The sequence below is a fragment of the Synechococcus sp. CC9605 genome, assembly GCF_000012625.1.
Lineage (GTDB): Bacteria > Cyanobacteriota > Cyanobacteriia > PCC-6307 > Cyanobiaceae > Parasynechococcus.
This window is the reverse complement of the sequence record NC_007516.1, coordinates 1796542-1851336: the sequence shown is the minus strand read 5'-3', so window position 1 is coordinate 1851336 and position 54795 is coordinate 1796542. Positions and strand designations below refer to the sequence as shown.

General features: G+C 59.5%; 62 protein-coding genes (2 of these 62 cut by a window edge). 36 read left to right on the top strand and 26 right to left on the bottom strand.

The genetic code is table 11. From position 1 onward, the window contains the following. The 3 genes in view from rfbA to dusB are tightly spaced (at most 23 nt apart) and all read right to left on the bottom strand, a layout consistent with a single transcriptional unit that may run on beyond the window. A protein-coding gene (gene rfbA, locus SYNCC9605_RS10155; RefSeq protein WP_011364981.1) for a glucose-1-phosphate thymidylyltransferase RfbA crosses the window boundary here: on the bottom strand, positions 1–572 show its 5' portion. 367 nt of this gene lie to the left of the window's left edge; the window shows 572 of its 939 coding nt (coding positions 1–572); its start codon is at positions 570–572; its stop codon lies off the left edge, out of view. Positions 573–580: 8 nt separating this feature from the next. Further along, positions 581–3565 carry a rhamnan synthesis F family protein gene (locus SYNCC9605_RS10150; protein ID WP_156783106.1) on the bottom strand — a complete coding sequence of 995 codons (2985 nt, stop codon included), beginning with the start codon at positions 3563–3565 and terminating at the stop codon, positions 581–583. A 23-nt stretch (positions 3566–3588) separates the two neighbouring features. Further along, complete coding sequence (gene dusB / locus SYNCC9605_RS10145) at positions 3589–4590, bottom strand: tRNA dihydrouridine synthase DusB (RefSeq protein WP_011364979.1); 1002 nt, start codon at positions 4588–4590, stop codon at positions 3589–3591. Positions 4591–4596: 6 nt separating this feature from the next. On the opposite strand from dusB, the gene SYNCC9605_RS10140 reads away from it, so the two are divergent. Next, a complete protein-coding gene (locus SYNCC9605_RS10140) occupies positions 4597–5064 on the top strand; it encodes a DUF1823 family protein (RefSeq protein ID WP_011364978.1) in 468 nt (155 codons plus the stop codon). A 14-nt stretch (positions 5065–5078) separates the two neighbouring features. On the opposite strand, the gene SYNCC9605_RS15710 is transcribed toward SYNCC9605_RS10140, so the two are convergent. Then, on the bottom strand, positions 5079–5294 hold the full coding sequence (locus SYNCC9605_RS15710; RefSeq protein ID WP_308297692.1) for a L,D-transpeptidase: 216 nt from the start codon (positions 5292–5294) through the stop codon (positions 5079–5081). A 297-nt stretch (positions 5295–5591) separates the two neighbouring features. Between SYNCC9605_RS15710 and der the strand changes: the two genes are divergently transcribed. The 6 genes from der (at position 5592) to proC (ending at position 10282) form a co-directional block, all read left to right on the top strand. Next, positions 5592–6959: a ribosome biogenesis GTPase Der gene (der, locus tag SYNCC9605_RS10130; protein WP_011364977.1), complete on the top strand. Its 1368-nt coding sequence runs from the start codon at positions 5592–5594 to the stop codon at positions 6957–6959. 3 nt (positions 6960–6962) lie between these two features. Further along, positions 6963–7871: an energy-coupling factor transporter transmembrane component T family protein gene (locus SYNCC9605_RS10125; protein ID WP_011364976.1), complete on the top strand. Its 909-nt coding sequence runs from the start codon at positions 6963–6965 to the stop codon at positions 7869–7871. Positions 7872–7885: 14 nt separating this feature from the next. Continuing rightward, positions 7886–8152: a PipX family protein gene (locus SYNCC9605_RS10120; RefSeq protein WP_041435767.1), complete on the top strand. Its 267-nt coding sequence runs from the start codon at positions 7886–7888 to the stop codon at positions 8150–8152. A gap of 4 nt (positions 8153–8156) precedes the next feature. Continuing rightward, on the top strand, positions 8157–8819 hold the full coding sequence (locus tag SYNCC9605_RS10115; protein WP_011364974.1) for a YggS family pyridoxal phosphate-dependent enzyme: 663 nt from the start codon (positions 8157–8159) through the stop codon (positions 8817–8819). Positions 8820–8894: 75 nt separating this feature from the next. Continuing rightward, positions 8895–9461 carry a cell division protein SepF gene (locus SYNCC9605_RS10110; protein WP_011364973.1) on the top strand — a complete coding sequence of 189 codons (567 nt, stop codon included), beginning with the start codon at positions 8895–8897 and terminating at the stop codon, positions 9459–9461. Between the two features lie 44 nt (positions 9462–9505). Next, a complete protein-coding gene (proC, locus tag SYNCC9605_RS10105) occupies positions 9506–10282 on the top strand; it encodes a pyrroline-5-carboxylate reductase (protein ID WP_049749529.1) in 777 nt (258 codons plus the stop codon). Here proC and cobI read toward each other — a convergent pair. Next, entirely contained in the window at positions 10279–10989 is a 711-nt protein-coding gene (cobI, locus tag SYNCC9605_RS10100; protein WP_011364971.1) for a precorrin-2 C(20)-methyltransferase, read from the bottom strand. The genes proC and cobI overlap by 4 nt on opposite strands. A gap of 68 nt (positions 10990–11057) precedes the next feature. Here cobI and SYNCC9605_RS10095 point away from each other — a divergent pair, with 68 nt between their 5' ends. From SYNCC9605_RS10095 to SYNCC9605_RS10080, 5 genes are all read left to right on the top strand, one after another. Further along, entirely contained in the window at positions 11058–11618 is a 561-nt protein-coding gene (locus SYNCC9605_RS10095; protein WP_011364970.1) for a 1,2-dihydroxy-3-keto-5-methylthiopentene dioxygenase, read from the top strand. A gap of 21 nt (positions 11619–11639) precedes the next feature. Further along, positions 11640–11966: a hypothetical protein gene (locus tag SYNCC9605_RS10090; RefSeq protein ID WP_011364969.1), complete on the top strand. Its 327-nt coding sequence runs from the start codon at positions 11640–11642 to the stop codon at positions 11964–11966. A gap of 242 nt (positions 11967–12208) precedes the next feature. Beyond that, positions 12209–12355 (top strand): hypothetical protein, encoded by a 147-nt coding sequence (locus SYNCC9605_RS15705; RefSeq protein ID WP_308297691.1) that lies wholly within the window; start codon positions 12209–12211, stop codon positions 12353–12355. Positions 12356–12385: 30 nt separating this feature from the next. After that, complete coding sequence (locus tag SYNCC9605_RS15700; protein WP_308297690.1) at positions 12386–12553, top strand: hypothetical protein; 168 nt, start codon at positions 12386–12388, stop codon at positions 12551–12553. Positions 12554–12727: 174 nt separating this feature from the next. Continuing rightward, positions 12728–13246 carry a methyltransferase family protein gene (locus SYNCC9605_RS10080; protein ID WP_011364967.1) on the top strand — a complete coding sequence of 173 codons (519 nt, stop codon included), beginning with the start codon at positions 12728–12730 and terminating at the stop codon, positions 13244–13246. An 8-nt stretch (positions 13247–13254) separates the two neighbouring features. Here SYNCC9605_RS10080 and SYNCC9605_RS10075 read toward each other — a convergent pair whose 3' ends face one another. Genes SYNCC9605_RS10075 through hpf form a run of 5 tightly spaced genes read right to left on the bottom strand, consistent with a single transcriptional unit; the run spans position 13255 to position 17921 of the window. Further along, a complete protein-coding gene (locus tag SYNCC9605_RS10075; protein WP_011364966.1) occupies positions 13255–14424 on the bottom strand; it encodes a glycosyltransferase family 4 protein in 1170 nt (389 codons plus the stop codon). Positions 14425–14456: 32 nt separating this feature from the next. Continuing rightward, complete coding sequence (locus tag SYNCC9605_RS10070) at positions 14457–15836, bottom strand: MFS transporter (RefSeq protein WP_011364965.1); 1380 nt, start codon at positions 15834–15836, stop codon at positions 14457–14459. 28 nt (positions 15837–15864) lie between these two features. Further along, entirely contained in the window at positions 15865–16638 is a 774-nt protein-coding gene (gene recO / locus SYNCC9605_RS10065; RefSeq protein WP_011364964.1) for a DNA repair protein RecO, read from the bottom strand. After that, positions 16639–17319, bottom strand: coding sequence for a deoxyribose-phosphate aldolase (locus tag SYNCC9605_RS10060; RefSeq protein WP_011364963.1), 681 nt, complete (start codon positions 17317–17319; stop codon positions 16639–16641). It abuts the gene before it with no gap. A 14-nt stretch (positions 17320–17333) separates the two neighbouring features. After that, positions 17334–17921 carry a ribosome hibernation-promoting factor, HPF/YfiA family gene (hpf, locus tag SYNCC9605_RS10055; protein WP_011364962.1) on the bottom strand — a complete coding sequence of 196 codons (588 nt, stop codon included), beginning with the start codon at positions 17919–17921 and terminating at the stop codon, positions 17334–17336. A gap of 11 nt (positions 17922–17932) precedes the next feature. Between hpf and lipB the strand changes: the two genes are divergently transcribed. The 5 genes from lipB (at position 17933) to queA (ending at position 23610) form a co-directional block, all read left to right on the top strand. Further along, positions 17933–18631 (top strand): lipoyl(octanoyl) transferase LipB, encoded by a 699-nt coding sequence (gene lipB / locus SYNCC9605_RS10050; RefSeq protein WP_011364961.1) that lies wholly within the window; start codon positions 17933–17935, stop codon positions 18629–18631. Positions 18632–18659: 28 nt separating this feature from the next. Next, entirely contained in the window at positions 18660–20573 is a 1914-nt protein-coding gene (locus SYNCC9605_RS10045) for an AMP-binding protein (RefSeq protein ID WP_011364960.1), read from the top strand. Positions 20574–20665: 92 nt separating this feature from the next. Beyond that, positions 20666–21109, top strand: coding sequence for a YlqD family protein (locus SYNCC9605_RS10040; protein WP_041435762.1), 444 nt, complete (start codon positions 20666–20668; stop codon positions 21107–21109). 56 nt (positions 21110–21165) lie between these two features. Further along, positions 21166–22497, top strand: a complete 1332-nt coding sequence (locus tag SYNCC9605_RS10035; RefSeq protein ID WP_011364958.1) for a dihydrolipoamide acetyltransferase family protein — start codon at positions 21166–21168, stop codon at positions 22495–22497. Between the two features lie 12 nt (positions 22498–22509). Beyond that, positions 22510–23610, top strand: coding sequence for a tRNA preQ1(34) S-adenosylmethionine ribosyltransferase-isomerase QueA (gene queA / locus SYNCC9605_RS10030; RefSeq protein WP_011364957.1), 1101 nt, complete (start codon positions 22510–22512; stop codon positions 23608–23610). Here the strand turns inward: queA and SYNCC9605_RS10025 are convergent. Next, complete coding sequence (locus tag SYNCC9605_RS10025; RefSeq protein ID WP_011364956.1) at positions 23595–24242, bottom strand: carbonic anhydrase; 648 nt, start codon at positions 24240–24242, stop codon at positions 23595–23597. The two genes, queA and SYNCC9605_RS10025, sit on opposite strands and share 16 nt — an antisense overlap. A 151-nt stretch (positions 24243–24393) precedes the next feature. On the opposite strand from SYNCC9605_RS10025, the gene SYNCC9605_RS10020 reads away from it, so the two are divergent. The 3 genes from SYNCC9605_RS10020 to SYNCC9605_RS14040 all read left to right on the top strand — a co-directional run bounded on the left by SYNCC9605_RS10020 (position 24394) and on the right by SYNCC9605_RS14040 (position 26896). Next, on the top strand, positions 24394–25788 hold the full coding sequence (locus SYNCC9605_RS10020) for a hypothetical protein (RefSeq protein ID WP_156783105.1): 1395 nt from the start codon (positions 24394–24396) through the stop codon (positions 25786–25788). Between the two features lie 81 nt (positions 25789–25869). Further along, positions 25870–26454, top strand: coding sequence for a DUF1345 domain-containing protein (locus tag SYNCC9605_RS14045; protein WP_257929142.1), 585 nt, complete (start codon positions 25870–25872; stop codon positions 26452–26454). A gap of 133 nt (positions 26455–26587) precedes the next feature. Then, positions 26588–26896: a DUF5132 domain-containing protein gene (locus SYNCC9605_RS14040; RefSeq protein ID WP_011364953.1), complete on the top strand. Its 309-nt coding sequence runs from the start codon at positions 26588–26590 to the stop codon at positions 26894–26896. Positions 26897–27194: 298 nt separating this feature from the next. Here SYNCC9605_RS14040 and SYNCC9605_RS10015 read toward each other — a convergent pair whose 3' ends face one another. Further along, entirely contained in the window at positions 27195–28346 is a 1152-nt protein-coding gene (locus SYNCC9605_RS10015; protein WP_041435090.1) for an ArsA-related P-loop ATPase, read from the bottom strand. A gap of 91 nt (positions 28347–28437) precedes the next feature. Between SYNCC9605_RS10015 and SYNCC9605_RS10010 the strand changes: the two genes are divergently transcribed. The 4 genes from SYNCC9605_RS10010 to SYNCC9605_RS10000 are packed head-to-tail and all read left to right on the top strand — an operon-like array spanning position 28438 to position 33964. Further along, a complete protein-coding gene (locus SYNCC9605_RS10010) occupies positions 28438–28779 on the top strand; it encodes a hypothetical protein (protein WP_011364951.1) in 342 nt (113 codons plus the stop codon). Between the two features lie 50 nt (positions 28780–28829). Further along, positions 28830–31319, top strand: a complete 2490-nt coding sequence (locus SYNCC9605_RS10005) for a heavy metal translocating P-type ATPase (protein ID WP_011364950.1) — start codon at positions 28830–28832, stop codon at positions 31317–31319. Further along, a complete protein-coding gene (locus SYNCC9605_RS14865) occupies positions 31271–31846 on the top strand; it encodes a hypothetical protein (protein ID WP_156783104.1) in 576 nt (191 codons plus the stop codon). The genes SYNCC9605_RS10005 and SYNCC9605_RS14865 overlap by 49 nt, the downstream gene beginning before the upstream one ends. Positions 31847–31855: 9 nt before the next feature. Continuing rightward, positions 31856–33964, top strand: coding sequence for a hypothetical protein (locus tag SYNCC9605_RS10000; protein WP_011364948.1), 2109 nt, complete (start codon positions 31856–31858; stop codon positions 33962–33964). A 19-nt stretch (positions 33965–33983) separates the two neighbouring features. Here the strand turns inward: SYNCC9605_RS10000 and SYNCC9605_RS14035 are convergent, their stop codons facing one another. The 7 genes from SYNCC9605_RS14035 to psbD form a co-directional block, all read right to left on the bottom strand. Next, positions 33984–34586, bottom strand: a complete 603-nt coding sequence (locus SYNCC9605_RS14035; RefSeq protein ID WP_011364947.1) for a TMEM165/GDT1 family protein — start codon at positions 34584–34586, stop codon at positions 33984–33986. Between the two features lie 56 nt (positions 34587–34642). Further along, a complete protein-coding gene (locus tag SYNCC9605_RS09995; RefSeq protein WP_011364946.1) occupies positions 34643–35188 on the bottom strand; it encodes a hypothetical protein in 546 nt (181 codons plus the stop codon). 140 nt (positions 35189–35328) lie between these two features. After that, positions 35329–36315: a cysteine synthase A gene (gene cysK / locus SYNCC9605_RS09990; RefSeq protein WP_011364945.1), complete on the bottom strand. Its 987-nt coding sequence runs from the start codon at positions 36313–36315 to the stop codon at positions 35329–35331. Positions 36316–36369: 54 nt separating this feature from the next. Continuing rightward, the gene (locus tag SYNCC9605_RS09985; RefSeq protein ID WP_011364944.1) at positions 36370–37866 is read right to left on the bottom strand and encodes a PLP-dependent transferase; all 1497 of its coding nucleotides are present in this window, start codon (positions 37864–37866) and stop codon (positions 36370–36372) included. Further along, positions 37863–39005, bottom strand: a complete 1143-nt coding sequence (locus SYNCC9605_RS09980; protein WP_011364943.1) for a trans-sulfuration enzyme family protein — start codon at positions 39003–39005, stop codon at positions 37863–37865. The genes SYNCC9605_RS09985 and SYNCC9605_RS09980 overlap by 4 nt, the downstream gene beginning before the upstream one ends. 109 nt (positions 39006–39114) lie before the next feature. Next, positions 39115–40503 (bottom strand): photosystem II reaction center protein CP43, encoded by a 1389-nt coding sequence (gene psbC, locus SYNCC9605_RS09975; RefSeq protein ID WP_011364942.1) that lies wholly within the window; start codon positions 40501–40503, stop codon positions 39115–39117. Further along, entirely contained in the window at positions 40487–41542 is a 1056-nt protein-coding gene (gene psbD / locus SYNCC9605_RS09970; RefSeq protein ID WP_006851499.1) for a photosystem II D2 protein (photosystem q(a) protein), read from the bottom strand. Before psbD ends, psbC begins: the two co-directional genes overlap by 17 nt. Positions 41543–41730: 188 nt before the next feature. On the opposite strand from psbD, the gene SYNCC9605_RS09965 reads away from it, so the two are divergent. Together SYNCC9605_RS09965 and SYNCC9605_RS09960 are read left to right on the top strand one after the other, a co-directional pair. Next, positions 41731–42267 carry a photosystem I assembly protein Ycf4 gene (locus SYNCC9605_RS09965; RefSeq protein ID WP_025362460.1) on the top strand — a complete coding sequence of 179 codons (537 nt, stop codon included), beginning with the start codon at positions 41731–41733 and terminating at the stop codon, positions 42265–42267. Positions 42268–42271: 4 nt separating this feature from the next. Further along, positions 42272–42943 carry a peptidylprolyl isomerase gene (locus tag SYNCC9605_RS09960; protein ID WP_011364940.1) on the top strand — a complete coding sequence of 224 codons (672 nt, stop codon included), beginning with the start codon at positions 42272–42274 and terminating at the stop codon, positions 42941–42943. A 2-nt stretch (positions 42944–42945) separates the two neighbouring features. Here SYNCC9605_RS09960 and ilvN read toward each other — a convergent pair whose 3' ends face one another. Beyond that, complete coding sequence (gene ilvN / locus SYNCC9605_RS09955) at positions 42946–43476, bottom strand: acetolactate synthase small subunit (protein WP_011364939.1); 531 nt, start codon at positions 43474–43476, stop codon at positions 42946–42948. Further along, a complete protein-coding gene (locus tag SYNCC9605_RS09950) occupies positions 43448–44413 on the bottom strand; it encodes an alpha/beta fold hydrolase (protein WP_011364938.1) in 966 nt (321 codons plus the stop codon). The genes ilvN and SYNCC9605_RS09950 overlap by 29 nt, the downstream gene beginning before the upstream one ends. A 37-nt stretch (positions 44414–44450) precedes the next feature. Here SYNCC9605_RS09950 and SYNCC9605_RS09945 point away from each other — a divergent pair, with 37 nt between their 5' ends. From SYNCC9605_RS09945 to SYNCC9605_RS09925, 5 genes are read left to right on the top strand one after another with little or no spacing between them, the layout of a single operon-like run. After that, positions 44451–45581 carry a N2,N2-dimethylguanosine tRNA methyltransferase gene (locus SYNCC9605_RS09945; protein WP_011364937.1) on the top strand — a complete coding sequence of 377 codons (1131 nt, stop codon included), beginning with the start codon at positions 44451–44453 and terminating at the stop codon, positions 45579–45581. A gap of 28 nt (positions 45582–45609) precedes the next feature. Beyond that, a complete protein-coding gene (gene petM, locus SYNCC9605_RS09940; protein ID WP_011364936.1) occupies positions 45610–45711 on the top strand; it encodes a cytochrome b6-f complex subunit PetM in 102 nt (33 codons plus the stop codon). 56 nt (positions 45712–45767) lie between these two features. After that, positions 45768–46730 carry an NAD(P)H-binding protein gene (locus SYNCC9605_RS09935; protein ID WP_011364935.1) on the top strand — a complete coding sequence of 321 codons (963 nt, stop codon included), beginning with the start codon at positions 45768–45770 and terminating at the stop codon, positions 46728–46730. A gap of 53 nt (positions 46731–46783) precedes the next feature. Further along, positions 46784–46999 (top strand): hypothetical protein, encoded by a 216-nt coding sequence (locus SYNCC9605_RS09930; RefSeq protein ID WP_011364934.1) that lies wholly within the window; start codon positions 46784–46786, stop codon positions 46997–46999. Beyond that, on the top strand, positions 46999–47811 hold the full coding sequence (locus SYNCC9605_RS09925; RefSeq protein ID WP_011364933.1) for a methyltransferase domain-containing protein: 813 nt from the start codon (positions 46999–47001) through the stop codon (positions 47809–47811). Before SYNCC9605_RS09930 ends, SYNCC9605_RS09925 begins: the two co-directional genes overlap by 1 nt. Here the strand turns inward: SYNCC9605_RS09925 and SYNCC9605_RS09920 are convergent. Beyond that, the gene (locus tag SYNCC9605_RS09920; RefSeq protein ID WP_041435083.1) at positions 47759–48406 is read right to left on the bottom strand and encodes a pseudouridine synthase; all 648 of its coding nucleotides are present in this window, start codon (positions 48404–48406) and stop codon (positions 47759–47761) included. The two genes, SYNCC9605_RS09925 and SYNCC9605_RS09920, sit on opposite strands and share 53 nt — an antisense overlap. A 201-nt stretch (positions 48407–48607) precedes the next feature. Here SYNCC9605_RS09920 and infA point away from each other — a divergent pair, with 201 nt between their 5' ends. After that, the gene (gene infA, locus SYNCC9605_RS09915) at positions 48608–48877 is read left to right on the top strand and encodes a translation initiation factor IF-1 (RefSeq protein WP_006041809.1); all 270 of its coding nucleotides are present in this window, start codon (positions 48608–48610) and stop codon (positions 48875–48877) included. A gap of 12 nt (positions 48878–48889) precedes the next feature. Here infA and trxB read toward each other — a convergent pair whose 3' ends face one another. From trxB to SYNCC9605_RS09900, 3 genes are all read right to left on the bottom strand, one after another. After that, complete coding sequence (gene trxB / locus SYNCC9605_RS09910; RefSeq protein WP_011364931.1) at positions 48890–50272, bottom strand: thioredoxin-disulfide reductase; 1383 nt, start codon at positions 50270–50272, stop codon at positions 48890–48892. Positions 50273–50379: 107 nt separating this feature from the next. After that, the gene (locus SYNCC9605_RS09905; RefSeq protein WP_041435758.1) at positions 50380–50628 is read right to left on the bottom strand and encodes a hypothetical protein; all 249 of its coding nucleotides are present in this window, start codon (positions 50626–50628) and stop codon (positions 50380–50382) included. A gap of 96 nt (positions 50629–50724) precedes the next feature. Then, complete coding sequence (locus tag SYNCC9605_RS09900; RefSeq protein ID WP_041435080.1) at positions 50725–52080, bottom strand: DEAD/DEAH box helicase; 1356 nt, start codon at positions 52078–52080, stop codon at positions 50725–50727. A 198-nt stretch (positions 52081–52278) separates the two neighbouring features. On the opposite strand from SYNCC9605_RS09900, the gene SYNCC9605_RS15230 reads away from it, so the two are divergent. Continuing rightward, positions 52279–52455 carry a hypothetical protein gene (locus SYNCC9605_RS15230; protein WP_011364928.1) on the top strand — a complete coding sequence of 59 codons (177 nt, stop codon included), beginning with the start codon at positions 52279–52281 and terminating at the stop codon, positions 52453–52455. 33 nt (positions 52456–52488) lie between these two features. On the opposite strand, the gene SYNCC9605_RS09895 is transcribed toward SYNCC9605_RS15230, so the two are convergent. Beyond that, positions 52489–53067 (bottom strand): hypothetical protein, encoded by a 579-nt coding sequence (locus SYNCC9605_RS09895; protein ID WP_011364927.1) that lies wholly within the window; start codon positions 53065–53067, stop codon positions 52489–52491. 116 nt (positions 53068–53183) lie between these two features. On the opposite strand from SYNCC9605_RS09895, the gene SYNCC9605_RS09890 reads away from it, so the two are divergent. The 3 genes in view from SYNCC9605_RS09890 to SYNCC9605_RS09880 are tightly spaced (each overlapping or abutting the next) and all read left to right on the top strand, a layout consistent with a single transcriptional unit that may run on beyond the window. Then, on the top strand, positions 53184–54332 hold the full coding sequence (locus SYNCC9605_RS09890) for a Re/Si-specific NAD(P)(+) transhydrogenase subunit alpha (RefSeq protein WP_011364926.1): 1149 nt from the start codon (positions 53184–53186) through the stop codon (positions 54330–54332). Further along, positions 54332–54628, top strand: a complete 297-nt coding sequence (locus SYNCC9605_RS09885; RefSeq protein WP_011364925.1) for an NAD(P) transhydrogenase subunit alpha — start codon at positions 54332–54334, stop codon at positions 54626–54628. Before SYNCC9605_RS09890 ends, SYNCC9605_RS09885 begins: the two co-directional genes overlap by 1 nt. Beyond that, positions 54628–54795: the 5' end (the start) of an NAD(P)(+) transhydrogenase (Re/Si-specific) subunit beta gene (locus SYNCC9605_RS09880; protein WP_011364924.1), read on the top strand. It continues 1254 nt past the right edge of the window; the window shows 168 of its 1422 coding nt (coding positions 1–168); it begins with the start codon at positions 54628–54630; its stop codon lies off the right edge, out of view. The genes SYNCC9605_RS09885 and SYNCC9605_RS09880 overlap by 1 nt, the downstream gene beginning before the upstream one ends.

Sequence of the window (54795 nt, the reverse complement as noted above, 5' to 3'; positions counted from 1 at the left end):
CGGGCCCGCTCAACGACGCTGTCGTCGTAGAAGTACAAGCCGGTGACGGCATAGCGGCTTTTGGGCTGTTGAGGTTTTTCCTCCAGGCTCAGCACGCGACCGTCGCTATCGAATTCCGCTACGCCATAACGCTCGGGATCACTGACGGGATAGGCAAAGACAGTCGCTCCAAGGGGCTGATCGTTGCTGTTCACCAGCTGGGGCACCAGATCGTGTCCATGGAAGAGGTTGTCCCCCAGCACCAGCGCGGCGGGGTGGCCCGCCAGAAAGTCGGCACCGATCAGAAACGCCTGAGCCAAGCCATCGGGGCTTGGCTGCACGGCGTACTCAATCGTCATGCCCCAGCGGCTGCCATCGCCGAGCAAGCGCTCAAATGCCTCTCTGTCGTGGGGGGTGGTGATGATCAGCACCTCGCGGATCCCCGCCAGCATCAGGGTGCTGAGCGGGTAATAAATCATCGGTTTGTCGTAAACCGGCAGCAGCTGTTTGCTGACGGCCTGGGTGATCGGATGCAGCCGTGTGCCGCTTCCGCCAGCAAGGATGATTCCCCGTCGTTTGGATGCGCTGCTCATCGGCTGGCTCACCGGTGTGAAGTCGGCGCTATTACAGCACGAGACCCATTGCGACCACTTCCATTCAGTCGATGGCGCAGCCGTTCCAGCAGTCGTCGTAACCCTGTCCTCGACTGCAGTTGGCGTTCGATGCTGGCCGCTAGCTGAGGGTTGCGTTGTCCGATCACCTCGGGCCAGGTGTCGACGGGTTGCTTTGTGGGGTTGTCCCGCAGCAGGCTCACCTTGAGGAAAGGGAAGCCGCTTTGCTCAATCAAGTGCTTCCAGTCGTAGTGGAGAACATTGCCATTGGCGTTGTGGGTATAGAGGCTCTCGAGCTTCACCCCCGCTGCCCGCAGCTGCACCGGTAGGCCCACTTCGCATTGTTTGACCAGGTCCCGTTTGCGGGGCCAGATCTGTAGAGAATTCCAGAAGTTGTTGAAGGCTTGGCTCTGCAAGGCCTTGGGTTTGTAAGCCGTGAAGGCGGACGACAGATGCGGTTCGTACATCAAATCGTCCGTCAGCCCAATCACATCCGCTCTGCTGGCCTGCAGGCGTTGGAACAGATCGTCGAGGGGGGCGATCGGTCCCCAGAAGCTGTCATTGGTGAGCACCAGGAACGCTGCTTGATCAATGTCCTGCCGGTGAAGGTTGAGTGCTGCCTTCCAGCTGCCGAAGTCATACCCCTGGTTGCGCCGGATAACGATCGCGGCACAGCGTTGGCGCAGCCGATGCAGGGTTCTCGGGTGCCAGCGCACCCCGCTGGCTGACGACACAACAATCACGTCGGCGAAGCGCTGGTACTCGTCAATTAGAGGGAAGAGGTCATCCCGAAACCGGTTGTCGGCTGAAAAATGCGCGAGCACAACGATCGGTCGTTGACGGTTGGGTTGGAAGTTCGGATCCCTCCAGTGCATGAGCACGGCATTGGCCACGGGACCTTTTGAGCGCGGCGCGGGTTCCCGGGGTTGGTAGCGATTGCTGTGGGGATGAATCCGCTGACTGCTGAGGGGATCGCCTGCGGCAAACAGCCCGGCGTGCTTGGCCCTTAGCTGACCGGATTCCCGTTGATGGCGGGCCAGTGCAGCACCTTCCCGATCCTTGCCGCGGCTGATCGACTCGTGATGAACGATCTCCAGATAGGGGGTCACGACTATTGATCCGCCCTGCGCGCGGAGCCGCAGGCAGAGATCCACATCGTTGAACACCACGGCGAGATTTTCATCGAAGCCTTGAATGCCATCGAAATCACTGCTGCGGAGCATCAGGCAGGCTCCGGTTGCTGCGGTGAACTCCTCCTGCAGGAGCAGGGGTGTGAGGGTGGCCAGCACCGGAGCGCTGTGCAGGTGTTTGCCAGGTTCCACCACACAGCGCCGTTCCCCCTTCACCAGGGCGACCCCCTGATGCTGGATACTCCCGTCGGGGTAGTGCAACTTCGCTCCCACGGCAGTGGTGCCGCGGTAGGCGAATGGGTCCAGCAGGGCCTGGAGCACCTCGGCGGATCGGAATTCGATGTCGTTGTTCAGCAGCAACAAATGGCTGCCACGGGCATGGCGTCTGCCGATGTTGTTGAGCCGCGAATAGTTGAACGGTTCGTCCACTCGCACCACGCACACGTCATCGAGCTGCGCCTGTTCATCCAGCCAGTCCTGGGTGGCGGCCTCCTCACTGCCGTTGTCGATCAGGATCAGCTCGTAGGCCACAGCTCCGGCACAGCGGCGCAGGGAGGCGACGCAGCTCTGGGTGAGATCCACCCGGTCGCGAAACGGGATCAGAACCGACACCAGAACACTGGGATCGGTGCGGAGCCTTAACTGATGGCAGGCGTTGAGCGATTGAGAGGAAGTGAGCTCCCCACCCAGCTCCAGAAAGCCTGGGCTGTGTCGCTGGGTGATCGCCAGGATCTCATCGCTGAGCTCAGGGGTCCAACAGTGGCGGTCGGCCGGGGATGCAACGTCGGGCACGGTCGGGTTCGCCCGGATGCATCGCTGAAGCAAAACCTCCGGGCAGTGGGCCACGGCATCTCCACGGCGGCAAACCTGCAGCGCCAGATCCAGCAGCAGGGCATGCAGCGAACCGCTGGATGCCGGCAGGTTCAGTTGTTGCAGCGTTGACCAGCGGAGGGTCACCAGGCCGCCGATGCATCCCCGGCAGAGCAGACGAAACGGTGTGATGGTTGTTCTGTTCTGGCGGTTCCCCGCAGGAATGCCTGGGTCTTCACTCCAGCGCAGGGTTTCATCGCTGGTGAGCAACACCGCTTCAGGGTGTTGCGCTGCGCAGTGGGCCATGCGCAGGGCTGCCTGGGGATCCAGCTGATCACTGGCGTGGCAGAAGCTGACGAGGGTCTCACCGTCTGGGAACGGAGCTCCGATCCATCCAGAGGGATCCTCGAGGGAGGCGTGCCGGATCTGACTCCATCCTTCTGGTGGTGAGCTGCGCGCCGACTCAGCCTCTGCTTCTTCTTGGGTGGGGTGGAGAACCACCAACACCGTGGCCGCTGAGGGGATGGACCCGCTTGGTGCTGGGTCCGGTAGGGGGGGCTGGTAGCGATCGAGATCCATGCCCAAGGGCTGTCCCTGCTGGAAGCGTTGACGGCCGATGCCCCCCAGGTGCTCTAGAGCGCTGAGGGAGTCGTCACATGCCGCTGGTCTCAACCCATCCCGGTAGGCCTGGAGGTGTACCGGCGGCAGATCCGTGAACAGGCTGCGCTGTCCCAGGGCGATCTCGCCAAGGCGGCCGCTGCTCAGCAATTGTTTGGGGTCAGTGAGGTCCTGGTGGCAGGCCAGAAGAGCGATTGGATCCAGCCCGCTGTCTTCCGGAGACCACTGGCTCGGGTTGCTCAACAGTGCGATGGGCAGCAGCGACGGGTCCAGCAGCTGTTGCGGGAGCAAGGGGAGCTGCTGCTGGACCTGTTGCTGCCAACGCTCGATTTCTTCGGCGCTGGCGCGACCAGACCGCCAGCGCTGCCAGGCCTGAGCATCAAGCGTGCTGTTGTCTTGGCCGCTGGCAGGCTCCACGCCCTGATCGTAGGAGCATCCAGTCAAGCGGACGCGGCAAGGGCATCGATCTGCTGAGTAAGCAGATCCCTGGCCTGGGCGGGTGTGGGTGCCCGCATCAGGTCATGACGCAGTCGCGAGGCGCCGGGGAAGCCCGTGCAGGTCCATCCCATGTGTTTGCGGGCAATCAGCAGCCCGTGGTCACCGCGATCCTGCACGAGGCCATCCAATTGATCGCGGGCCAGCGCAAGTCGTGCTGAGGGATCCGGCGTGGCGGGGATCGAGCGACCGGCTAGGGCGGCGTCGATCTGACCCACCAACCATGGGGACCCCATCGTGCCTCGGCCCACCATCACGCCCGCTGCGCCGGTCTGTTTCAGGCAGCGCAGGGCATCGTCGGGGCTGTTGATGTCGCCGTTCGCGATTAGCGGGATCGTGAGGGCCTCCCGCACCTGCCTGATGGAGCTCCAGTCGGCGGCACCCTTGAAGCCCTGCTCGCGGGTGCGTCCATGCAGAGTGAGAAGTTGTGCCCCGGCTTGTTCCAATTGCTGGCACCAGTGCACGGGATCGGCATCACTGCCACACCAACCCAGGCGTGTCTTCACCGTGACAGGCACGGCCACCGCGTCCGCCACCGCTTCCACGATCTGAATGGCCAGCCCGGGATCACGGATCAACCCGGAACCGCCCCCTTTGCGGGCAATCTTCCGCACCGGGCAGCCCATGTTGATGTCGATCAGAAAGGCGCCACTGGCTTCGGCCCGTCGTGCCGCATCGGCCATGGCCTGGGGGCGATGGTCGAACAGTTGCACGCCGATGGGGCCGGATTCCTCGGCGAGCGATTCCACCTTGCACAGTCCATGCCCCATCTCGAGGCTGGTGGCATTCACCATTTCGGTGAACAACAGGGCATCGGGCGCCCAGCGTCGAACCAGGCTGCGAAACACTCGATCGCTCACCCCTGCCAGCGGCGACTGCAACACGCGGCAGCGCAGCTGACGTGCGATGCCATTGCCGGGTAGCTGCAGAGGGGGTAGAGCAATCATGGGTCCATGCTGCACAACGCAACCGACATGCCCTGGCCGCTCAGTCGTTCGTTGCTGTTGCAGATCCTCGAGGACCGCTGCAGCGATCGCTTTGTTTGCGAAAGGATTTGGGAACGTCTGGGCTATCAGCCTGCTGAACCGCAGTGGTGCGCCGGTCCCGACACACCCTCCGAATGGGCCGACGCCTTCCCCCAGGCTCCCGAGTTGATCGCGGAGCGTCCCGCGTCGGTTCGTTTGACCCGCTCGGTTCCCAAGGAACACAAACAGCTGCTCAAGCAACAGCTCAACTTTGCGGGTTACCGCATCGGTGAGTTGTACCCCCGCCGTACCCGACGAGCCACTGCCGTGAACTGGCTGTTGGCCCGGCTGGCCCAGCAGGGCGACCCCCTGCCGGAGCAGGGGCCATTGGGTCCTGAGCTTCCCCCTCCTGGCGATCCGGTGCAGGGGCACCCCGGCGATCTGCCGGTGAAGTGATCCGGTGGCCAGACTCAGGACTGAATCGTGATGGGTGTGCCTTTCGGGGGGTTGTGGAACAACCAACGGGCGTGGTTCATCGGCATGCGCACACAGCCATGGCTGCGGGGCACGCCGAAGGGTTGCCCTGCGTTCTCCTGCCAGGGGGCGGCGTAGAGGCAGATGGCCTCGTTCGCACTCACGCACATCGTGAACGGCACCCCTGGAACGGTGTAGGTGCGTCCGTACATCGTTGTGGATCGGTACTTCGTGAAGAACTTGCTTTGAAGATCGGGGTTGGTGTGGAGGCCTTGCCGGTGCTGACCGGAATCACACGAACCACCTCCTGATCGCTGTTTTAGACGGTCAGGCGTTGATCGGAGAGGTCGACCACAAGGCTGGCGACGAGCTCGAGCATGACGGAGGATCAGACTGAACCCGCCCTAGACGTCTCAATTGAGACTCATTTGTCTCGCTCCGAAAGAATTTCGGTTTTGCCACTGATTTATGGCCTCTCTGTAGGGTGAAAGATTGGCCTGAGCAGACTCTTGACGCGTCCTGTCGTCGCAATCATCGGACGCCCCAATGTCGGTAAGTCGACCTTGGTGAACCGGCTTTGCCGCAGTCGGGAGGCCATCGTTCACGATCAGCCAGGCGTGACGCGTGATCGCACCTACCAGGATGGCTACTGGGGTGATCGCGAGTTCAAGGTCGTCGACACCGGTGGACTGGTCTTCGACGATGACAGTGAGTTTCTGCCGGAGATCCGGGAGCAGGCGGCGCTCGCGCTCGAGGAAGCCAGTGTGGCTCTGGTGATCGTTGATGGTCAGCAGGGGCTCACCGCCGCTGACGAATCCATCGCGGAATTTCTACGCAGTCACCGCTGTCCCACGCTTCTGGCGGTGAACAAGTGCGAATCGCCGGAACAGGGCCTGGCGATGGCTGGCGAATTTTGGAGCCTTGGCCTGGGTGAACCCCATCCGATCTCGGCCATCCATGGCGCAGGCACCGGAGAGCTGCTGGATCAGGTGCTCACCTTTTTGCCCCCGAAGGATCAGGAGGGTGACGAGGAAGAGCCGATTCAGATGGCCATCATCGGACGGCCGAATGTCGGTAAATCCAGTCTGCTGAATGCCATCTGCGGAGAGCAGCGGGCGATTGTCAGCCCGATCCGCGGCACCACCCGCGACACGATTGATACCAGCATCATTCGTGAGAATCGCCCCTGGCGCTTAGTCGATACCGCAGGCATCCGGAGGCGTCGCAGCGTCAACTACGGCCCGGAATTTTTCGGCATCAACCGCAGTTTCAAGGCCATTGAACGCAGTGATGTTTGTGTTCTGGTGATCGATGCCCTCGATGGGGTGACCGAGCAGGATCAGCGCCTGGCGGGCCGCATTGAAGAGGACGGGCGTGCCTGCGTGGTGGTCGTCAACAAATGGGACGCCTTGGAAAAAGACAGCCACACCATGACGGCGATGGAAAAGGAGCTGCGCTCCAAGCTCTATTTCCTTGATTGGGCTCCGATGCTGTTCACTTCAGCGCTGACGGGCCAGCGGGTGGAGAGCATCTTTGCTTTGGCCGCCTTGGCGGTTGAGCAGCACCGTCGCCGCGTCAGTACGTCCGTTGTGAACGAGGTGCTCAAGGAAGCGCTGAGCTGGCGCAGCCCCCCCACCACCCGCGGTGGACGCCAGGGAAAGCTGTATTACGGCACCCAGGTGGCCAGCCGCCCCCCCAGCTTCACGCTGTTCGTCAACGACCCCAAAATGTTCGGTGAGACCTACCGGCGCTATGTGGAGCGGCAGATCCGCGAGGGCCTCGGTTTCGATGGCAGCCCGTTGCGTCTGTTCTGGCGGGGCAAGCAACAGCGCGATGCCGAACGCGACCTGGCCCGTCAGCAGAGTCGCAAAGGCTGAGTCATGGACTGGTTGCGCCAGGTCCCCATGGGCCAATACGTCGATGGGTCCACGGGTTGGCTCCGGCGCCTGGACCCTCGCCTGAAGCTCGCCTGGTCCCTTGTCTTTCTGCTCACGCCTGTTCTGGCGGGGCCCCTCTGGCGCGTTGGCCTGGTGGTGGCTCTGGTGCTGATCACCCTTGGCAGTGGACTGGCTCGCTCGCTGTGGTGGCGGTCTGTGCTGTTGCTGACGGCCTTGGCCGTTGTGGTGGGCCTCTTCTCGATGTTGTTGCCGGCGGTGGATCCTCCTGCGGCCTTCCCGCTGCGCAGTCCGGCTGAGCTTCCGGGGCTCGAGATGGAGGGTCCTTCCTGGGATCTGCTGCGCCTCGGCCCCCTGCAGTTGGGCGGTCTCCAGCTGGGGCCGCTGGTGGTGGATCGTGCTTCGGCGCTGCTGGGGCTGCGCACGTCGACCCTGATCTTCACCGTGATTCACAGCGTCAATCTGATGCTGATCACGACCCCTCCAGAGGATCTGGTCTGGGCCCTCAGTTGGTGCCTGGCTCCCTTGAAGTGGCTGGGGTGTCCTGTGGAGCGACTGGGGTTTCAATTGCTGCTGGCACTGCGCTTTCTGCCTCTGGTGCAGGAGGAGCTCCAGAATCTGCTGCGCTCTCTCGCCAGCCGCGCCGTCAACCTCCGTCAGCTGGGATTCAAGGCTGGTTTCGGCCTAGTGCTGGCCGTCGGGGAGCGGCTGCTGGCCAACATCCTTCTCAGGGCTGAGCAGGGGGCCGATGCTCTGGTCGCCCGTGGCGGCCGAATTCTTGGTCCATCTTACTTCCGCATGCCACCCGATCGGGCGGCCCCCCTGCTGAATGGCCTGGCGATGATTGTTCTCGTCTTGGTGATTGGGCTCCGCGGTCAGTACGGTGCTCTATGACATCCGATCACGGCATGGCGTCCGAGCGATATCTGAATCACCCCACCTTCGGGATGCTCTATCGGGTTGCTCCGGCTGGTGAGGGCCGTGACGTCTACGCCACGCTCTATGCCCAGCGCATGTTCTTCCTGGTCACCCTGCAACCTCGTGGTGCCCAGTTCGAAGTAATCCCCTACGGAGATGCGCGTCACCACGCTGAGGTGCATTTGGGCCGTTGCAGGCGGGATGGCTCGGACGAGCTGGAGGCCTGGAGTCAGCTCTTCGATCAGACGTTCATCTGAACCCTTGACCGATTCCTTCGCTGCGCGTTGGCAGGCGCTCCAGGCAGTCCGCCCCTCTTCATCCAGGCTTCTGGCCGTTAGCAAGGGGCACCCAGCAGCGTCCGTTCGTTGCGTGGCAGAGCTTGGTCAGTGTGATTTCGGGGAGAGCCGCGTGCAGGAGGCTCTGCCGAAGCAAGAAGCGCTGATCGATTTGAACCTGCGCTGGCATTTCATTGGTCGCCTGCAAAGCAACAAGGTGCGGCCGGTGGTGAAGGCCTTCGATGTCATCCACTCGGTGGATTCCCTGTCCCTGGCTGAACGGGTATCGCGCATCGCTCTGGAGGAGGACCGCCGTCCTGAAGTGTTGCTGCAGGTGAAATTTCGGCCCGATCCCAGCAAAGGGGGACTGTCGGCCGAGGAACTCGGTGCCATCTGGTCCGACCTGCAGGCTCTGCCGGGGTTGCGGATCTCGGGCCTGATGACCATGGCGCCGCTCGACATGGCCGCAGAGCAGCGCAAGGCGTTGTTTTCCGACTGCCGAGCTTTGGCCGATCAGCTCGCCTTGGCGGAGTGCTCGATGGGGATGAGCACGGACTGGAAAGAGGCTGCTGAAGCGGGCAGCACCTGGCTCAGGATCGGTTCGGCCTTGTTCGGCCCGAGATTGGTGTCAACAGACGCTGCGAATTGACTTGCCCCGTCGCAACGAAAACGGTATCCAGGGACATGGTTTTCGAACCACATTCAGACCGAGAGGAATCCCAAGGTGTCGCTGATCTCCCGTCTCCGTGCCGTCGTCGCTGGCGATGACTATCTCGATGGCGAATTGGATGATTTCGCCTACGACGACGAGCAAGATGACCAGGATCAGCGCGCCCTGCAGGCTGACGGAGGGGCGTTGGCCACCATTGGAGATTCCAACCCGTTTGATCTCGGTGGTGATCTGCCGGGATCCAATGTGATCGGCATGCCCGGCATCAGCAATGCTGCTGCTGAGGTGAATGTGATGGAACCCCGCAGCTTCGATGAAATGCCTCGGGCCATTCAGGCCCTGCGGGAGCGCAAGACCGTCATCCTCAACCTCACGATGATGGAGCCCGACCAAGCCCAGCGTGCTGTTGATTTCGTGGCCGGTGGCACTTTCGCAATCGATGGTCACCAGGAACGTGTCGGCGAGAGCATCTTCCTGTTCGCCCCCAGCTGCGTCACCGTCACCAATACCGGTCATGACGAAGCCTCAGCTCCAACGGTGGTGAGTCGTGAGGCCGATGCGGCCGATGTTGATGAATACGCCAGCGCCCCTTCGCCCGCCTGGGGAGCAGCCGCTCTCTGAAGCTTCCCGTGCAGCCTGCTTTCGGTGTGATCGGCCTGGGCCGCATGGCTCAGGCCCTTGTGCTTCCTCTTTTGGAGCGTGGTCGGATTCCGGCCGACCAGCTGTTGGCGGTGGTTGGAGAATCTGTTTCTCTTGAGCAACGGCGTGGGGCCTTGCCGGCTGGCATCGGTTTGGTTGCCGCTGATGATCCTTCAGCACAGCAGGTTTGGACGGCGCCGGTGCAGCTGCTTGCGGTGAAGCCACAGCAACTGGATGCCGTTGCTGCGGTTTCAGGACCGGTTGTGGGGGAGCCGCTGCTGATCTCTGTGTTGGCGGGGGTGTCTCTGGCGCGGTTGCAGCATTTGTTTCCCGGTCATCGCTGTGTGCGGGCGGTGCCCAACACTCCTGCGTTGGTGGGCGCCGGTTTGACGGCTCTGGCCTGGGGGGAGGGGATCGACCCAGAGCAACAGGATCAGGTGCGGCAGCTGTTCGCCGATGTGGGCGAAGTGCTGGAGTTGGCGGAAGCCAAGCTCGATGCCTTTCTGGCGCTCACCTCATCGGGCCCTGCCTTTGTGGCCCTGGTGGCGGAAGCCATGGCTGATGGTGCTGTTGCCGCTGGTCTTCCCAGAGACCTGGCCCTGCGGCTGAGCCACCGCACCCTGGCTGGAACGGCTGAGCTGCTGGACCGTCGCGATCTGCACCCTGCCCAGCTCAAGGACATGGTCACCTCCCCTGGGGGCACCACCATCGCCGGCGTCCGCGCGCTGGAACGGATCGGTCTTCGCTCCGCCTTGATCGAAGCGGTTGTTGCTGCTGCGGAACGCAGCCGAGAACTCGCCTAGGGCAGCACCTCCGGCCATCCCTGACGGATCAACAGCAGCGAGAAGTAGGGGCGGGGTTTGGCCGCTACGCCATCCGCACGGAAGATCTGCTGGTCGGGCCAGCCGACCCGTTCGGCAAACAGTGCTTGCTGCAGCAAACCTCGTTGCTTCAGCAGGGGTTGCACCCAACTCCAGCGCCGACCCAGCTTCAGCAGGGCCAGAACTTGCCCCGTCGCTGCGGCGGTGTCCAGCACCCGCTCCAGCTCCTCGGGCGAGTCTGGGCAGGGGCGCAACAGCAGTTGGTCTTGCTGCAGAGCGAGGGGCCAGAGGCCGGCAGCCGCGGCTGCTGAGCAGGAGGTGATGCCGGGGATCACGTTGATGGGACAGTCGGGCCACGCCTGACGAAGGGCCAGCAGCACGTAGCTGCAACTCGCAAACAGCGACGCATCTCCCTCACATAGCAGTGCCACCTGCTGGCCAGAACGGATGGCCTGCTGCAGCTCCTGCGCCGCCGCCCCCCAGGCGGTGCGACGCGGTTCGGCGGCTTCCACCATCGGGAACAGCAACGGCAGCCGCTGATGGTCGCTGCGGATCCAGGCGGCGGCGATTTGGGCGGCCATGCTGTCGGACCCCAGGCGTCCGACCGGATAAGCCACCACCTCGGCCTGACGGATGGCTTCAACGGCGGCCAGGGTGAGCAGGGAAGGATCGCCGGGGCCGACTCCCACCAGCGTGAGACCCCCTGTCCTGGTGGAATCGATGATGGTCAGCAGTCGATGCGCCCGGGGTCCAGACGATGAGTCGTCTCAGCATCTTTCCAGATGAAACTGCAGCCAATGCCCCAGATGGACTTGTGCCCCAGCTCGAGAGCAACGATCCGGCGGTGATTCAGGCGTCGCTCAGCCGCAGGGGCATCGGCTTTGAGCAATGGCCGGCGGAGCATGGCCTGCCGGAGGGGGCTGACCAGGCCACCATCCTCCAGGCCTATGCCGATGCCATCGCCTGGGTTCAACGCGATGGTGGTTACTTCACGGTCGACGCGATTCGGATGACGCCGAATCATCCCGATCGCGAGCCCCTGCGCCGCAAGTTCCTTGAGGAGCACACCCATGCCGAAGACGAAGTGCGCTTTTTTGTGGAAGGGTGCGGCTTGTTTGTGCTGCACATCGGTTCCGAGGTGCTCAGCGTGCTGTGCGAACGGGGCGACCTGATGAGGGTCCCAGCAGGGACCCGGCATTGGTTCGATATGGGTTCTCAGCCCCGGTTCTGTGCTGTGCGTTGGTTCAACAACCCCGAGGGCTGGGTGGCGCAGTACACCGGCAGCAGCATCTCCCAGCGATTTCCCAGGCTTGACTGAGAGGGCGTTCCAGACACCTTGATGCGTCTCCTCCGCACCTTTGCTGCGATTCTGGTGGGTCTGCCCATGGGAACACCCATCCCTGTTGCTGCTGAGGAGGCTCCCTTGGCATCCGAGGTTCAGCGCCGGGTTGCCGTGGTGGTGCTGGCCCGCCGCATTCGCGGCTATGCCGCCATGGCCAAGGCCAGCAGCGACTGCCAGGTGGAAAAGGGGCGTCTTCCGCGCCGCCAGGCCAGGCAAGCTCTGGCGATTTCACTCGAGGAGTTGGGCATCAGCCGGCGCGTGCTGACGAATCCCCTGGTGGTTGCCGTCAGTCCTCGCCTGCAGCGCCTGCTGGATGACAGCTGAGCCCAGGATCCAACCAAGGAGGCTGAAGCGCTTCAGCTGGCCGAAAACGAACTCTGAACCTTTTCTCGAGCTGGGTCTCAGAAGGGGACAGTGAGAGCGCTGGCTTTTATTTCCTCGGCGAATAAAAACCGCCCATAGGGTTTGCCTGTTTGCCTGTTTGCCTGTTTGCCTGTTTGCCTGTTTGCCTGGTTACTGTGGTCGTTTGGTCGTGTCTAGCGTTGAAGTTGCTGGCGCTGTTTGCCTTGCCCCGTTCTGCCGCTGAGATGGATCTGGCCTCGGCCTCCAAGCTCCCCACCACGTCGCCATCCATCTCCACCTCCGCCAACGAGTCCGTCTTGGTGCTCAACTGCACCACGCGATCACTCACGCGCACGGGCGATCCCATCTGAAGTCTGCGTCTGGAAACCCCAGGTCAGCCAGTGCAGCACTTCGATGCCGTCAGCGGTCGGGCCCACCGTCAGAACGCCGATCGCCATCGCTCCGGCATCCGCGCGCCGCTTCCCGCCGGTCGCTATAGCCTTGGGCCGGTGGAGCCCCAGGGTCCCACGAATCCGCGGGAGCTCGGGCCGATCTGGATCGGGATTTAACCGCAGTTCCCTACGTGGCGAGGCCATCTGGGCATTAATCTCGACCCCAGTGCCAACCGCAACGCCAACAGCGGCACACTTGGCTGTGTGGGCTTGGTTCGCTGGGACGACATGCAGACCCTGGCGGGTCTGGTGCAGCGCCGTAACGTCCGAACATTGGTGGTCAGCGACTGAATGTTTTCCGATTGGGGCTTCAGTTGGGGCGGCTGGTTGGACAACCGCCGCGGTGAGTGGTGGCTGCTGGCCCAGCTGCTGCTGATCACGGCCCATCTGCTTCCGGTCTGGCCTGCTCCGGCCAGCTTCGGTGTGGCGATTTGGCCTAAATCCTTGTTTGGGCTGGGCCTGCTGCTGTTGGCTTTTGGCCTGTTTCGGGCCCTTGAGGCGTTTCGCTGTCTCGGGGCCAGTCTTTCGCCGCTGCCGGCGCCCAAGCCGGCGAATCAGTTGATCGCCACAGGCACATATGCCATCTGCCGGCATCCCTTGTACCGGTCGGTGCTGCTGTGTTCCGCAGGCGTGGTGTTGGCCACAGGCAGCCCGCTGCATCTGTTGCTGTTGGTCAGCCTGGCGGCCGTGCTGCGGGGGAAAGCCCGCTTCGAGGAGCAGGGGTTACGGGCGCTGCATCCGGATTACGGCCAATACGCCGCTGTCACCCCGGCGATTGTGGGCTGGGTTCCTGGATTGGACTGGCGCTGATCAGCCCTTCATGCGGCGACCGTGCTGGTCAGCATCAGGTCGGCGTAGAGCTGTTCGAGGGCGTCGATGTTGCTTGAGATCGTGTAGCGCTCCAGGGCGCGTAGGCGGGCTTTGCGGCCCAGTTCCGCCGTCAGCACCGGCTGGTCCCTAAGCACCGGCAGCAGCGTGCGCAACTGGGTGGTGACGCCCTGGGTGCTCAGCACGATTCCCGCCCCTTGCTCGAGCACCTCGCCATCGGCACCGGCGTCGGTGGCCACGCATGCTGTTCCGCTGGCCATCGCCTCCAGCAAGGCTAGCGACAGGCCCTCCACAAGGCTCGGCAGGATGAAGACCTCAGCGCACTGGAGCAGTGCAACCCGGGTGTCCAGGTCTGGCTCGTGGCCCCACCAGAGGATCCGATCGTCGTTGAATTGGTTCATCAGACTGTTGCGCAGCGGCCCGTCGCCGACGATCACCAAACGGCAGCCCTTCGGTGAGACCAGACGCCAGGCCCGCAGCAGGGCTTCAACGTTTTTCTCCGTCGCCAGGCGCCCCATGTAGAGCACGATCCGTTCTCGGCCCAGCCGTTGCCGCACCTGCTGATGCATCAGCGAAAGGGTGCCGGGGCTGGTGGGGCACCAGCGGTCGGTGTCCACACCATTGGGAATAACCGTCAGACGATCGGCTGGAACGCCGAGGCGCTCAAGAAAATCCGCCTGCAGCTGTGAAAACACGATCACCCGGTCGTAGCGGGCCAGGGCCGGTGCATAAAGCTGGTATGTGAGCTGTTGGGTGCCCGCCGTCAGGTTGCGAAGGCCTGCATCGAAGGGGGGATGAAAGGTGGCTACCAGGGGCACGCCCAGCTGCTGACAGAGCTCCGGCAGGCGGAAATCCAGGGGCGAAAGGGTGAGGCTGGCGTGCACGAGATCGGGCTGCAGCCGCTCTAGGGATTCCCTCAGCTCCCGCTGCGCTCCGGGGGAAGGGATCGTGTAGACCTGCGATTTGACCAGATAGGGCAGGCTGACGTCCGGGTCGTTGGCCAGCAGCGATGTGTTGTCGCGCTCCGGGCTGCGCGGGTTATCGAAATGGATGAAGTGCACCTGATGCCCGCGTTTGCGCAGGGCCTCTGTGGTGCTGATCCCGTAGGACACATTCCCGCAGAAGGGAGACTTCTTGCCGAGCCACGCGATCTGCGCCAAGCGGGTTGGGCCTCCTCAGGCGAAAACGCAAATTAGCAGCGTTGCCACGGCCTTTCGATCAACGCCGCCACCAGCGCCAACCCCGCCAGCAGCCACAGCACCGGTTGAAGACCAATGCTGCTCACCAAGGTGCCCGCCAGAACCAGCGGCAGACTCAGGGCGATGTTGATCAGGTTGTTCTGCAGTCCGAACACCCTGCCGCGCTCGGTTTCGGGGGTTTCTTCCTGAATCGTGGTCTGCGCTGGAATCGCCACCAGAGCTGCGCCGATGCCCAGGATTCCGCAGAGGCTCAAGGTGAAGGCCAGGGATCCCCGCAGCTGGCTGAGCAGCACCAGGGTCCAGGTGATGGTTCCCAGGCCTGCTGCCGTAAGCCGGCGGCGGCTGAACCGATGGCCCAGCTGGGCGATAACCACGGCTCCGATCGCCATGCCCAGTCCACTCATGGCCAGCAGGGCACCAAAGCCTGAGGGGCCCAGGTTGTCGATCAGGGCAGCCAGCTGGAGCGCCAACACGTAGAGCGCTGCCAACAGGCTGTAGAGCAGCACCAGATGAATCATGGCGCCGCGCACCGATGGCACCCGGCGCAGCACCTGCAATCCTTCGCCGATCTCCGTCCACACCGATGTAGTGGAGGGGGGCTTGGGGGCTTCCTGCAGCTTCAGGCGCGACAGGCTGAGGGCCGCAAGGCTGTAACAGAGAGGAAGCAGCAGAAACTCGCCGCCATCGATGCCGATGATCGCCAGGCTGCTGTGCAGGGCACGAAGAATCGGTTCCCCCAGCGCGAAGCCCAGGATCGTCGCCCCCATGCTGGTGGCTTGGTAGAGGGAGTTGGCCGCCAACAGGTGATCTCCCGGCACCACCACAGGAATCGTGGCCTGTTCCGAGGGGGCAAAAAACTGGGTCAGGATCGACTCCAGGAAGGTCATGCCCACCAGCCCCCAGTAGCCCCAGGGCAGACCAAGCCAGACGGGACCCGGCAGCAGACAGAGCGGTGCGAACACCACCAATAGGGCTCGGATGGCGTTGCTGGCCACCATCACCCGACGCTTGGGCCAGCGGTCAGCCCAGACCCCAGCCACCGTTCCCAGCAGCATGGCCGGAATGGTGTTGGCCACAAAGATGCCTGTGGCCAGCAGGGTGATCACCTGGGTGCGTGTGCTGATGTCGAGGCCGTAATCCGAGGCCATCTCCGCCAGCACGCCGCTTCCCTGCCCCTTCAGCAGCAGGTGCTGATCGATCAGGAAGACCATCAGCACGATGTAGAACTTGTCCGCCAGCTGGGAAAAGATCTGGCCCAGCCAGAGTTTGCGGAAGTCCTTGAGGCGCAGCACGGCTTCCAAGCCACGCTTTCCCTCCGGGTTGCTGCCGGTGGGCAGAGCGGGTTCAGGGGTGGTGAGGCTCGGTCCGCTCAAGGGGCAATTGCATCGCGGCCATGATGGCTCACGCGCCTGCCAGGAGCGTCTCTCGCAGCATGGCCAGGGCTTTGCTGGGTCGGTTCAGATGCGTCCGGCTCCAGATCTCAACCACCCGCAGCAGCCGGCGCCACACGGCTGGGGGGCCCATCAGCTCACCGTCCCGGCGACGCGGTAGTTCGGCCCGGGTCAGTCGCTGGAGCAGGGCCAGTTCGGAGGGATTCAGCTGGATCGCTGCCCCAGGCTGCTCATCGATCGCAAAACCGTCCTGCGCCAGCAGGCTGCAGCGCCAGTCCCACTGGCCAAGCGGTGGCTCCAGGGGATCGCCCGTGATGCAGCAGGTCTGCAACGGCAGTCCATAACCGCCCAGGGTGAGCAGATGGATGCAGGCCTGGACCGTGCCGGCCAGCACCAACTCCGGGTCGGCTCGGTGCTCCTCCAGGCGTTCCAGGTGCAGCTGCATTGTGTCCAGCAGCCCCTCCACGGGGTCTTCGGCCGCCAGTTGAATGCACAGATCACAAAGCGCCTGAGCAGCAGCCAGGGTTTCCAGCTGTTGCCCAAGGCCGGAAAAACTGCGCAGCACCCGCAGCTGTCGCACCCGGGCCAGGCCGCTCCGTCCTCCCACCTGCAGTTCCAGCAGGGTGAGGGGGGCCGCGGCGGCCAGACTGCTCCTGGGACGGCGTGCTCCGGGAACGGCGAAGCGACTGACCCCCTCCGCATTACTGAGCAGGCTCAACAGGCGGTCGTGCTCGCCGAGGGGGCCCACTTTGAGGGCGAGGCCGGTGAGGCGTCGTTCTGCCATTCAGGCCGCGGGGCGGCGCTGGGCCTGCAGAAGGGCCGGTGCGCTGCTGGTGCCCAGCAGATCGGCTCCCGCCAACAGCAGGTCTCCTGCGTGGCTGAGGCTATGGATCCCCCCGGCTGCCTTGATGGCGCAGCGTTTGCGGATCAGCTTTTTCAACGCAAGGATTTGATCGGCATGACAGGCCGGGCCAAAGCCGTTGCTGGTTTGCAGTCCCGCAGAGCCAGCATCAATGGCGGCCTCCACGGCCAGTTCCAGCTGTTCGTTCTCCAGACGGGCCATGTCCAGGACGGCCCGCACGGGAAGCCCCAGCTCGCAGAGGGCGGCGAGTTCCTCGGCAAACGCGCCTGAATCGCCGTTCGCCAAGGCGCTGAAATCGGGCACGACATCGAGCTCCTGGGCGCCATGGGCGGCACACCACTCCGCTTCCGCGAGCTTGAGCTCAGCGGGAATGGCTCCGAAGGGAAAGCCGATGGCGGCAACAAGTCGGGGGCCTGCGTCGGTGGTCCCGATGCGTTCCCGCAGCATCGGCAGCTGACGCGGTGTGGTACAGAAGGCCCGCACGCCCTCCTGCATTCCGGAATCACAGAGGGCTTGAAGCTGGTCCCGGGTCAGCAGGGGGTCGAGGATCGCCTGATCCAGCCGGGGGGGTAGGTCGGGGAGCTCTTGGGCTGGATCAGCCATGGCGGGCCGGAAGGTCACTCACGAGCCTGAATCACCCCATACCCCCCGTGGTTGCGTCGGTAGATCACCTGCAGCTGATCGCTCTCCTTCTCCCGGAACAGGTAGAAGTCGTGGTCGATCAGATCCAATTGGCGGCGTGCCTCCTCCAGGCCCATGGGCGGCATGGCGAAATACTTTCGTCGCACACCTGGATCTGGCAGTTCCGCCTCACGCCCTTGCAGAAGGGAGGCTTCAACGGGGGATGCATCGTTGACCACATCCGTGCTGGGGGTGTGGCTGGCGCTGTGGCCGTGGCTGTGGTGGTGATCGCTGTGGCGTTCCTTCCAGCGGCGCAGTTGGCGGGCAAGTTTCCCGGCGGCCAGATCGATGCTGGCGTACAGGTTTTCACTGCGTTCCTGGGCGCGGATCACCGTGCCGTTGGCAAAGACCGTCACCTCGGCGGTCTGTTGCGGCACTCGGGGATTGCGGGCCACGGAGAGATGGACATCGGCCTCGCGAACAGCATCACCGAAGTGCGATGTGGCCCGCTCCAATTTGGTTTGGGTGTAATCCCGCAACGCCGGCGTGATCTCGAGGTTGCGACCATGGATCAGCAACTTCATGCCTCACTCCTGTGCCGGTTGTTATCGGCAAGCTAGATACGGCGCACGATTCGGCCCACCCCCAGCGTGCATTTCTTTTCGAGCCCGGTGATCCGGTTCGATTCGATGCCGCCTGGTCGGCGCAACAGCGCTGGCAGACCCGTCTTCTGGCTGATCCATCGGCTCCGGAGGCGGTCTGGATCCTGCAGCACCAGACCTGCTACACCCTCGGCCGTGGTGCCAGCGAGAAGCACCTGCATTTCGATCCCGCTGAGCCACCGGCACCCCTGTATCGGATCGATCGGGGCGGGGAGGTGACCCATCACCTGCCCGGCCAACTCGTGGCCTACCCGGTGTTGGACCTGCAGCGCCGCACCCCCGATTTGCACTGGTATCTGCGCCAGCTGGAACAAGTCGTTCTGGATGTTCTGGCGGAGTTGGGCCTGGAGGGTCAGCGTCTGCCGGGGTTGACCGGCCTCTGGTTGGACAACCGCAAGGTCGCCGCCATCGGTGTGGGCTGTCGCCGCTGGATTACCCAGCACGGCCTGGCTCTGAACGTTGATTGTTCGATGCAGGGGTTTGAGCAGGTCACCCCCTGTGGGCTCACCGGTCGTGAGGTCGGGCGGCTTGCGGACTGGTTGCCAGGGCTGACGTCGGCTGAGGTGCAGCCGTTGCTTCGGCAAGCCCTGGCCCATCGTTTCGGTCTGGTCTGGGAGGAGGAAGCGAGATAGACCTGAGCTGTTTGAACCCCTGTCTCGGATGACGGCCAGCTGGAGCCCGACAACCCGTGAAACGGACGCTTTGCAGCGTCATGCCCATGTTCAGAGGTTGCCGAGGGTCGATGCGGTGTGGCCCTGGCTCGCCGACCGCCATGGGCTGATTGCCGCCGTCGATGCGCCCCATGCGGCGAATCCCGAACGCTTCAATTTCGGCGAACTGGCGGAGCGCATCGCCACCGCTGCCGCCGCCTTTCGGCGCCATGGCGTGAAGGAAGGCGATGTGGTGGCTTTGTTTGCTGAGAACAGCCCCCGCTGGCTGGTGGCGGATCAGGGCCTGATGCGTGCCGGTGCCGCTGATGCCGTGCGCGGAGCCTCGGCTCCAGTGGAGGAGCTGTGCTACATCCTTTCGGATTGCCAGGCAACGGCTCTGGTGGTGCAGAACGCTGAGGTGTGGCGTCGTCTGGCCCTTCCCCCAGACCAGCGGGCTCAGCTGCGTTTTGTGCTTCAGCTGGAAGGGGAGCCTGCCGAGGGCGCCATGGGCTGGGAGGCGTTTCTGGCGTCAGGGGCCGGCCTCGATCCCGTTGGCCCGGCGGGGGGGCGAGACGCCGTTGCCACTGTTCTGTACACCTCGGGCACGACCGGCCAACCCAAAGGGGTCCCGTTGACCCACGCCAACCTGCTGCATCAGATGAGCTCACTGGCCTGTGTGGCCTATCCCGAGCCCGGTGCTCCTGTGCTGAGTGTGTTGCCCATCTGGCATGCCTACGAGCGCAGTGCCAGCTACTTCTTCCTCTCCTGTGCCTGCACGCAGACCTACACAACCATCAAGCAACTGAAGAAGGATCTGCCGCGGGTCCGGCCGATCGCGATGGCCACCGTGCCGCGGCTTTGGGAGGCGGTTCAGGCTGGATTTGAGGATGTGCTTAAAACCTTCCCCCCCTCCCGGCAGCGCCTGCTGCGGGCGGCATTGGCCAACAGCGCTGCCCAGCGCAAAGCCGTGCGAACGGCGCGCAACCTCCTGCTGGAACCGGTGTCAGCCTCCGGCCGGCTACGTGCCTGCGGCTCCGCCGCCCTGCGCTGGCCCCTGCATGCCCTGGCGTCGACCTTGATCTGGCCGAAGCTGCGGCGCCAGCTCAGTGGTGGTCAGCTCGCCTATCCGATCAGCGGTGGCGGTGCCATCGCGCCCCACATCGATGCCTTTTTTGAAGCCGTGGGGATTGAGCTGCTGGTGGGCTACGGCCTCACCGAAACCAGCCCTGTGGTGAGTTGCCGCAGGCCCTGGCGCAACATCCGCGGCAGTTCCGGGCTGCCGATGCCCCAGACCGAATTCCGGATCGTCGATCCCGACAACGGCCAGCCCCTGGGCTTCCGGCAACGGGGGCGGGTGATGGTGCGTGGCCCCCAGGTGATGGTGGGCTACCTCGGCAAACCTGAGGCCAGCGCCAAGGTTCTCGATACCGCGGGATGGTTTGACACCGGCGATCTCGGCATGCTCCTGCCGGATGGTTCGGTGGCCCTCACCGGCCGGGCCAAAGACACGATTGTGTTGAGCAGTGGCGAGAACATCGAGCCCGGCCCGCTGGAAGAGGCCCTGGTGGCCAGCCCCTTGATCGAGCAGGTGATGCTGGTGGGTCAGGACGAACGCCAGCTCGGTGCCCTGATCGTTCCCCGTGCTGAGGCGATCGTGGCCTGGGCGGCAGAAGCCTGCGTAAACGTGGCACAGGACCTGGGCGGACAACCCGGTGATCCGGCCCTGCTTCGCTTGTTGATGCGCGAATGCAACCGCTTGCTCAAGCAGCGGTGGGGCTCCCGGGGTGATGAACGGCTGGCGGGGGTGGTGCTTGTGGATCCCTTCAGCATTGAGAACGGTCTGTTGACCCAGACCCTGAAGCAGCGCCGTGATCGCATCACCAGCCGCGATCAGCATTTGATCGATGGCCTTTACGGACGTTGACCGAGCCTGACGAGGCTTGGGGGGTGGTCGGTTGTCCGGTGATTGACCCCATGTGAAAGGGCTGACACGCTTTGGCCGTCTTCCAAGAACCCATGTCCGACGGCACCTTCCTGACGATCAAGCGCCCTATCACCGTCCGCGCCGTCGTAACGCCCACCTGGAAAGAAGAAGCAGAGCGCGAGCTCAGCAATAGCATTGCCACCGCTGATCAACAGCTGGCTCAGCTGGAACAGGAAGGTCAGGACGTAGTGGACCAGGTGCGCCGTCAGAGCGCCAACCCCCTTGATCCACGCGTGCAGGATCAGGTGGCGCAGATCCAACAGCAGGTGGCGGCCAAGCGCGCCGAGCTGGAGGAGCAGAAGCGCAACCTGCTTCAGCAGCAGGCCCAGGTGCGTGAGCTGGAGATGGACCAGATCGTTGAGCAGGGTCAGCTGGAGAGCAGCTGTGAGCTGAAGGTTGGCGACAACCTGGTGCAGAAGATGCAGGTGGCCATCGTTGTGAAGGATGGCGTTGTGCAGTCGATTGAGGAAGCCTGATCGGCTGGCCTCTGCTGACTCGTAAACTCCCCTGATCTGCCCTCCCGGAGACGGTTTTGGCGACCACAGACATCTTCATGCCTGCCCTCAGCTCCACCATGACGGAGGGGAAGATCGTGGAGTGGCTGAAACAGCCCGGAGACAAGGTGGCTCGTGGGGAGTCGGTTCTTGTCGTTGAGTCCGACAAAGCGGACATGGACGTTGAGTCATTCCAGGACGGCTACCTGGCTGCGGTGTTGATGCCTGCTGGCAGCACGGCACCGGTGGGCGAAACCATCGGTCTGATTGTCGAAACCGAAGCTGAGATCGCCGACGCGCAGGCCAAGGCCCCCACCGCTCCCGCGGCGGCTGCAGCTCCCGCCCCTGCACCGGCTCCGGCTCCAACACCAGCTGCGGTCCAGGCCCCAGCCCCAACCCCTGCGCCGGCTCCGGCACCTGTTGCTGCCCCTGCACCGTCGGCACCGGTGGTGAATGACGGCCGCATCGTGGCCAGCCCCCGGGCGAAGAAGCTGGCCTCCCAGATGGGTGTGGACCTGGCCACCGTGCGTGGCAGCGGTCCCCATGGCCGGATTCAGGCGGAAGACGTTGAGCAAGCCTCCGGTCAGCCCATCTCCGTGCCTCGGGTGGCGGAAGGAACGGCTCCCGCTGCTTCCGCGGCTGGGGCTGCAGCAGCAGCAGCCCCGGCGGCTCCGGCGGGCAACAGCTTTGGTCGCCCCGGCGAGACCGTGGCGTTCAACACCCTTCAGGGTGCGGTGAACAAAAACATGGAGGCGAGCCTGGCGGTTCCCTGCTTCCGCGTTGGTTACACCATCACCACCGACAAGCTGGATGCCTTCTACAAACAGGTGAAGCCCAAGGGCGTCACGATGACGGCACTGCTGGCCAAGGCGGTGGCCGTCACCCTGGCGCGTCATCCCCAGGTGAATGCCGCCACCACTGTCGCTGGCATGGCCTACCCGGTCGATGTGAACGTGGCTGTCGCTGTGGCGATGGAAGACGGTGGCTTGATCACGCCGGTGCTGCGCAATGCCGACCGTACCGATCTCTATGAGATGTCGCGTCAGTGGGGTGATCTGGTCAAGCGCTCCCGCAGCAAGCAGCTGCAGCCGGAGGAATATTCCACGGGCACCTTCACCCTTTCCAACCTCGGCATGTTCGGTGTTGATCGCTTCGACGCGATCCTTCCCCCAGGCACCGGAGCCATTCTGGCCGTCGCCGCATCACGCCCAAAAGTGGTGGCAAACAAGGACGGGTCCATCGCCGTCAAGCGTCAGATGCAGGTCAACCTGACGGCGGATCACCGGGTGATTTACGGCGCTGACGGCGCTGCATTCCTGAAGGATCTCGCCGATCTGATCGAGAACCGTCCAGAAAGCTTGGCGCTCTGATCGGTTGTCCGCGTGCCTGACCCCAGGGACCTGCAACTCAGCAGCTACGACTACCCGCTGCCGCCCGAGCGGATCGCTCAAGCACCGGTCGAGCCCCGCCACAGCGCTCGCTTGTTGATGGTTCCCCCTCAGGGGGAGCCATCAACGGATGCAGCTCACGGCCAGGTCTGGGATCTGCTCGAGCAGCTGCAGCCCGGTGACCTGCTGGTGGTTAACGACACCCGTGTGCTGAAGGCCCGCCTGGCGGTGCGCCGTTCCGGGGGTGGGCTTTCTGAGTTGCTGGTGCTGGAGCCGCGGGGGGAGGGCCGCTGGCTGTGCCTGGCTCGTCCTGCCAAGCGCATGCGGCCTGGCGACATCCTCACGATTGATGGCAGCACTTCGATCAGCCTGACGGTGCTCGCGGAAGACCCCGCCAGTGGTGGAAGGCTGGTGCAGTTCCCGAGTGATTGCAGGGATGCCGAAACCATTGAGGGTTTGCTCAATGACGTGGGCGAGGTGCCCCTACCGCCCTACATCGAACGGCACGATCCCAGCGACAGCCAGCGTTATCAGACCCGTTACGCCGATCGCCCCGGTGCGGTGGCTGCCCCGACGGCGGGGTTGCATTTCAGTGATGAACTGCTGGCGGGCTTGCAGCAGAAAGGGGTGGATCTGGCCCGAATCACACTGCATGTGGGCCTCGGCACCTTTCGCCCCGTTGAAACTGAAGACCTCACCGCTTTGGAGTTGCACAGTGAATGGGTCGATGTCAGCCCTGCTGTTGTGGAAGCGGTGCAGGCTTGTCGAGGCCGGGTGATTGCGGTGGGCACCACGAGTGTTCGTGCCCTGGAGGGAGCCGCTCAAGCCCATGGCGGTGTTCTCAAGCCCTACACCGGGCCGGTGGATCTGGTGATTCAGCCGGGCTATCGCTTTGCAGTGGTGCAGGGCCTACTCACAAACTTTCACTTACCCAAGAGTTCTCTGTTGCTGTTGGTAAGTGCCTTGATCGGGAGAGAGAAACTGCTGGAGTTGTATCACGAGGCAATCGAACGGGACTATCGCTTTTTTTCTTATGGCGATGCCATGTGGATCGCCCCTGAGGTTGTTCTGCCAGAGGTTCAGCCGCGTCCATAAAGCGGAGGCAACCAGGAGATGGCCAGAGGATCGATATGGAGAAAGGCTGGTTGAATCATCAACCTTTTGTTCTGGACAGCATCGAAGATCGGGGCACTGGTGTCCATCAACGAGGTTGCGGTAATGCTGGCGTGGCGCAAACAGGCATCGTTGTAGCTACTGAGGTCATCGGTGCTAATGCCATGACTGGTAAGGCCTGTCTTTATGTCAGTAACAAGCTCGGTGAGCGATGCCGAGAAGCTTGCCTCCTTGAGATAAGCCGCCTTGACTGCTCCACAGCCTTGATGGCTCATAACTACCAAAACACGAACATTGAGGTCAAGCACGGCGTATTCGATGGAACCGGCTGACCCGAACGTATTAGTGTTACCGGCGTTACGGATCACAAAAAGATCGCCAAAGCCGGCATCGAAGATCACCTCAACGGGAACTCGTGAGTCAGAGCAGGCCAGAAGTGCAACTTGAGGATGTTGACCGCCTGCTAGCTGATGACGCCTTGCTTCTGAGGCATGCGGATGGGCAGTATGTCCTTCGAGAAAACGTTGGAACCCTGCCTTGAGCTCCTCGACGATTGCGCTGGGATCATCCAGACCCCAACCCGAATCGATGTAGGAGCCTTCTTTCTCATCCATCTTGCCACTTCTTGAATTGGTGAATTAACCATGAACCGAGGATCAGCTCATGATTGAAAAAATCATGAAATCCTCATAAACATGATGGAGGATTCACCTACCAACATAGGGTCATTAAGGTTTTGCTTTTGCTATGCCCTCTCAGCTGATCTTGGCTTCACTCGAGGCAGAGGGTGGTGAATCCCATCTTTCAACAGCCGAGGCTGCAGAGGGTTTTTTTGAAGGCATTACATCTTTTCATTTTACATTTGAATCTGCACTACTTTGCTTGTCTCTGCTGATAATCTCAAGCATCGTGTTTGACAAGTTGGGAGCAAAGTTTGGCATGCCAGGCTCTATATTATTATTTTTTAGTGGGCTTTTCTTTCACATATCGGGATACAATTTCGATCTGTTCCCACTTGAAGAGCTTCATGTCGTCGCCTTGAGTATTTTACTTTTTTTCAGCGGTTTATCATTTGAAGGTTGCCTTCTTCGGAAAAACAAAGTTCTTCCAAATTCGATTTATCTGGCTTTGTTTGGAACCTTCATAAGCATGGTGTTCTGGTTGTTCTATCTTGGCCTTGGATTCTCGTTTTTTCAGAGTAATTTTGGTTACCTGGAGGGCGTTCCCTCCAGCATTGTCTGGTTGGCGGCAGTGGCAGCTGTCTTTTCACTGGCAGTTCAGGATTGGAACTCCTTTGTATTTGTATCGAAAAAAATAAAAGACTTTAGATTTATCATTTCCAATATTTTTAAGGTTGAAACTGCTGTATCGGCTGCGATTTCTGTCGCAGTTGCTGAAATACTTGTACTCATTTGGATTACTTTGAATCCTGAGTATGCAAGTTTTGCTGATGCAAGTCTCTTAGTCTCCATTTTTAGAGGTTTATTCATCGGATCGGTGAGTGGTTTGATGCTCGGCTTACTGTTAACTTATACCATTCGCTTCTTTTTGGAGTCCAAATCTCAGCTAATTCTTGCTGCTGTTTCGTTCACTTTTATTGGTTACACTATTGCTTTCCTTGCTGTCCAGCAGGGTGGATACCTTTGCGCCCTAGTTATGGGTATTACCACTTCGTTGTCCTACCGCAATAATTCAACCGAAGATGAAATTGAATTTCTTTCAGAACAGCTTGAATCTCTGAATATTGCTTGCGAGGCTATTCTGTTTTTCGCGATTGGCCTAGGTTTGCAACCTGGTCTCTTCTTCGCTCATCTTCCGGTTGCTTTGTATGCATGGATCGGGATTATTCTTATAAGGCCTATTACTGTGTTTTTATTTTTTCGGCGCGATGCAGTCAGCGCCGAAGAGAGAAAGCTTCTCGCCGCTTGGAGTCCAAAAGGTGCTATTTCAATGGCACTGATTGTAACCGCTCCTTTACTTTTAGAAGATACTTTTGGAATTAAAGTTTCCGAAATTCTTCCCGAAACCTCCGCCATGTTCATGTCTGACGTCGTATGTGGAGCTGTACTCATATCCCTCATTTTTAAGGCTTTTGTAGTACCACGGCTTCATTATAGTCTTTTTTCAAAATTAAAATCATCGCAGACAGATGCAATTTGACCCATGCGATTACGTTATTTATCTGATAGCTATCGACTTACACGCGCCTTTTTAGTCGGAACTCTTTCAACTGTTGTACTCTTGCCACTTCTCTCCGTAAGGGAAACCTTAACGGTCGCGATTTCTCTGGCTTTGACATGTGATTTGCTTATCTTTTTACGCAGAACATGGCTACTTAGTACTGCCCGTACTAGAGAAATTCTTTCATGTTCTGAAGCCAGAGAGTCATTGGTAGCAGAAAGAACCATTGCTTTGGTTTTTCTCAGTCTTGGAATGTTGAGCTTTTGTCTTACAGAGCTCCATTCGCCCCAGGATGCATTGCCAAACCGCGTTCATATTTTTACTGCGTTTTTAGCTTTGTTCTTGATGTGGTTGGAGCTGCACAATGGTTTCGCTCTTTATTATGCCAAAAGGTATTACGAGATGAATCCTACTCCGCTAGCTGCTGATGATACGCAACATGGATTTATTTTTGAAGGGAATGAGCCATCATTTAGTGATTTTCTGTACATCTCTTATTCGATCGGTTTGACATATTCGATGACTGATTGTGGCTTAGAGGATGCATCCGTACGTCGTATTGTTCTTGTTCATTGTCTTTCATCGTTCCTTTTTGCATCGACAATATTTTCAATTATTCTGTCTCTTGTTACACAGGTTGCCTAAACGGCTTTGCCCCGAATCAGTACTCTTCCTGATCGTGTGTTGAAATCCTCGTCAAAGACCAGTAATGTTGATGCCTGACTTCACACCAAACTGATTTTTGTCTAGTATTTGGTAGTAGTGACTCTCGAAAAACATGTTCGAGCTAGAATACCTGGTTGCGTTTGCATTGGGGGCTAGTTTGGTAGCCATTACACCCATTGCTGCATCTGTTTCGGGTCGTGAGAGCAGACTAACCAAAGCAATTTCAGGGGCAGGGCGAAGTATCACTAAGCAAGGCTTAAAAGTTGGAATCGTGGTTGTATCCAAAGCCTCTGGTCTTTTTACCGGTGTTAAGTCTGGTTTGAGCGAAGTTGGTGAAAGCTTCGGAGATATCCTTGCAGAAGCCAAGGCTGATCTGGCAGAAACCAAACCCACGAAAGCTTCGGGAACCTCTAAGGCTTGAAGGTTTCGATCAAACACGCTACGAAACGGCGAGTTCGATTCAAATTTCCGAGAACCCTGTCGCGTCAAGAATTTAATTTAATGTATTCGACAGTTAAGTACCGATATTCAGGCTTTGAAATATTTCCATCATCTTTTCGATCAGGGTGTGTTGTTCGTATAACAGACTACAAACAAATCGACTCAGGAGCACTTTTAGATGAGTTGAACAGCTTCTTTGAGGAATTTTTTCCTCTCGGTCCAGATCTTCCACCTACCCGTTTCGAATCTTTTCGTCTGCACGCTGTAAACCTTAGTATTCAAGTATCACTCGGATTGGCAGTATTGGGTTGGATTTTGCCAATCCTTCCGGGGACCCCTTTTTTCCTTGTTGCATGGTGGTTGGGGTGGAGACCATCCTCGATGTCATCCAAAAAAAATAATGTTAACCAGGATAATTTTATTTGAGCACGTCCACATCGCATCTTCTTCCACGCCTCAGGAATCTCTATTGCTCTGTGATTACCCTGATAAATTAGATAAATATTATCGATAGTTTGTTTAATCTTTAAAGACTTTTTTTGAACCCCAGGCATAAATATATTGATTGACCTATCATTTTTGTTGGTGAATTTGGTTCGTCGATTAGAGGGCGCTTCCAACAGCATTTTTGCGATATCTTGCTGTTTCTCTTCAGGCCATTTGATAAGTGTGAATGGGATGTCGGAGCAGTCACTTTCAATTTGCTCCACGATCAACTTTTCTGCATCTTGAATAACAAGATGTGTTGGGAATCCGCCATGTAGTGCAAAGTTGCTGAATCGGTGCTGCAGTTGATCAAGATTTCTCGATTCCTGATCAATGAAACAAATGAAATTGTGCTGATTCCTCTCTGAAGTAATTCTCTGAAGCGTTTCAAACTTTTTCTTCCACACATCTTCTAATCGTAATCTCTTTGAGGAGGGTAGATTGAGTCGAAACATTTTTTCTACGGCTGATAAAGACTTGCGTGTCTTATCCCACCAATTCAATAGGGGGTCGACAAGTTGCTCAACCAAATCGGGTCCTTTTTGGGCCATCTGCAGAAGCTTGATCGCGTGCAGAGGGTGAGGGAGAATCACTATTAGAAGATTAAAGTCTTTGTGCTCATCAATGACTTGTGCAAGTTTGATGATACGCGTTAGGTCTTCAATCCCAGGTAGGCAAGGTAATTCCAAAGAATCTTTGTCTTCAAGTCCTAAGAGCTTCCACCATTCCAAAGCGTGTGGGTTTAACATCATCCAAATATCGTCGACTATTTGACTATGATCGAAGTATGAGATAGTTGAGTTTTTGTTTTCTAATAATAGGTTTAATCTCTCTCCAGACATATCGATAACTTTCAATTTTCGTTCTTTTTTTAGATGGCTTGCAATAGCACTAACGACTTTCTGTAGTGCTTGATACCTATCAGCGCTGGCAAAGATGATCAATAGCTTTGATGGAATCACTTATCAGTATATCGGCATTTTAAAAATTCCTTTCTTGAAAGACATGATAGTGTTGATGAGAATCTAATAGCTTATGTTCGAGCTTGAAACGCTTGCAGCCTTTGGAGCTGGAGCTGCACTAATGGCAATGGCGCCTGTTGTTCGAAAGTTAGGCAATCAAGAGCTCGGAGATTCGATGGGACAAGCTGGTCGGAAAATGGCCAAGAGTGGTGTGAAAATTGGTCTTGTAGCTGTCGGTACAGCAGAAAAAGTCGCCAAAGGCGTAGCTAAAAGTGCTGCGGAAGTGGCTGAAACAGTTGTCGATTTGGTCGAAGAGGCGAAATCTGAAAACTCCAGCACCGAGGATGTTGCCGTATCAACAATCACAAAAAACGAATCAACATCTCCCACCATCACTGACGTTACTGTGGAATAAAGTCTTGGTATATTTGCTTCTAAAAGTCCAAATCTTCCACTTCACTTCCAATGGCTACTTCCTACCAATTGCCCTCTGATTTTGAAGTACTCGAAGGAGGAGTTTCTGCTTCGAATGGTCATCCGAAAATGGGTTTGCCCCGGTTCGTTGACAGAGTTCTTCATGCATCAAAGCGGCGATTGAGATTTAGTGTTGAATCCGATTTTGAAGACTTTGATAATTTTGAGCGTCATCTGCATTCTCTTCCCAGCGTCCTTCACGTACGTTCTAACAAATGGGCTTGTTGTTACGTCATTGTTTTCAAAGAGGATTCAGCCACTGACCCATTTCAGTGGTTGCTTTCTTTACCTCAGCTTACGAGCGATATACCCTTTGTGCCTGAAGCTATTAAGTCGTCTTCATCTACAATTGAAGGAATTGGCGAAGATGATGATGAAAAATTTGTACCGACTCGTATCATTTTGCCCGTCTGCTCCTTAGGTTTAGCCATTCTGGCTGGGCCTCTTTCGCTACCCCCATTGGCGATAGGTGTTTTCATCATAGGTTCGGCGCATCTCAGCTTCAGGCGAGCCTGGTCTGGGCTCAAACATGAAAAGAAAATCAACGTAGATTTTCTTGATGCATTGGCTGTTCTTCTTCACAGCCTTGAAGGGTTCCTACTCGGGCCAGCGATGATGATCACGATGATTGAGGGCGGTGAGGCAGTTCGTGATGCGACCCAGCGAATTGCTCATTCCTCCAACACTGATCTTGTCTCCAGTCTTCAGTCGGATGTCCGTTTGATTACTGACAAAGGTGAAGTGATTGTTTCTAGCTTTGACCTGTCTCCTGGAGATCGGGTTTCATTCCTCCCTGGCGACAAGATTCCTATTGATGGTGTGATTGATTCTGGTGAAGCATCACTTGATGTGGTCAAGCTGACTGGTGAGTCTGTACCGAGAATCTCGGGACCTGGGGATGAAATTCTTGCTGGTTTTATAGTTCTTGAAGGTAATTTGGTTGTCACAACAACGGCTGTCGGCGATGACACAAGGGTGGGTCAAATCACAAAAATGATCGAATCGGCGCCTGTGTTTGACACACGCGTCGGTAATTTTGCTGCCAACATCGCGAACCGCTTTGTTTTGCCCACCCTTGCTCTCGCGGGAGTCTCGTTGCTCCTAAGCGCGGGCAATATTGCTCAGGCTGCATCGCTACTGATGTTTGACCTTGGTACCGGACTTCGTGTTTCAGTGCCAACTGCAATCATGGCCGCTTTGGCCCGTGCAAGTAGCCAGGGTCTTTTAATTCGGAGCGGCCGCGCCCTCGAGCAATTGGTTGATGTCGATGTGGTGATCTTCGACAAGACTGGAACACTCACGGAAGGGCATCCTTCGGTGGTTCACTTCGCCATTTTTGACACTGAGGGGCGTCCCATCCAGACCGTCTCCGATGCTCGTAGAAAAGAACTCTTGCAACTTTCGACCTCTTTAGAGCAAGGGCTTAATCATCCAATCGCCAAGGCGATTCGTGATTCTGCAGAGTGTGAGGAGATCGATGTCATTCCCTGTGACGCTTGGGACTACAGGGTTGGTCGTGGTGTAGTTGCCAGTGTCAATGGACAACAAGCATTGCTTGGAAATTCCAAACTTCTTCTTGAGGAAGGAGTTGAAATCCCTTCAATTGAGGAGCGCCCCGATCTTGCTGTAGCGACACCGATCTACTTGGCTCTTGATGGGGTATTGGTAGCTATCCACTACGCTCTCGACCGTGTAAGGCCTGATACTCCAGATTTGATCGCGGAGCTTCATCGCCGTGGCATCGAAGCCCACATGCTTACCGGCGACATCGGCACAGTGGCACATGCTGTGGCTGCAGAAATCGGGCTGAAGCCTGAAGAAGTTCATTCTGATGCACTCCCTGATCAGAAGGCTGAATTGGTTCAGCACTTCACCTCTCAGGGGAAGAAGGTTGTTTTCGTTGGAGATGGCATAAACGATTCAGCTGCACTGGCCTATGCAGATGTGTCAGTGTCCTTCGCCTCTGGAAGTGACTTGGCCCGGGAAACCGCCGACGTTGTTCTCACCAACGATCGTGTGTCCGATCTGATTGTGGCTCAGGATCTTGCCCGTCACACCTTTGCTCTCGTAAAGCAAAACATCGGGATTGTTGGCGTCCCGAATCTGTCTGCACTGCTCATTGGAACCTTCCTCCCTGTCAGCCCAATCGCAGCAGTTTTCCTAAATAATGGTTCTTGTTTGGTGGCTGCCGGCAATGCCATCAGAGCCCTGGGCTTCAAGGCGAAGGCACTGCCGTCTGCAAAACCATCCACTCGTAGAGATCTCGTCGATGTCGTGGCTTCTGAGTCGGATCCCGATTCTCAGCCAATCCTTGACCTTGACCTCTCTGGGCTGGCAAAACGCGTTGGTGTGAGTTATCAGAAGATTTCGGCCCGCAGACGACGTCCTGATTTCAGCGATTGGATTGCTGAGCGCGATCCAGATGGCCATGCTTGGCAATACTGCTCAAAGCGAAAATCTTTCTCAGTGATTGCAGCCTGATCATGACCTCAAGGTTGGTCCTGAAGCACCAAACCCCAACACGCTGGCGATTTTATGTTGATTCCTCTGTTCCACTGAACTGGGCTTTGTTGCAACGGGATTTAGAGGATGTTTTCCCTTCAAACCAGTGGTGTCTTCGGCTCAACCAATCCACTTGCCTGATTGTGATCAGTTCCAGATCATCTTTATCTATTAATCAAGACTATTTATTTCAGTTTGTCTACTCTGCGGTCGTCGATCAACTAAACCATCAAGGTTGCCAGTTGTCTACGATTCCACTAAGCAAGGTAGAGGTGGTCAAACCTTCTCCGAACCGCGTTTGGTTGGAGCTTCGGTCTTTTCTCTATCCCGTTGTGAACGCATTCTCGGCTTCATTGTCCGTGGGATGTCTTCTATTGGCTTCTGTGGCATTTGTTTTCGGGCTTGTTGGCCTCTATCTCCCCCTGTTTCCAGGTCTGTGGATCATGCTGCTCGCCACTCTTTTATTTGAAACTGCACTGGACTTGCGTCGCCCCTTCGTTGCTTGAAGCGATCCCATGACGACTTCGACACTTGTTGATCACCCTTGGCAGATTCGCAGTGATTTTTGTGGACGTCTCAGGATTTTTCACCCCGGTCTTTCCGACTCACCCGGGTTACGTCGCCATTGCGCTGGTGTGCTTCATCGTACTCATTGGTTACTGAGCCACCGCATCAATGGCATCTCTGGGACGCTTGTCCTTCGTTTTCCTGCCAACGAGCAACACCAGATCGAGCTCTTGCTCAGGAGATGTTTTGTCGATCCTTTTGCAGATTCGAGCTTTGAGAGTCTGCTCTCAGCCGAATCGTCAACCACAGATATTGTTAGGAGTTCTTCGTTCCGATCGGCCTTGAAAACAGGTGCCACTTGTGGCTCGATTTTGCTGATTAACTCACTGGTGGCCTTTCCTCCTTTGGCATTGGGGCTTGCGGCCACAATGTTCTGTTTTCCTTTGTTGCGCGAGTTCTGGTCGCAGATGCGTGATCGCTGGTTGTCCAGCGGTAATGCTGTTGCTTCCGAACTTTTGCCATCCTCGTCTGTGGAAGTGGCTTTGTCGGCGACCCTGATCTCATCGGGCCTGGCACAGGAGCTCCTTGTTGATGGTCTCCTTGGCAGCACGACATCTGCTCTTCAGTCATTGTCTCAGAACACCGATGGTTCCAGTCTCGAGTTCTTTGATTTCCTGGAGCGTTTCAAAAACTCGGTTTTTCTGCCATGCCAGACCCAAGAACAAAACGAGACCAGGCTTGTTCCCATTTGTGATGTTCAGGTTGGTCAACGCTACGAAATCAACAACAAATGCCACGTTTATTTGACATCGAAGCTCGTTGAAGGTGAATTAGTTGTTTTGAATAATCTTGCTGACGGATCAAAGCTGCCATTGCGTGCTTGCCCTGGGGATCATCTTCCTTTCGGGGCTACTGTCCTGTACGGAAGTGCCATCGCAGAAGTAACGATGGCTTTCGTTGATATTCCAGTATTTAAAATCCAAAACACCTTGTTTGAGGAGGAGTCTTTCACCGAATATCAGCAATCTGTGTCGTCTATATATCGATTATTTGTTCCTCCTGTTCAGTTGGGATTAGCGGCTTGGTCTTTGTTCAGTGGCTTCACGGAACGCGCGATTGGTCTTCTTGCTTTTAGCCCTGCAAAAGATTCCGAGCGTTCCCGAATGTCATCGGCTGAAACCGCTCTACTTGATATGCGCCTCAATCGTGTACATATTTCCGATATTCGAGCACTGAAGACCCTTTCCGATTTGAGTACTCTCTTGATAAGTATTGATGCTCTTCAATATTTCGGAAATTACAACTATTCAGAAGTAGTTCCCTCTGTTACGTCAGCAGAGCCAGGCGACATGCTTCGTATGCTGAATTCCGTTGCTGACTATTTGAGGGCAGACCCAACAACTGTTTTTTGGGGAATTCTGGAAGCTCAGTCGGTGGAGGCTTGGCCTATTGACCATTTGGAGATCACATCTGATCAACCTGAATGCTGCGCATACAATGTTGATTTCAGCAATGGTAAATCTGTTCGAATTCAATTTGCGAACGATAGGGATGACGTGATAATTCGATTCGAAGGTCAAACTGGGACATTGGGCTCGCTTCTGATTCGTTGGATTCCAGATCCTGATTACGGTCAAATGGTAGATGATTTGGCTTTTCTCGGTGTGTCCGTTCAAGTTGTTGGAACTCACGCTGCTCGCCTGCGAGAACCACAGGATCGCCTTTTGTCCGTCTCCAAGCGTCGTCGGGCAGGCGAAAAGGTGGCTTACCTTGGGAACGTCATTGATGACATTTTAGCCATGGCTGCTGCAGAAGTAGCCATCGGCTTTGAAGAGGATCCCGATGGTTTTATTTCAAAAACAGTTTGTGATGTTATCCTTGCAGGCGATCTTAATTGGTTGCCGCGTTTAATCGCTCTAGGCCGTAATTATGAGCGATCACAGCAGGTGAATACAAATCTAATTGTTGGTTCTTCGATCATTCTTACTCTCGCCTCTTTTGTATCCGCTTTGAACCCTCTACAATTAATTATTTTGTTTAATGCTCCTAGTGTCATCGCCGAATTGAATACGCTGAGGTCATTGTCTCCAAATTGCTCTCGATTCAAGTCTATTTAGGGTAATTAAAGCCTTCTATTTACGTTGCAAGAATTCTGACGCCGAGCGCTAGAAAAAGAATACCGCTGCAAAAAGATAATTTTTTGTAGCTTAGATGGTTCCTCAAGAGTTTTCCTGACGAAACAGCTGCAATAACGAGCAAGAAATTGGCTGCAACTGCTCCAGTAAAAATGCTTGAGGCAGAAATGTTCGGACCTGCCGCTAGCGCTAATAGGGCTAGCTGAGTGCGATCCCCGAATTCGGCCAAGAAGGTTGTTGTAAATGAGTTGCGAATGACAATTTCGGCCCCTTGGTCTCTCACATCACACATTAATTTATCCGATGTTAATTTTGCGTCAATCTCAGGATTTGAATGGCATTGATAGACCTGACTCAGAGCTAATGCTCCAAATGCTAAAAATGTAATACCGGATACAAATTTGACTGTTTCTGTTGAAACTAATGTATTTAGCCATGCACCCATCCCGATCCAAAGGCCCGCTCCGACTGTGAGTGCAGACACGCTTCCAATAAAAACCCAACGAGCTTTGTGGCGTGCTGCTAAAGCAAGAGCGGTTAAAAATGATTTATCTCCGATGCCTGCCAGGGCTACGGTCGCAAAAGCAGTCGTAAACCCAGCCATATGTACTTTTCATATATTTTAAAACTAAGCGGATTTGCTTGAAGGCAGCAGGTTGGTCAGGAACCCTGAATATTTTGAGATCTGAGTATTTGCCGCGCTTTCCAGCTTAGGCGCTGCCCTGGCCGTGTAACTTTTTCAAATTCAAGTCCCATGCGCCTGAAGCCGACGGCTCCATCGTCTAGTTGTTCCAGTGATGGGAGTCGTTTGAGCTCCAGCAGCAAGCAAATTTCATGACTTGTCAGCTCGATTGCCGTCGATCGAAGTAGGTCAAGGACTTGAATTCTCTCTCTTAGTAACCGTAGCCTTGAATACTTTTTGAACTCCTCGTCTACACTTCCACCACCCTGATTGTTCGTCACCATCAACTCATTGTTGGGAGTGGATGGTTCGACGGTGACCACTTCGGCAACCAAGGGCTCTTTGGGATCGCTTCTGCCCAGGTGTTGATAGATGAGGCCAGTTTCCTCCTGTTTGATCCAGGTCCTCATTCCTTTTCGAACGGGCTGAATCCCCAACTCCCGGATCACCAGAAGAAGATCAACTCGTGATAGTCCTAGTGATTCCTCCAGACTCCCCAGGCTGACCACAGCTTGCTGTTCCATGTCAGTGCCTAATCAGAAACCTTTTAACACGCGTTTTGAGTTTTGCCTCTTGCGTGTTTGTGCCTGAAAAAAAGGTCTGAACCCTTATGGGTTCAGATCCGCTGCGATTGGAATGGCTTTTTAGCCCTGCTCTTTCCCCCTCAGACAGCCACCGGTTGCTCGATGATGCCGGTCGGCACCTCAGCGAACATCACCGAGGAGAGGTAACGCTCGGCCAGGTCGGGCAGCACCACCACAATGGTTTTGCCGGCGTACTCATCTTTCTCGGCCAGACGAATGGCGGCGGCGGCGGCAGCACCGCAGGAGATGCCCACCAACAGGCCTTCCTCCTGTGCCAGGCGCAGGGCCATGGCAACGGACTCCTCGTTGGTCACCTGCTCCACCTTGTCGACCACGGAGAGGTCGAGGTTTTTGGGGATGAAGCCGGCACCGATGCCCTGAATCTTGTGGGGACCGGGCTTGACGGCCTCACCGTTCATGGTCTGGGTGATCACCGGGCTATTGGTGGGTTCAACGGCCACGGATTCGATCGCCTTGCCCGCTTCATTTTTGATGTAACGGGAGACGCCGGTGATGGTGCCACCGGTGCCGACGCCGGCCACGAGCACGTCAATGGCGCCATCGCAGTCGTTCCAGATTTCAGGACCGGTGGTCTTGAAGTGGATTTCGGGGTTGGCGGGATTGTCGAACTGGCCAGGCATGAAGTACTTGGCCGGATCGCTCTCAGAGATTTCTTTGGCCTTGGCGATCGCACCGGGCATGCCTTTGGCGGCCTCGGTGAGGATCAGCTCAGCTCCGAGCACGGCCATGACCCGACGTCGCTCGATCGACATCGACTCGGGCATCGTCAGGATCAGCTTGTAACCTCGGGCTGCGGCGGTGAAGGCCAAAGCGATGCCGGTGTTGCCGGAGGTGGGCTCAACAATCACCTTGCCCTTGGTGAGCTTTCCGCTCTTCTCGGCGTCCCAGATCATGTTGGCGCCGATCCGGCACTTGACGCTGTAGGCGGGGTTGCGCCCCTCAACCTTGGCCAGCACAGTGGCCTTGCAGTTTTTGGTGACGTTGTTCAGCTTGACCAGCGGGGTGTTGCCGATGGCCTGGCTGTTGTCGTCGTAAATGCGGGACATGGAGCTGCTGTAGAGGGGCCCGAAGAAAACAAACTAATGATCGAAAGCCTCTACTCACCCAGTTGTTAAGGGCTTTTTCAGAGTCTCACCGGACTCTTGGTCAGCAAACGCTTGCTCAAACCGCATCCACAGCGTCTCGGGGTCTTCCCGGCCGACGGACACACGGAGCAGATCAGCCGGCACACCGCATTGTTCCGCCCAGCTCAGTTCGTCGTAGTGGGCCAGCTGGGTGTAAGGGCACACCAGGCTGAAATCGGTGCCAAGACTGGGGCCTTTGCTGATCCGAAGCGCGTCGTAAACCCGCTTGGAATGCTCTTGGCCTCCCTTCAGTTCAAAGGAGAGGAGGCAGCCGTGGCCAGCTCCGCTGCGCATCAAGGCGCGGAAGTTAGGGCAGCTCTTCGGATGCAGCACCCGCTGCACGGCCGGATGCTCTTCGAGCCGTTCCGCCAGAAGCAGGGCGTTTGCATCGAGTTGCGGCACCCGCTGGAGCACATCCCGGCTGGCGATCTCCAGGGCGATGGCATCGGCATCACTGAGGTGGGCGATGGCTGGAACCGCCGCCAGCAGGGAGGCCACCCAGGGCGACTGCGGACTCACCAGCACACTGCCCGCCATCACATCACCTCGGCCAGCGAAGCTTTTGGTGAGTGAGGTGAAGATCAGATCGGCGTAGGGCAGGGCATTGAGGTTGATGCCGGTGCCGATCGTGTCATCGGCAATCACTGGAATGCCGCGGCTGCGGGCCAGGGCCGAGACGCCGGGCAGATCCATGCAGCGCAGCAGTGGATTGCTGGGCAGCTCCACAATCACGGCCGCCGGTTGGAGCTGATCCAGGGCCACTTCCACCTCGGCAAGGCTCTGCGGTTGTAACAGCTCGCCACCGTGAAACACCACCTGCGGCTGCTTCAGCACATCCACATAGGGAAAGCCCAGCTGAAGCGTGGGCTTGCCGGGCCGCAGCGTCTGGATGGATCTGAGTGCCGCATGCAGCCCGGCCATTCCCGCTGGATGCAGGCTGATCTGCTGGGCGTCGACGCCATGGATGCCAGCCAGGCGCTTTCGAATCACATCGCGGGCGGCGTCGCCGGATGAGCTGCTGGGGGCCGTCTCCTTCCCTAAGGCGATGGCGGCCTGGCGGGAGGAGAGGCCCAGGCCGGTGTGCTGCCAGAACGCTTTGGCATGGGGGCTCGCCGCTGCATCACTGCGCAGGCAGGTCACCCCGGCAATGGCGATCAGCTCCGAGAGGCTCTCCGGTGCCTTGCGTTGGCAGTGGGCCAGGGCTGCCTGGGCTGCCGCTTCGGTGGGGTAGGGCCAGACCGTGGTGCCTTCAAGCTCCGAAGGCTGAACCAGTTGTCGGATCAGCGGATGCAGGCCGAAGCGGGGATAGATCGTCTGCAGGGCATCGCGGCAGGCCGGATCCTTTTCCTCGTAGGCGATCACATCGCACCAGCGCGGCAGCGCCACAGACACCGCATGGGGGGAGTCCGGAAGGGGATGGCCGAGATCAGAGCCCTGCCAGGCCGGATCGCTGAGCAGATTGCGAGGACTCACGCCAGCAGCTCCAGGGCCTGGTCCAGATCGGCCTGCAGATCGGCGAGGTCTTCGCAGCCCACCGAGAAGCGCACCAGGCCATCGTGGATGCCCAGTTTGGCCTTCACCTCAGCAGACACCGCGGCGTGGGTCATGGTGGCGGGGTGGCAGATCAGGCTTTCGATGCCGCCCAGGCTTTCGGCCATGGTGAACCAGCGCAGCTGTTTGCAGAGGGCATAGGTCTGCTCCTGGCTGGCGTTGAAGCTCACCGTCACGATGGCGCCACCGGCGCGCATCTGACGGGCTGCCACCTGATGCTGCGGGTGATCACTGCGGTGGGGGTAACGCACCCAGTTCACCTTGGCGTGCCCCGCCAGTTGATCGGCCAGGGCCGCGGCATTGGCCATCTGCTGCTTGAGCCGCAGTGGCAGGGTCTTGATGCCCCGCGTGATCAGCCAGCAATCAAAGGGTGAGGGCTGCAGGCCCAGGGCCTTCTGGGAGAACACCATTTTCTGGTGCCACTCGGGATCGTTGGTGCACACGGCTCCGCCGAGGGCATCGGAGTGGCCATTGATGTACTTGGTTGTGCTGGTGAGCGAGAGGGTGGCGCCCAGATCCAGGGGGCGCTGCACCAGGGCGGTGGCGAAGGTGTTGTCCACCACCACGGGGATGCCGAGGGGTTGGGTGATGGCACACACCGCCTCCAGGTCAATCACTTTAAGCAGAGGGTTGGTGGGGCTCTCCAGCCACACCATCGCCGGCTTCTGGGCTTGGATCTGCTCCAGTGCGGCCGGCTGAGTGAAGTCCACCCAAGCGGTTTCCAATCCGAACTTCGCGAACACCTGCTCGAACAGCCGCACGGTGCAGCCGTAGAGGTTCTCTTCGCAGAGCACCAGATCGCCCTGTTTCAGTTGGGACACCACGGCGGTAATGGCGCTGACGCCGGAGGCGAACACGGTGGCGTGGGCACAGACTTCAACCGAGGCGAGTACCCCACCAAGGATGCGGAAGTTGGGGTTGCCGGACCGGGTGTAATCAAATCCGCCGGCGTTGCCATGGGCAAAGGTGCTGGTGGGGAAGATCGGCGGCATCACGGTGCCGGTGTCTCCCGCAAAACTGTCGCCGTGGTGGATCACCCGGGTGTTCAGGCCTGTGTTCACGGACGATCCATCGGTTCGGACAGGCTAAGAAATCGCCTCTCCCATCCCAATAAAAAACCCCCGCTGTGTGGCGAGGGTTGATGACGATAGTTTGGATTGATCCGGTGGATCAGTCGAGATCAGGCATGCCGAGCACAGGCTCAGCCTTGCGGTCGATGCCTTTCTCGAAGCCAGCAGCAGCAGCGCGGGCGCGGCCGGCGTGCCAGAGGTGACCAACCAGGAAGAAGAAGGCAAGCACGAACTGCGTTGCACCCAGCCACTGGCGGAGGTTCACGTAGTTCACCGAGTTGGGCTCGGTGATAATGCCGCCCACGGAGTTGATCGAGGCGTTCGGAGCGTGGGTCATGTACTCAGCCGCACGGCGCACTTGCCAGGGCTGAATGTCGTTCTGCAGCTTGTCGAGGCTGAGGCCGTTGGGACCACGCAGGGGCTCAAGCCAGGGACCACGGAAGTCCCAGAAGCGCATGGTTTCACCCCCGAAGATGATTTCACCGGTAGGTGATCGCATCAAGTACTTACCAAGGCCGGTGGGGCCCATGGCGGAACCGATGTTGGCGCCGAGACGCTGGTCACGCACCAGGAAGGTGAAGCTCTGAGCCTGGGATGCCTCAGCGTTGGTGGGGCCCCAGAACTCGGAGGGATAGGCGGTGTTGTTGAACCAGATGTAGGCCGAAGCGATGAAGCTCATGAAGCTCAGAGCGCCAAGGCTGTAGCTCAGGTAGGCCTCACCGTTCCAGATGAAGGCGCGACGCACCCAACCGAAAGGCTTGGTGATGGCATGCCAGATGCCACCGAAAATCAGGGTCAGACCCAGCCAGATGTGGCCACCGATGATGTCCTCCATGGAGTTCACACCGATAATCCAGCCCTCGCCGCCGAAGGGAGCGCGGAACAGGTAGCCGAAGATCACGCCCGGATCGAGGGTCGGGTTAGTGATCATGCGGACGTCACCGCCGCCGGGGGCCCAGGTGTCGTAAACGCCGCCGAAGAACATGGCCTTGAAGACCAGCAGCAGGCAGCCGACGCCCAGGAGAATCAGGTGATAACCAATGATGTTGGTCATCTGGTTCTTGTCACGCCAGTCCTGGGAGAAGAAGGAGGAGTAGTTCTCCAGGATCTCAGGACCACGCAGGGCGTGATAGAGGCCGCCGAGGCCGAGCACGGCGGAGCTGATCAGGTGCAGAACACCGACCACGAAGAAGGGGAAGAGATCAGTGACTTCACCGCCGGGGCCCACGCCGTAGCCAAGGGTGGCGACGTGAGGCATGCAGATGAAGCCCTGTTCGTACATGGGCTTATCGAAGGTGAAGTGGCTCACCTCGAACAGCATCATTGCGCCGGCCCAGAACACCATCAGACCAGCGTGGGCCACGTGGGCACCAAGCAGACGGCCGGACAGGTTGATCAAGCGGGCGTTGCCGGACCACCAGGCATACCCAGTGGAGGGAAGGTCTTTGCCGCCAGTGGCGCCAAGACCGGGATTAGAGAGCGTTACCACGGGGCAGAACCTCTTCAGGGAAGACGAAGTTTTCGTGCGGCTGGTCAGCCGGTGCCATCCAGGCACGCAGACCTTCATTCAGAAGGATGTTCTTGGTGTAGAAGGTCTCGAATTCGGGATCTTCTGCAGCGCGGATTTCCTGGGACACGAAGTCATAGGCGCGCAGGTTGAGGGCCAGGCCAATGATGCCGATGGAGCTGGTCCATAGGCCCATCACAGGCACGAACAGCATGAAGAAGTGCAGCCAGCGCTTGTTGGAGAAGGCGATACCGAAGATCTGGCTCCAGAAGCGGTTGGCGGTGACCATGGAATAGGTCTCTTCTTCCTGAGTGGGCTCGAACGCCTTGAAGGTGTTGGCCTGCTCACCGTCCTCAAACAGGGTGTTTTCCACGGTGGCGCCGTGAATAGCACAGAGGAGTGCACCGCCGAGGATGCCGGCGACGCCCATCATGTGGAAGGGGTTCAGGGTCCAGTTGTGGAAGCCCTGAAGGAAGAGAAGGAAGCGGAAGATCGCAGCCACACCGAAGGAGGGCGCGAAGAACCAGCTGCTCTGGCCGAGGGGGTACATCAGGAAGACACTGACGAACACCGCAATCGGACCGGAGAAGGCGATGGCGTTGTAAGGGCGGATGCCGACCAGACGAGCGATCTCGAACTGACGGAGCATGAAGCCGATCAGTGCGAAGGCGCCGTGCAGAGCCACGAAGGCCCAGAGGCCGCCGAGCTGACACCAGCGAACGAAGTCGCCCTGAGCCTCAGGGCCCCAGAGCAGCAGCAGGCTGTGACCCATCGCATCAGCGGGGGTGGACACAGCAGCGGTCAGGAAGTTGCAACCTTCCAGGTACGACGAGGCAATGCCGTGGGTGTACCAGGAGGTGACAAAAGTGGTGCCTGTCAGCCAGCCACCGATGGCCAGGTAGGCCGTTGGGAGGAGAAGAATGCCGGACCAGCCGACAAAAACGAAGCGGTCGCGCTTGAGCCAGTCATCGAGGACGTCAAACCATCCCCGCTGTGGCGCGCGTCCTACAGCGATCGTCATGAGAGGTGAACGGTGCGGAAAGCCGCAGGCTGTGGGATACGCCGCGACCTTAACAATCTTCAAGCGACCTGCGGGGCTGATTTGTGTGAGCTGAAACCCCCTGTATCGCTCTGTTTCTTAGGGATTTTTTCCTATTTCGTCGTCGGGGCCTTTCTGCGGTCACAATGGCGCTTCGTTCTGGCTGGGTCATGTCCGCAGCAGTGCTCGAGCAACCTGTGCTCGGCTCCCGTCGTCTCTCGAACTTTCTGGTGGCTTCGGCCGTCACGATTGGGGGCGTGGGCTTTCTTCTGGCTTCGCTCTCGAGCTACCTCGGCCGCGACCTGGTTCCCATTGGGCACCCTGCAGCTCTGGTGTTCGTGCCCCAGGGACTGGTGATGGGCTTGTACAGCCTTGCTGCGGCGTTGCTGGCCACGTACCTCTGGTATGTGATTGCTGTGAATGTCGGTGGCGGCAGCAATCGCTTCGATAAAGATGCCGGCGTGGTGACCATTAGCCGTCGTGGTTTCCGCAAACCCGTTCTGGTGGAAATTCCGCTCAAAGACGTCAAGGCGGTGAAGGTGGAGGTGCGCGATGGCTTCAATGCGCGCCGCCGCGTCGCCCTGCGAATCCAGGGACGCCGTGACATGCCGCTCACCCGCGTTGGTGAACCGCTTCCTTTGGCCCAGTTGGAAAAGGACGGTGCTGAACTGGCCCGATTCCTGGGCGTCAACCTTGAGGGCCTCTGATCCGATGCGTCGTCTTCGTTCCTGGGCGCTGCTGCTGCTCATCCCTCTGTTGGTGAGTTGCAGCCCTTCCCCGCGCGCTTCGGTGGTGACCGGCTGTGCTGATGCTCAGGCGGCCTGCCTGCAGGGCCTGGCCACGGTCACCATGCAGACGAGCCAGGGCGAGTTTACGATTGAAGTGAATGGCGATTCCGCTCCCCTCACCTCCGGCAATTTCATCGATCTGGTGCGGCGCGGCACCTACGACGGAACCATGTTTCATCGCGTTGTTCGCGAGCCCGTTCCCTTTGTGGTGCAGGGGGGCGATCCGCAATCCAGTGATCGATCGGTTCCCTTGGGGCAGCTCGGCACCGGCAGTTTTGTGGATCCAGACAACGGCCAGGCGCGGATGATCCCGCTTGAGATCAAGTTCCGATCCGAGCCGCAGCCCCGCTACAGCAGGGTCATCACCAATCCGGCGGAACTTGATGGCCTGGAGTTGACCCACGAGCGTGGAGCGGTGGCCATGGCCCGCTCCCAGGCTCCTGATTCCGCTAGTGCCCAGTTCTATGTGGCCTTGCGTCCCTTGCCGGAACTCGACGGCCGATACGCCGTCTTCGGCCGTGTAGTCGATGGCATTGAGATGGTGGACGCGATCCAACAGGGAGATCGCATCGCCAAGGCGGTGTTAAAGGAGTGAACTCAGGCCGGCACCCGGCTCTGGCTGGGGGACACCTTGAGCATTTCGGTGTTCACGCCTGAGGCCCGCTCAAGGGCCACCTTGCCGGTTCGGGCGATTTCGAGAATGCCGAAGGGGGCCATCAACCGTTCGAGGGCCACAAGCTTTCCGGGATCACCCACCACTTCGAGGGTCAGGGCTTCATCAGCCACGTCCACCACCTTGGCCCTGAACACCTGAACGAGTTCGATCACGGCGCCCCGAGATGCTGCCGGTGCTGAAACTTTGAGCAGCATCAGCTCCCGCTCCACAGCCGGGCGCTGGGTCAGGTCGAGGACCTGAAGCACATTCACCAGTTTGTCCAGCTGTTTGGTCATCTGCTGGAGCGTCTGGTCATCGCCCTCCACCACCATGGTCAGGCGCGACTGCCCTTCGGCCTCTGCTGGGCCGACAGCCAGGCTGTCGATGTTGAAGCCGCGTCGGGCGAAGAGTCCTGCGATCCGGCTGAGTGCGCCGGACTCGTCTTCAACCACCACCGAAAGGGTGTGTTTCATCGCCGCTGGTCGTCCCCTGCCGGTCTGGTCCTCCCAAGTTACGGTCCAGCCAGGGCAACAACACAGCCAGGAAGCGATCAGGCGCTTCGTCATGGGGGCAGTGGCCGCAGCGATCCAGCACCTTCAGCTCGAGTGCTGTGTGGCTGGCGGCCACGGATTTCCCGACGGCCAGGGGCACAAACCGATCCTGACGGCCCCAGATCAGCAGCATCGGCACCCGCAGTTGTTCGAGCAGGGCTGGCGCGGTGGCGCCTCGGGGACGGTTACCCATGCCCAGGCTCATGCCCCGCAGGGCCCGGGCTGCTGTAGGGCGCCGGGCAGGACGGGCGATCAGCTGCAGTAGCTCCGGATCGGATTGGATCGACTTCCAGTAGGCCCCCTGAAGCCCGGCTTTGAGCAAGCCCGTGCGCGCGATCAAGGGCACCACAAGTTCAAGCGGAAGCACGTGCAGCACCAAGGCGAGCAGGCGCCGCTGCCAACGCCGCCGACAGGGCGCCCGCCGTTTCGGCAACGGTTGAATCAGGGCAGGGTCCGGCAGGGGCGCGGCGACCACCGCCCGCACCCGGTTCGGCGCCAGCACCGCCGCGGTGAGTGCGGTCAGGCCCCCCAGGGAATTGCCGATCACCACCGCTGGCCTTTGCACCACCTGATCGAGAAATGCGCACACCTGCAGGGCCCAGAGCCGGTTGTCCATCGGCCGCGCCGGCTGGGCGGATTGGCCGAAACCCAGCAGATCCAGGCTGTAGACCCGCCATCCCTGATCAGCCAGGCGCGGCGCGCAGTGGCGCCAGTGTCCGCTGGCGGCGCCGAAACCGTGCAACAGCAGCAGGGCAGGGCCTGCTTCAGGGCCGCTGACCCGCCAGTGGCAGGGCCAGCCCTTCCACTGCCAGGTGCTCTGGACCCCCCACTCGGCAGTCTGGACAACAGCAGGCGGCACCCTTCTGACCTCAACCGATCATCACTATCGCGAAGGTTTGGCTGAGCTAAGCCTTGGCCCAGGCTTTTTCAGGCCTGAGTCGCGTCCGGCCCGGGACCTTTCGGTGTTGCTGGCCCGTCACCAGAGCCGCCATGCCACGCGGCCCCTGCGCTGGCTGGATCTGATGGCCGGTTGCGGGATCAGGGCACTGCGCTGGGGGTTGGAGGCGCTGGCCAACACGGCCGTTGAAACGGAGCTCTGGATCAACGATGGGGATCCCGACCGGCTGCCGCTGATCCAGGCCAATCTGCAAAGGCTGGGGTGCTCAATGCGGTTCACGGCTGAGGCTGCAGACCTGCTGCTGCACCGCTCAATTGTTGAGCGCCACTGGTTCGATTTCATCGACCTTGATGCCTTTGGTGCTCCTGGGCCTCTGATTCAGCCGGCCCTTGAGGCTCTGCGCTTCGACGGCCTGTTGTTTCTGGCCTCCACGGATGGTCGCTCCCCCACCGGCCATGACCGGCCGGGCGCCATTCGCAGCCTCGGGGCTGCCGCTCGAGCCCATCCATCCAGCTGGGAAATGGCCCTGCGGCAGCAGATCGGGCTGGTGGCGCGGCAGGCCTGGATGCTGGGCCGCGGACTGCAGCCGCTGTTCAGCTTCAGTGAAGGCCGCACCTTTCGCCTCGCGCTGCGCCTGCGGCGCCAGATCCCCGCAGGCGATGAACAGAAGCTGGGGCTGGTGGCCCGTTGCGAATTCTGTGGTGCTCAAAGGGTGCAGCCCCTCCTCAAGCTCAGCGGCTGGCCCGCCTGTGATTGCGCGGCTGGTCAGGGGCGCTGGAGCATCAGCGGCCCGCTGTGGATTGGTCCCTTGCAAGAGCCACAGTTGTTGCAGCAGCTGATTGCCGAGGGTCAACAGCTGGGGCGTCAGCAGATCAGCCCCGCCACCCTTCGATTGATGCAGCGCCTGCAGGCGGATCCCGGCGATCGCCCCACGGTCTGGCCCACCGATGAGCTGGCCCGACGGCTGGGCAGCGGTGGACCACCAGCTCTGGGGCCATTGGTGCAGGCGCTCCAGGCGGCGGGTTATCGCGCCAGTGCCAGTGGCGTCATGCCGGGCCAGGTGCGAACTGATGCGGAATTACCGCAGCTGTTACAGATCTGCGCCAGCCTGCGGGGGGAAGGGATTTAAATTGGCAGGCGATCGCTTTGCCCAGACCATGGCTGCTGAGATTTTTGGAACTGCTGCGATCTTCTGGGTCTTGATTCCTGTCGGCCTCGCTGGTGGTGCTCTGCTGCTGAAGCTTCAAGGCGACGACTGAAGCAGTCGCTTTGCTACTGGGGCTATTAAGCTCCAGCCTTCGTGAGGAAGTCGCCGATGCAAGTGCTTGTGGTGGGTGGCACCGGCACCCTGGGACGACAGGTCGCCCGTCGTGCCCTTGACGCCGGCCACCAGGCTCGCTGCATGGTGCGTACCCCCCGCAAGGCTGCCTTTCTGCAGGAATGGGGTTGTGAGCTGACCCGGGGCGACCTGTTGGAGCCCGACAGCCTTGATTACGCCCTTGAGGGCATGGATGCCGTGATCGATGCATCCACCAGTCGCCCCAACGATCCTCGCAGCATCTACGAAACGGATTGGGACGGAAAGCTCAATCTGCTTCGTGCATGTGAGCGAGCAGGGGTGAAGCGTTTTGTTTTTCTCTCGCTGCTGGGTGCGCATCAGCACCGCGAGGTTCCCTTGATGGACATCAAGGCCTGCACCGAGAAGCTGCTGGAGTCGTCGGATTTCGACTACACCATCCTGCAAGGTGCCGCCTTCATGCAGGGGGTGATAAGTCAGTTCGCCATTCCGGTTCTGGAGAGCCAGACGGTGTGGGTCAGTGGCAGCCCCACGGCCATTGCCTACATGAACACCCAGGACATGGCCCGCTTTGCCGTCGCGGCACTCGAGCGGGAGGAAACCGTGTGTGGCACCTACCCCGTTGTTGGTCCCAAGGCCTGGAACACCGGCGAACTCGTGCAGCTCTGTGAACGCTGCAGTGGCAAGACAGCCCGTGTGTTTCGGGTGCAGCCTGTCCTGATGAACCTGATGCAGGGGGTGGCGTCCTTCTTTGAACCCGCCGTCAACGTGGCGGAGCGCTTGGCCTTTGCTGAGGTCACCGGCAGCGGTCAGACCCTGGATGCCCCTATGCAGAACAGCTATGCCGCCTTCGGCCTTGAGGCATCGGAGACCACGGACATGGAGGGCTACATCGGTGAGTACTACGACACGATCCTGAAGAGACTTCGCGAGATGGAAGCCGATCTTGACAAGGACGCGAAGAAAAAGCTGCCCTTCTGAACCTTGATCTCTCTTGGTTCTTTTGTACTATCGCCTCAATTGACCCTGTTCTGATGGCTGTCGCTCAGCTCAAAAATCTGCAGCGGCGTCTGCAGTTGTTGTCGGATGAGGCGGAACAAGGCCTCAACCGTGTCTGCGGCCATGAGCTGTGGAAGTCGGTGGGCCCCGATGCAGTTGATGGTATGGCCGACCCCGACCGACGGGCCGAGGCCAACTACTGGTATGGCCAGTGGAATGTGGTGCGTGAGCTGCAGGAGGCGATCGGCTGATGGCGGAATCGTGTTGTTCGTCTCCAGTGCCCCAGTCGCTGGATCAAACCCAAGCGGTGGAAGCCCGCTACGGGGCTGCGGCCCAAGAGCAGGAAGCCTGCCTTTGCACCCCGGTCGGCTTCGACCCTGCTCTGCTCAAAGTGATTCCGGATGCTGTCGTTGAGCGGGATTACGGCTGCGGTGATCCCACCCGCTGGGTGAAGCAGGGGGACCGGGTGCTCGACCTAGGCAGCGGCAGCGGCAAAAACGCCTTCATTTGCAGCCAAATTGTCGGTTCATCCGGCCGCGTGACCGGTGTGGACCGCAACGCCGACATGCTGGCCTTGTCGCGTGAAGCGATCCCGGTTGTTGCTTCAGCCGTGGGCTTCGACAACGTCCGTTTTGTTGATGGAGCCATCGAAGCCCTGGATGCCCCCACGGCCACGGGTGAACCCCTGATCGCTGACGGTTCGATTGATGTGGTGCTGAGCAACTGTGTGCTCAACCTGGTGAACCCGTCGGCGCGCGACAGGCTCCTGGCCAACATTCGCCGGGTCCTTGCCCCCGGTGGTCAGGTTGCCATCAGCGACATCGTTTGCGATCAGGTAGTGCCTCTGCGTTTGCAGCAGGACCCTGATCTCTGGAGCGGCTGCATCAGCGGCGCCTGGCAGGAGCAGGACTTCCTGGAAGCATTCGTAGCTCTTGGTTTTGAGCAGGTTTGCTACGCCGATCGCAGTGAGCAGCCCTGGCGTGTGGTGGAGGGCATTGAGTTCCGGGCGGTCACCCTCGTCGGTGCCCTCCCCTCCGAGGGCCAGCGCTCGAGCTGCTGCTGATTAGGCGGTTTAGCCGTTCCTGTTCAGCTGCCGTCACCGTACGCCAACTGCCGGGTTGAAGGCCCGTGAGGTCCAGCGGTGGGCCGTTGTCCATCAGATCGATGCAGCAACGCACCAGACGCAACGTCGGCAGGCCAACAGCCGCCGTCATCCGGCGCACCTGCCGGTTGCGCCCCTCGCTGAGGGACAGTTGCAACCAATTGGTGGGAATCGCAGCTCGAAAACGAATTTGAGGTGTTCGTTCGGGCAACTGCGGTAGGTCCTGGCCCTGAAGCCAGCGCGCTTTTGCTGGCAAGGTGCGGCGCCCCTGAACCACAACGCCATCGCAGAGCTGTTGCAGTTGTTCGGTGTTGGGAGTTCCTTCCACCTGCGCCCAGTAGCTGCGCCAGTGGCCAAAGCGAGGGTCGGTGAGGCGCTGTTGCAGTCGGCCGTTGCTGGTGAGGATCAGCAACCCTTCGCTGTCGGCATCGAGTCGCCCCGCGGCGTACACCTGGGGCACATCAACAAAGTCGCTCAGGCAACGCCAGCGGCTTCCCTCCTCCGACGTGAATTGACTCAAAACCCCGTAGGGCTTGTTCAGCAGCAGCGTCGTCAAGTCAGCTTGCGTTTTCGCGCATCCTCCACAGGTTGACCACGCCAATGGAGATCAACAGCAGGCCGAGATCCAGGCTCAACGGGGGGAGAATCACGGCTGGGGGATGTGTGTCGGCGTTGGAGCCTAAGGGCTGTGTTGTCTCTGCGGGGTGCAAGTGGCCTTCTAAACTGACTGCAGCAAGACAGAACTGGCCACCAGCGCATGATCGAAACCTCGGGCGTGATCGAGAAGGAACAGGGCAACGGGTTCTATCTGGTCACCCTCGAGCAGCCTGCTGGTCACCAATGCCTCTGCAGAGCGGCTGGAAAGCTCACCAAGTTCCGGATTAAGTTGCTCGCGGGTGACAAGGTGTTGGTGGAGATCAGCCCCTACGACCTCACCCGCGGCCGCATCACCTACCGCGAGCGCAATGCCGGTGCTCCCGGCGGTCGTCCCGGCGGCAACCGCCCCGGCGGCCCGCGCCGTCGCTGAGGGCTGCTGCTCTCAGGCTGCAGCCTGAAGGCAACCTTCAATCGCAGCTTTGAATTCACTGCGCTGCTTCACGCCGCGCCACTGCTTCACCATGGCTTTGTTGTGGAACAGCTGCACCGTGGGTGTTCCGTTCACACCGGCCTGTTCGGCGATCTCTTGATCGGCCTCGATGTCGATGACAACGGCCTGGGCTGATCCACCAAGCTCTTGAATCACCCGCTGCAGCTGGGGCTTCAGCACGTGGCAAGGGCCGCAGGTGGGTGAGGTGTAAATCACCAGCAGAGGCTTGGCGCTGTCGTGATAGAGCTTGCGCAGGGCAAAGCTTCCTTTCTGCCAAAGCCCCTGGGGGTCGTAGGTGGCTTCCGTGGTGACATCCACATTCACAGGACGTTCCGCCACTGCCGGCTCCACCTGCTCACGCTGCACCCGGGTGGCCAGGTTGTGGTGACTCAGCCAGCGCTCCGCTGCCAAGGCCGCCTTGCAGCCGTTGCCAGCTGCGGTGATGCCCTGTCTCCATTCGGCATCGGCCACATCGCCGGCTGCGAAGACGCCTTCCATGGACGTTTCCGGTCGTCCCGGTTGCGTTGTCAGGTAGCCCTTCTCGTTCAGATCGATTTGCCCCTGAAGCAGATCGGTGTTGGGGGTGTGGCCGATGGCATAGAAGAGCCCTTTAACGGCGATGGTGGATGAACTGCCCTCAATGCGATTGCGCAGGGTCATCGACTGCATCCAGTCGTCCCCGCTCACGTCGTCGATCTCGCTGTTCCAGTGCACCGTGATTAAGTCGTTGGCCAACACCCGATCAGCCATGGCGGCACTGGCGCGGAGTTTGTCGGAGCGCACCACCAGATGCACGTGGCTTCCGTACTTGGTGAGGTACACGGCTTCCTCGCAGGCGGAGTCGCCGCCGCCCACCACGGCGAGTTCCTCGTTGCGGAACTGCGGTGTGGCGCCGTCACAGATCGCGCAGGCGCTGATGCCTTTGCTCCAGAAGGTTTGCTCCGAGGGCAATTGGAGGCGATTAGCACTGGCGCCCGTGGCAATCACCAGGGCGTGGGTGCGGACGATCTGTCCTTCCACCTCAACGCGATAAGGCTTGGAGCTCAGATCAATGCTGTCGGCATCCGCTTCAAGCAGGTGAGTGCCCCACCGCACCGCCTGAGACTTCATCAGATCCATCAGGTCGGGCCCGAGCACACCGTCCGGGAAGCCAGGAAAATTCTCCACATGGGTGGTGGTCATCAGCTGGCCACCGGGAATGCCACCGCGTTGGAACCCAGTGACTAGAAGCGGTTGCAGGTTGGCCCGTGCGGCGTAGATGGCGGCTGTGTACCCGGCTGGCCCTGACCCAACGATGACCAGATTTTCGATGTGATCCGTACCGGCTTTACCCACCGCTTAAGCGAACTGACTATGAGTTAAATCTAAAGCCCTGCTGTAAGCCGACGTGAGCAATGGCTTGGAAGTGAATGAACGAGGTTTAAAAGAATTTAAGAAAAACTTCAGATTTGAACTTCTGAGTCGTTGGAGCTGGGGTCGTGAATCGGGCGCCGTTTGCTCGGGTTGCGCGGAGCCGCCAAAACATTGGCCTCAAGCATCTCTACGTTTTCGCCAATGCATGTGATCCATTCGCAGAATTCTTGCGTTATCGCATAACTGTCTTCATAGCGCTCTTCCATGTCCAGGACTGCGATGCGCGTGGATGCCCAGCCTGTTGCAACGACGATCCGGCGTTCCATTGCGGCGTCCATGGCTGTCTCCTCGATGTTGATCAGGTTGGCGGATCGGGGGTCCCTTTCGGCCTTCCATTCGCACAAATTCGCATTTTCCTCTGGCCAATGCTGTGCTCAGCGCTGCAAAAAAGTGGGCAATTCGGGCATTTTTAGACGAATTACAGCGCCGGCTCCGTCCTCCACCGCTTCCAGGGGAAGGCTCGGTCCGCGCCAGGCTCCAACCCCCGGCTGCTCGTCCTCGACTTCATGCTCCTGAGGCCGCAGCACGTAGGGCTCGGCCACCGACCATGACCTGGCGTAGTCCATCAGCAGCGGGTCTGCCGGAGCAAACACGTAGGAGGCTTCTCTTGGAATGGCTTCACGGGCGGCCAGTTCGGGCGTCATTCGCACAGCCCGGGTGATGCCCTGCACAAAACGGCTCCGGGTCACCACGGTGGTCAGATAGGCCACCACCCGCAGACGTGGCGCATCAAAGCCCTCCGCGCACATGTCGATGCTCACCAACCAATCGGCGTCACCGCTTTGGAAGGCGTTTAAGCGCTCCGTTGCTTGCGGGCTCTGGGAATGGATCAACTCCACCCGGTTGCCGTCGTCAATCAACACCCGGCTGATGGCTTCGGCATGGCTGATGTCGCGGGCGATCACAAGACCAGCAGCCTGCGGCTGTCGCTCACGCAACTTGTTCAGCTTCTGCTGGGCGCGCAGCAGCACCTGCTGACCAATGCTGCTGCTGTCGGCCAGGCGGATGGCGCGACGCAGGTTGCGCGCGCGCCAGCTTTCCCGTTGCTCAACCGAGAGGGGGGAAACGTCGCGGTCGGGGTGTCCTTCTCGGCTGTGTTCCACCCAGCCGTCCTGGAAACGGAACTCCAGGGGGCGCACATCCCCTGCAGCGATCAAGTCCCTGGGTTCAACGCAGAGATCCGGTCGGATCTGCTCAACCCAACCGCCGTCATCCAGACGCACCCGCATGCGCCGGGCGGCGCAGAACGCCAGGTTGTCGGCACGAAAGGGGGTACCCGTGAGCCCCAGTCGCAGCCGCACGCTGCCGGTCAGCTCCAGAAAGGTCTGCCCCCAGGCGGTGGCATCCGGTTCGTCAGGATCAACGCCGAGATGATGGGCTTCATCGGCGATCGCCATGCAGGCGCTCAGGCCCCATTGCTCGAGCCGTGCACCCAGAGCCTCGAGCTGGCGACCGGCCCCCTGATAAGTCACCAACAAGCCATCAGCGTCTTGGCTTTGCTCCGGCGGGCAGGACCACTCCTCCAGCTGCAAGCCAAGACGCGCTGCGGCGGATTTCCACTGGTTGAGGATTGAGGTTCGGTGGCAGAAGACCACGAAATGGTCCAGCCGGCCCTGATCGCGCATGGCGCGGAATCCCAGCATGGCCCCGAGGGTTTTGCCTGCCCCTGGGCCTGCAAACACCAGCAGGTCGCGGCTGCTGCCCTCCAGCTCGAGCCTGCGCCGCAGCAGCTGGATCAGCTGTTGCTGCCACTGCCTTGGTTGGACAGGGACTTGGCTGAGCTTGGTGTTGAGCGGTCCCGGGAGGTTGAAGCTGACGGCTGAGATATCACCTCTCGGGAAGATGAGTCTTTTTAACCATTCTTTTGTGCTGTGGCATCTCTACTGTCCGGCCATCAGCTCCATCGGGATCGGGTCCCGCCCATCGCCATGGCCCAACGTCGTTTTTTCAGCAGTCCCCTCGACCACCAGCGCGACCAACTCGATCTTTGCTGGCAACTCGACTGCGACATCGATCCGTTGATTCTTAGGGCCCGCGTCCTGCACCGCCGCGGCGAGGTGAACTGGGCCGTGGGCCTCGAACAGGAAGTGCTGCCGATCGTTTGAGCCGGCAGCATGCCTTGGATAAGCGCCCCTGCTTCAGAGCGCTTCGGCGTGGTTGACCACCAGGTGCTCCACCTCCTTCAAGGCCTCCTCTGAGGCGGAGCGAGCTGCTGTGAAATCCCCTTTGGCGCTGTCCAGCAGCTGCTGAGCGAGCCGATCGAGCAGCTCCTCCTTGTGCTCCTCCAGCATCGCCACGATCTCGGTTTCCACCAAGGTGCGCACCGCTTGAATGCGCAGGTCGTCGTTGTCGGCTTCCGCGAAGGTGCCCTGCACTAGTTCCTGGATGAACAGGCGGTGCACTTCGCTGCTGCGCAGGAAGCTTTCCGTGGCGTTGATCATCCCGTCCACCAGGGTGCGATCGGGTTCGCTCTCGCCATCGTTGAGCTTGAACTCCCAGTCGAGATGGCGTCGCTGCCAGCCGGCCGTGTGCAGGCTCGGCATCACGCTTTGCGAAAAGGTGTCGACGGAGATTTCATAAATCCGCTCCGCCAGCCGTTCACACCAGTCTTTGCCGTGCAACTGGAGGGTGGACTGCATGGTTTCCCGTTCAACGGCGTGGCCACCGTGGTGGCTGTGGCAGAGGCCGTCGGGACACTCGATTGCGCTGAGACCCATGGGGAGCACAGAGGGTCCACTTTACGTAGCAAGAACGACAGAAGTTCTGTACGTTCTTCAGGAAGTTTCCTCGATCTCGAGAAGGCGACCTTCTACCCTTGGCCGGGTCGGTGGTTGTGTTCGCCTTGCCCAGACTTCTTATACCGGTGGAGTCGACGCCGGGAGAAAACCGCGTCGCGGCAACACCGGACACGGTCAAGAAATTTATTTCGTTGGGCTGCAGCGTCGCAGTCGAACACGGAGCCGGTACCCCCTCCGGATACCTCAATGAGGCCTACGCCGAGCAGGGCGCGGATCTCATTGGGACGGGAGATTCGTCGGCGTGGAGTCAGGCGGATGTTCTGCTCTGTGTCCAATCGCCGAGGGCAGCCACCCTGGCCCGACTGCGCCAGGGAGCGCTGGTGGTGGGTCTGCTTTCTCCTTATGCCAACGAAGAGCTGACGGCCGCCCTTAAGCGCAGCGGGCTTTCTGCCATGGCGCTCGAGCTGCTGCCCCGGATCAGCCGGGCCCAGTCTGCTGATGCGCTCTCCTCCCAGGCCAACATCGCCGGATACAAGTCGGTGCTGCTTGCCTCCGCCGCGCTGGACCGTTATTTCCCGATGCTGATGACGGCAGCGGGCACCGTTCAGCCTGCCAAGGTGGTGATTCTTGGAGCCGGTGTGGCCGGCCTTCAGGCCGTGGCCACAGCGCGTCGTCTGGGTGCTGTGGTGTACGTCAGTGATATCAGACCTGCGGTGAAGGAGCAGGTGGAATCGCTTGGAGCCCGCTTCATTGAGCCCCCCGAGATGGAGGACAAGCCCTCGGAATCTGGTGGCTATGCCAAACAGGCCTCCGACGCCTTCCTGGCGGCCCAGCGTCAGCAGCTGTCGGATCAGCTGGCCGAGGCCGACGTGGCCATCTGCACCGCCCAGGTGCCTGGCCGCCGCGCTCCGCGTTTGATCAGCGAAGACATGCTCGATCGGATGCGCCCCGGCGCGGTGGTGGTGGATCTGGCCGTGGCCCAGGGCGGCAACTGTGCCGACACCGTTCCTGGCCAGACCGTGGATCGCAAGGGCGTGAAGCTGATCGGTGGTAATGACCTGCCCTGCAGCGTTCCCAATCACGCCAGTGCGCTTTACGCCCGCAACCTAGTGGCTCTGCTGGAGCCCACCTTGAAGGACGGCGTCCTCAGCATTGATCTCGAGGATGAACTGATCGCCGGCTGTCTGATCGCCCAGGACGGCACCATCCGTCGTGGCGATGTTCTTACCCCAGGTGCCAACTGATGTTTGTTGAATTCCTCTGGGTTCTCCTGCTTGGCAGCCTGCTTGGGCTGGAGCTGATCGGCAAGGTTCCCCCCACCCTGCACACTCCCTTGATGAGTGGTGCCAACGCCATCTCGGGCATCACCGTGTTGGCAGCGCTCACCGCCATCATCAAAGCCGGCGACAACACCGTGCTGTTGCTGCTCGGTTCCGTCTCGCTGGGCTTTGCCCTGTTCAACGTGATCGGGGGCTTCCTTGTGACCGATCGCATGCTGGCCATGTTCAGCCGCAAGCCTGCTCGCAAGGAGAACCGCTGATGTCTGACTTTCTCAAATACGCGATCGAGCTGGTTGCGGTTCTGCTGCTGGCTCTCGGCATCAAAGGTCTCTCCAAGGTGCGTTCCGCGAGGGGCGCCAACCAGCTGGCCGCTGTGGCCATGGGCCTTGCGGTGCTGGGTCTGCTGATCAACTACCTGGGCACCAGC

What these genes read in the sequence shown, in the direction of transcription:
- dusB (WP_011364979.1), bottom strand. Translation starts at nt 4,590, where the DNA reads ATGATTGCTCTACCCCCTCTGCAGCTACCCGGCAATGGCATCGCACGT.
- SYNCC9605_RS10140 (WP_011364978.1), top strand. Translation starts at nt 4,597, where the DNA reads ATGCTGCACAACGCAACCGACATGCCCTGGCCGCTCAGTCGTTCGTTG.
- SYNCC9605_RS15710 (WP_308297692.1), bottom strand. Translation starts at nt 5,294, where the DNA reads ATGTACGGACGCACCTACACCGTTCCAGGGGTGCCGTTCACGATGTGC.
- SYNCC9605_RS10125 (WP_011364976.1), top strand. Translation starts at nt 6,963, where the DNA reads ATGGACTGGTTGCGCCAGGTCCCCATGGGCCAATACGTCGATGGGTCC.
- SYNCC9605_RS10120 (WP_041435767.1), top strand. Translation starts at nt 7,886, where the DNA reads ATGGCGTCCGAGCGATATCTGAATCACCCCACCTTCGGGATGCTCTAT.
- proC (WP_049749529.1), top strand. Translation starts at nt 9,506, where the DNA reads ATGGCTCAGGCCCTTGTGCTTCCTCTTTTGGAGCGTGGTCGGATTCCG.
- SYNCC9605_RS10095 (WP_011364970.1), top strand. Translation starts at nt 11,058, where the DNA reads ATGAGTCGTCTCAGCATCTTTCCAGATGAAACTGCAGCCAATGCCCCA.
- SYNCC9605_RS10090 (WP_011364969.1), top strand. Translation starts at nt 11,640, where the DNA reads ATGCGTCTCCTCCGCACCTTTGCTGCGATTCTGGTGGGTCTGCCCATG.
- SYNCC9605_RS10080 (WP_011364967.1), top strand. Translation starts at nt 12,728, where the DNA reads ATGTTTTCCGATTGGGGCTTCAGTTGGGGCGGCTGGTTGGACAACCGC.
- recO (WP_011364964.1), bottom strand. Translation starts at nt 16,638, where the DNA reads ATGGCAGAACGACGCCTCACCGGCCTCGCCCTCAAAGTGGGCCCCCTC.
- SYNCC9605_RS10060 (WP_011364963.1), bottom strand. Translation starts at nt 17,319, where the DNA reads ATGGCTGATCCAGCCCAAGAGCTCCCCGACCTACCCCCCCGGCTGGAT.
- hpf (WP_011364962.1), bottom strand. Translation starts at nt 17,921, where the DNA reads ATGAAGTTGCTGATCCATGGTCGCAACCTCGAGATCACGCCGGCGTTG.
- SYNCC9605_RS10045 (WP_011364960.1), top strand. Translation starts at nt 18,660, where the DNA reads ATGACGGCCAGCTGGAGCCCGACAACCCGTGAAACGGACGCTTTGCAG.
- SYNCC9605_RS10040 (WP_041435762.1), top strand. Translation starts at nt 20,666, where the DNA reads ATGTCCGACGGCACCTTCCTGACGATCAAGCGCCCTATCACCGTCCGC.
- SYNCC9605_RS10025 (WP_011364956.1), bottom strand. Translation starts at nt 24,242, where the DNA reads ATGGATGAGAAAGAAGGCTCCTACATCGATTCGGGTTGGGGTCTGGAT.
- SYNCC9605_RS14040 (WP_011364953.1), top strand. Translation starts at nt 26,588, where the DNA reads ATGTTCGAGCTAGAATACCTGGTTGCGTTTGCATTGGGGGCTAGTTTG.
- SYNCC9605_RS10010 (WP_011364951.1), top strand. Translation starts at nt 28,438, where the DNA reads ATGTTCGAGCTTGAAACGCTTGCAGCCTTTGGAGCTGGAGCTGCACTA.
- SYNCC9605_RS10005 (WP_011364950.1), top strand. Translation starts at nt 28,830, where the DNA reads ATGGCTACTTCCTACCAATTGCCCTCTGATTTTGAAGTACTCGAAGGA.
- SYNCC9605_RS10000 (WP_011364948.1), top strand. Translation starts at nt 31,856, where the DNA reads ATGACGACTTCGACACTTGTTGATCACCCTTGGCAGATTCGCAGTGAT.
- SYNCC9605_RS14035 (WP_011364947.1), bottom strand. Translation starts at nt 34,586, where the DNA reads ATGGCTGGGTTTACGACTGCTTTTGCGACCGTAGCCCTGGCAGGCATC.
- SYNCC9605_RS09995 (WP_011364946.1), bottom strand. Translation starts at nt 35,188, where the DNA reads ATGGAACAGCAAGCTGTGGTCAGCCTGGGGAGTCTGGAGGAATCACTA.
- cysK (WP_011364945.1), bottom strand. Translation starts at nt 36,315, where the DNA reads ATGTCCCGCATTTACGACGACAACAGCCAGGCCATCGGCAACACCCCG.
- psbD (WP_006851499.1), bottom strand. Translation starts at nt 41,542, where the DNA reads ATGACGATCGCTGTAGGACGCGCGCCACAGCGGGGATGGTTTGACGTC.
- SYNCC9605_RS09965 (WP_025362460.1), top strand. Translation starts at nt 41,731, where the DNA reads ATGTCCGCAGCAGTGCTCGAGCAACCTGTGCTCGGCTCCCGTCGTCTC.
- SYNCC9605_RS09960 (WP_011364940.1), top strand. Translation starts at nt 42,272, where the DNA reads ATGCGTCGTCTTCGTTCCTGGGCGCTGCTGCTGCTCATCCCTCTGTTG.
- ilvN (WP_011364939.1), bottom strand. Translation starts at nt 43,476, where the DNA reads ATGAAACACACCCTTTCGGTGGTGGTTGAAGACGAGTCCGGCGCACTC.
- petM (WP_011364936.1), top strand. Translation starts at nt 45,610, where the DNA reads ATGGCTGCTGAGATTTTTGGAACTGCTGCGATCTTCTGGGTCTTGATT.
- SYNCC9605_RS09935 (WP_011364935.1), top strand. Translation starts at nt 45,768, where the DNA reads ATGCAAGTGCTTGTGGTGGGTGGCACCGGCACCCTGGGACGACAGGTC.
- SYNCC9605_RS09930 (WP_011364934.1), top strand. Translation starts at nt 46,784, where the DNA reads ATGGCTGTCGCTCAGCTCAAAAATCTGCAGCGGCGTCTGCAGTTGTTG.
- SYNCC9605_RS09925 (WP_011364933.1), top strand. Translation starts at nt 46,999, where the DNA reads ATGGCGGAATCGTGTTGTTCGTCTCCAGTGCCCCAGTCGCTGGATCAA.
- infA (WP_006041809.1), top strand. Translation starts at nt 48,608, where the DNA reads ATGATCGAAACCTCGGGCGTGATCGAGAAGGAACAGGGCAACGGGTTC.
- SYNCC9605_RS09905 (WP_041435758.1), bottom strand. Translation starts at nt 50,628, where the DNA reads ATGGACGCCGCAATGGAACGCCGGATCGTCGTTGCAACAGGCTGGGCA.
- SYNCC9605_RS15230 (WP_011364928.1), top strand. Translation starts at nt 52,279, where the DNA reads ATGGCCCAACGTCGTTTTTTCAGCAGTCCCCTCGACCACCAGCGCGAC.
- SYNCC9605_RS09895 (WP_011364927.1), bottom strand. Translation starts at nt 53,067, where the DNA reads ATGGGTCTCAGCGCAATCGAGTGTCCCGACGGCCTCTGCCACAGCCAC.
- SYNCC9605_RS09885 (WP_011364925.1), top strand. Translation starts at nt 54,332, where the DNA reads ATGTTTGTTGAATTCCTCTGGGTTCTCCTGCTTGGCAGCCTGCTTGGG.